Below are 55,738 nucleotides of genomic sequence, written 5' to 3'. Positions count from 1 at the left end.
GCGGCGCGCCACGGCACGATCGCGTCGGCGCCGGCCTCGGTGGCGAGCTCCACGGCCAGCTCACCGCGGTCGCCTTTGGCCAGCGCCTGCGCGACGTGGACGCGCAGCGCAGGCGGTTCCTCGTCCCAGCGTTCGACGACCGTCAGGGTGAGGAACGCGTCTCGCCCGGTCTGCACCGCGTCGACGACGCAGCGGGCCATGGCGCCGGCGCCGTCGGAGAGCACGAGCTGCTCCCCCACGCGCAGCCGGCGCACGGTGGCGGCGTGCCGGGCTTCCTCGCCGTCGAGCACGGCCGAACCCCGGTCGGGTACGGCGGTGGCGAGGAAGACCGGCAGCGTGGTGTCGGGCACGGGTCAGCGGTGCTTCGTGCGCAGCTTGGAGAACAGGCCGCCGTGCTTGCTGCCGTTGGCCGCCAGCGTCGGCACCTCTTCGCCGCGCTGCTGGGCCAGCTCCACGAGCAGGGCGCGCTGCGCTTCGTCGAGCTTGGTCGGCACCACCACGTCGATGTGCACGTGGAGGTCGCCGCGGCCGTCGACGCGCCCGGACGAGCGCAGCCGCGGCATGCCCTTGCCCGTGAGCACGAGCTCGGTGTTGGGCTGGGTGCCGGGTTCGACGTCGAGCTCGTAGTCGCCGTCGACGAGCGTGCTGATCGGCACGGTCGCGCCGAGCGCCGCCGTGGTCATCGGGATGCGGAAGTTGCAGTGCAGCTCGTTGCCCTCGCGCACGAAGACCTCGTGGGGCAGCTCGTCGATCTCCACGTACAGGTCGCCCGCGGGGCCGCCGCCGGGGCCGACCTCGCCCTGGCCGGAGAGCCGGATGCGCATGCCGTCGCCGACGCCCGGCGGGATCTTCGCCGTGACGTTGCGGCGCGCGCGGATGCGCCCGTCGCCGCCGCACTGGCGGCACGGGTCGGGGATGACCTCGCCGAAGCCGCGGCAGACCGGGCACGGGCGGGCCGTGACGACCTGGCCGAGGAACGAGCGCTGCACCGACTGCACCTCGCCGGCGCCGCCGCAGGTGTCGCAGGTCTTGGTGGTGGTGCCCTCCGCGGTGCCCGCGCCGCGGCACAGGTCGCAGACCACGGCCGTGTCGACGGTGATCTCGCGGTCGGCGCCGGTGGCGCACTCCTCGAGCGTGAGCGCGAGGCGGATCAGCGCGTCGGAGCCCGGCTGCACGCGGCTGCGCGGCCCCCGGCCACGTCCTCCGCCGCCACCGCCGGCCGCGCCGAAGAACGCGTCCATGATGTCGCCCAGCCCGCCGAAGCCGGCGAACGGGTCGCCGCCACCGCCGCCGCGCGCGCCCGAGTCCATCGGGTCGCCGCCGAGGTCGACGATCTTGCGCTTCTGCGGGTCGGAGAGCACCTCGTAGGCGGTGGTCACCTCGCCGAACTTGTGCTGCGCGTCCTCCGACGGGTTCACGTCGGGGTGCAGCTCACGGGCCAGCTTGCGGTACGCGCGCTTGATCTCCTGATCCGACGCGTTCTTGGCCACCCCGAGGATCCCGTAGTAGTCCCTCGCCACGTTTTTCTGCCTTCTCCTTCTGCTCTGCCCGGGCCGTCAGCGGCCGGACAGGATCTGCCCCACGTAGTTGGCCACCGCGCGGACGGCCGCGATGGTGCCCGGGTAGTCCATCCGGGTGGGTCCGACGATGCCCATTCCTCCCAGCAGCATGTCGTCCCGGCCGTAGCCGATCGACACGACCGAGGTGCTGCGCATCTGCTCGTCTTCATTTTCCTCGCCGATGAGGACCGTCACCGCACCGGGGTTGCGAGCCGCGGCCAGCAGCTTGAGCACGACCACCTGCTCCTCGAGCGCTTCGAGGACCTGCCGCAGCGAGCCCGGGAAGTCGGCGACGTTGCGGGTGAGGTTGGCCGTGCCGCCGAGCACCAGGCGTTCCTCCGGGTGCTCGACCAGCGACTCGACCAGCACCGTGCAGATGCGGGTGAGGCTGTCGCGCAGCTCGTTCGGCGCCACCTCGGGCAGCTCGGCCACGCGCGCGGCGGCTTCGACCAGGCGGCGCCCGGCGAGCGCGCCGTTGAGCACGGTCCGCAGGCGCAGCACGTTCTCCTCGGTGAGCACGTCGCCGAGGTCGACCGTACGCTGGTCGACCCGGCCCGAGTCGGTGATGAGCACCAGCATCAGCCGCGCCGGCGTGAGCGGGACCACTTCGAGGTGGCGCACCGCCGCGTTGGTCAGCATCGGGTACTGCACCACGGCGACCTGCCGGGTCAGCTGCGCGAGCAGCCGCACCGACCGGCGCAGCACGTCGTCGAGGTCGGTGCCCGAGTCGAGGAACGACGTGATCGCCCGCCGCTCGGCCGCCGAGAGCGGCTTGATCTCCGAGAGCTTGTCCACGAACAGCCGGTAGCCCTTGTCCGTGGGGATCCGCCCCGCGCTGGTGTGCGGCTGGGTGATGTACCCCTCTTCCTCGAGCGCGGCCATGTCGTTGCGCACCGTGGCGCTCGAAACGCCCAGGTTGTGCCGCTCGACGATCGTCTTGGAGCCCACCGGCTCCTGGTTCGAGACGTAGTCGGCCACGATCGCGCGCAGCACCTCGAAGCGACGCTCGTCCGTGTTCGCCACCGGCACCTCCCTGCTTTCGACCCGCTACTCACAACGAGTTTACGGAAGCCTGAGTGCCCGGCGCTCAACCCGGCGGACACGGTGGTGTCTCGGCCGCCTGCGAGCGGCAGCCCGGCGAAAGTAAAAGAATGGCAAATAGCCATTAATAACGGCGAACCGGACAAATGAAATCTTCGCTTGCTAGGGGAACCGTTAACCGGTTTGCTGCCTCAGAAGAACGTGGTGAATCCCCAAGAGCCGAGGGCAGTCGTGGACAATAACGGGCGCGCACCCGAAATCGCCGAAATCGGACAGCGAGCCGCGGAGGCCCAGGAGCGCCTCAAGCGCGTCGCCGCCACGGCGACGAGCAACGACGGCGCGGTGACCGTCACCGTGAACACCAGCGGAGCCCTGCAACAGCTCAGCTTCGGCCCCCGCGCCGACGAGATCAGCCGCAGCGCACTCGCCGCCGCCGTCGTCGCCACCGCACACCGCGCCCAGGCCCAGGCGGCCCAGCAGCTGCACGCCATCATGGCCCCCCTCATCGGCGAAAACAGCGACGCGATGAAATTCCTCGACGAGCAGATTCCGACTCCGGAAGTGCCCGAGGAACAACCGCCGGCGCCGCCGGAAACGCGACAATTCTTCAATCGGGACGAGGACGGTGGCACGCAACCGCCTCCTCCTCGGCCGCCGGCTCCTGGGGTTCCCGGGACTCCTGGGGCTCCTGGGATGCGCCCACCCGCTCCCCCGGCCCGCCCTTCGCGCCCCGCGGCCGACACCTCCGATGACGACGACTACTACAACGGCGGCTCGATCCTGGGGAGGGGCTACTGATGGCCGGCACGCAGCAGGTGAATCTCGAGGCTCTGCAGACGCACAAGGGTGAGGTGCAGGACATCGCGGCCGGAGTCCACACCGCCGCCGACGCGACGGCGTCCGGTCAGGCCTTGAACGACTGGGCGTTCGGTCTCGTCGGGCAGGTGTTCGCCCTCCCCTTGCAGACGTACCTCTCGTCGGCGACGGATTTCATCGGCGTCGTCGCCACGTGCGCCGACGGCATGGCCGACAAGCTCCAGCGAGCCCACGACCACTACGACACGAACGAACAGAACACGAAGGACAAGGTCAACTCGTTCGGCAAGGAGCTCCCGGCATGACCGAGACGCAGGAGAACCCGCTGGTCGCGACCACAGAGTCGTCGAGTGGGCTCATGACCCAGATGGGTTCATCGAGCAACGAGCTGGACAACCTCAACGCTCAGTACGCGGGCAGCGGCATCTTCAGCGACGCGGCGTCGTCGATCACCGATTTTCGCAACGGTGACTGGCTCAACTTCGGCATGGACGTCGCGACGGACGGTCTCGACCTGCTGGGCATGGCGATGGACCCGCTCGGCTCGCTGGCGAGCGCCGGGGTCGGCTGGCTGATCGAGCACATCAGCTTCCTCAAGGAGGGGCTCGACAAGCTCGCGGGCAACCCCGAGGAGATCACCGCCAAGGCCGTGACCTGGACGAACATCTCCAAGCAGCTCTCGGCGAGCGCGGACCAGTACGAACAGGCCGCCGCGAAAGTGGCGCCGGACTTCCAGGGCGCTGGTGGCCAGGCATACCAGAAGTCGGCGCAGGGATACGTCGCGGTCCTGCGAGGCGCCGCCGGGCAGGCCACCGGCGCCTCGGGCGCGATGAACGTCGCGGGCGCACTCGTCGGCACCGAACGCGGGCTGATCCGCGACATGATCTCGTCCTTCGTCGGCGAACTGATCATCAAGGCGCTCGCCGCCCTCGCCGCTTCGTGGTGCACGTTCGGCGGCACGATCGCCGCGTTCATCGCGGACACCGTCGTCGAAGGCGGGATCCTCGCGGAGAAGATCAGCAGCCGGATCACCCAGATCGTCGCGAAGCTCGACAAGCTCGCCGAGAGCGCAGGCAAGGCCAAGGGCGCGATCGAGGAAGCGTCCAAGGCGCTCCAGAAGCTCGGCAAGGTCGCCGACAAGATCTCCGACAAGAGCCTCGACGCCGCGGTGAACCTCGAGAAGAAGGGCGGCGAACTCAAAGACGCCGCCCACGCCAAGACCGCGGCCGAGCGCGCCGAGGGGTGGAAGGAAGGCACGGCGGACTACCTTTTCCCGAAGACCGAGAACGAAACGAAGTTGGGTGAGAAGTACTCCGAAGACGGCCGCAGTTTCCTCAAGCCCTCGGAGTGGGGGACGGGCAACGGGGTTCCGGACTGGAAGCCGGCCGACACCGTCGGCGTCGGCTCCGAAACACGCCGTCAGATGAACGAGCAAGCCGATCGGTACCACGAAGGATCCGAAGCCTACGAGAAAGAACACAAGGAAGAGTCCGAGGGTGGCGAAGGCGAGAAGGCCGGCGCGCCCGAAGGCGGCAGCGGGGAAAAGTCCAAGTGAGCGACAAGAACGTGGACCAGGCCGAAGTCGACCGCTTCAACCGCGAGGGCCGGCTCCACCCCTCACAGTGGCGCAAGGTGCTGGAATTTTACTTCTGGTTCGCCGTGGTCCTCTTCGTGGCCGGGTTCTACGCACTGGTGCGCATGCCCGGTTACCAAGAGGGGTACGGCTACGTGTTCGCCGTCCCGGTCATCGTCATCATGCTGGTGCTCCTGGTCTTCTGCGTACGCCGTCTGCTCTTCCTCCGCAAAGGCACGATCACGACCTTTACGGGCTTCACGCACGACGCTGCGCTGAGCCGACCGCTGCCGAAGAACTACCCGATCCTGCTGTACACAATCAAAAGCCAGGGCGGCAATCCGATGCACACCGTCGCTTTCAACGGCCTGAGGCGACAGATCGACCACGACGTCCACGCCAAGTTCCGCCCCGAGCACGAGAACACGATCTACCTCACCCCCAACGGCAAGGTGATCGTGAACGTCATCCCGTCGTGAACGTCGACGAAATCGCCACGGCCAATCTCGCCGGGCGGCTCCACCCGTCGCAGCGTCGCATCGTCCTCGACTTCACGTTCTGGCTGTGCCTGGTCGTCGGGGTGATCGCGGCGCTGCTGTGCGTGGTGCTGCCGACGGCCACGAACGTGTTCGAAGGGCCCCAGCGGGCCGAGTCGTTGGGCGCGTTCCCGTTCATCGTGCTGCTTGCCTTGGTGTGCCTGGTGTTGTGCGCCCGGCGTTACCGCGACCTGCACAGGCCGCTGGTGGTGGTCAGCGGGTGGACCCACGACTTCGGCAGATCGCCGACGACGGACGCCTACCCGATCGGGCTGTTCCACTCCCCGGGCAGTACCCACACCATGGCCCGCTGGGAGGTCCGCGTCGGAGGGAAAACCTATTCCACCGACCGCGAAACCTGGGAGAAGATCAAGCCGGAGCGGAACAACACGCTGTGCCTGTACCCGAAGACCAAGCTGATCATCAACGTGATCCCCTCGTGAACGCCGACCAGGCCGCGGCCGCACCCTGCCCAGAACCGGCAGATCGTCAACGTCATTCCCGCTTGAGCAACCCCTCCAGCGCCGCCGAGGAGATCGCGTCGGCCTCGGCGACCGTCAGTGGCGCGTGGCCCGTCAGGCGGCGGAAGATGAGTGGCCCGAACAAAACATCCGTCGCCGTCTCGGCGTCCACCGACGGTGCGGCCTGGCCGGCGTCCACCAAACGCTGCCACAAAACGGCAATGGCGGCCCGGCGACCGTCCAAAAAGAACTCCCGGAAAAACGGGGCCGCCGAAGGGTCTGTGACGCACGCGGCGAGCAGCTGAGCGAAGACCTCGCCGGTCGCACCCGCGTAGAACGCCGAAACCTGCCGCACCTGCTCCACCAGGTCCGCCCGTGGATCGCCCGTGGACGGGAGCGGCAGGGCATCCGCCATCTCGCGCCCGAAGGCCTCCGCGGCCAAGGCGGTGCGGCTGGGCCAGTGCTTGTACAGCGTCGCCTTGCTGACGCCGGACCGGGCGCTGATGGCGTCGACCGTGGCGGCCGGGAGGCCGCCCTCGGCGAGGAGTTCGCGCGCGGCCGACAGCGCGCACGCGTGGGCGCGCGCGCTGCGGGGCCGCAAGGACGTGTCGTCAGGCATGGTCCGTGGAGACCGAAAGCTCGCGCCAGCGGGAAAGTTCGTCGCGGACGAAGTCGAGTTTCGCTTCCACCCGGGCGACCGAGTCGGCGCCCAGCTGGAGGCGCAGGGGCGGCGAGGGAGAAGCCACGACGGAAACGATCGCGAGCGCCGCCTTGCGCGGGTCGCCCGGTTGCTCGTGGTTGCGGGAATCCGCCGCCGCGCGGGTCGCGCCGGCGGAGGCCGCGTAGTCGGCGATCTCGTCCTCGGCGCGGTGCAGGCTCGACGAGTCGAGGAAGTCGGTGCGGAAGAAGCCCGGCTCGACCACCGTCACGGGCACGCCGAGCGGCGCCAGTTCCCCGTGCAGCGCCTCGGAAAGCGCCTCGACGGCGAACTTCGTCGCCCCGTACACGCCCCAGCCCGGGCCGGTCGTGAAGCCGCCGACCGAGCTGATGTTCACCACGTGCCCCGAACGCTGCCGCCGCAGCACGGGCAGCACCGCGCGCGTCACGGAGAGCAGGCCGAACACGTTGGCGTCGAACACCGCGCGCACGGCCGCGTCCGACGCCTCCTCCACGGCGCCGAGCAGGCCGCGGCCGGCGTTGTTCACCAGCACGTCGATGCGCCCGAACCGATCCAAAGCCGCACCGACGGCCGCGGCCGCGGCAGCCTCGTCGGTCACGTCGAGCGCCACCGCCAGAACCGACGGATTGCCGGGAAACTCCTTCTCCACGGCCGACGCCTGGCGCGCGGTGGCCACGACCTGGTCACCGCGCTCCAGCGCCGCCCGCACGATCTCGAGGCCGAAACCCCGCGACGCGCCGGTGACGAACCAGACGCTCATCGAGAAGCCGCCTTGCTCAGCGCCGCGAACTCGTCGTCGGTCAGCTCGATCTCGGCCGCCGCCACGTTGTCCTCGAGGTGGCCGACGCTGGACGTGCCCGGGATCGGCAGCATCACCGGCGAACGCTTGAGCAGCCACGCCAGCGCGAGCTGCGAGGGCGACGCGCCGTGTTCCTTCGACACCTGCGAAAGCGGGCTGTCCGGACCCGCCAGCGAACCCGTGGCCAGCGGGAACCACGGGATGAACGCGATGCCCTCCTTCGCCACGTGGTCCAGCAGCGGCTCGGAGTACCGGTCGGCCAGGTTGAAGCGGTTCTGCACCGAGACGATCGTGGCCGTCTTCTGCGCCTCGACGAGATCCTCGACCGAGATCTCCGACAGGCCGATGTGCCGGATCTTGCCCTCCGACTGCAGCGTGGCGAGCTCCCCGACCTGGTCCGCGACGGGCACCTTCGGGTCGATGCGGTGCAGCTGCAGCAGGTCGATGCGCTCGAGGCCGAGGTGGCGCAGGTTCAGCTCCACCTGCTGGCGCAGGTACTCGGGCCGGCCGACGGGGATCCACTGGTTCGGGCCCTGCCGGGTGAAGCCGGCCTTGGTGGCGATCACCAGGTCGTCGGCGTACGGGTGCAGGGCTTCGCGGATGAGCAGGTCGGCCACGAACGGGCCGTACGAGTCGGCGGTGTCGATGAGGTTGACCCCGAGCTCGACGGCCCTGCGCAGCACGCGCACGGCCCCCTCCGGGTCACGAGACTCCCCCCACACGCCGGGGCCGGGCAGCTGCATCGCGCCGAACCCGAGCCGCACGACGGGCAGGTCCCCGCCGATCGCGAACGTGCCGGACGACTTCGCGGGCTGTGCTGACATGGAACGTTCTCCTTCAAAAGTGAACTGAACGTACAGTTCACTTTACGCCCGTTCCGGCGAGCCCGCCAACCTGACCCGGGTGCAGCACCCCGCGAAGCTGCCCCGGGCCAGGAGATCAGCTGTTCTTCGGGAAACCCAGGTTCACCCCGGCGTGCGAGGTGTCCGGCCAGCGCGAGGTGACCACCTTCGTGCGCGTGAAAAAGTGGAACCCCTCGGGCCCGTACGCGTGGGTGTCGCCGAAGAGCGAGTCCTTCCAGCCGCCGAACGAGTAGTAGCCGACGGGCACCGGGATGGGCACGTTCACGCCGACCATGCCCACCTCCACCTCGTTCTGGTAGCGCCGCGCGGCCGCGCCGTCGCCGGTGAAGATCGCGGTGCCGTTGCCGTAGGGGCTGGCGTTGACCAGGCCGAGCGCGTCGTCGAAGCTCGTCGCGCGCGCCACCGAGAGCACGGGGCCGAAGATCTCGTCGGTGTAGACCGACATCCCGGGTCCGACGCGGTCGAACAACGTCGGGCCGAGCCAGAAACCGTCGCCGGCGATCTCGATGCCGCGCCCGTCCACCACGAGCTCCGCGCCTTCGGCGACGCCGGCGTCCACATAGGACGTCACCCGCTGGTGGTGCGCCTTGGTCACCAGGGGACCCATCTCCGACTCCGGCTCGCGGCCGTCGCCGACGCGCAGCCGGGACATCCGCTCGGTGATCTTCGCCACCAGCTCGTCGCCGACCGGGTCGACGGCCACCACCACCGACACCGCCATGCACCGCTCCCCCGCGGACCCGAACCCGGCCGACACGGCGGCGTCGGCGGCGAGGTCGAGGTCGGCGTCGGGCAGCACGACCATGTGGTTCTTCGCCCCGCCGAGCGCCTGTACGCGCTTGCCGTGGCGGGTGCCCGTTTCGTAGACGTAGCGCGCGATCGGCGTGGAGCCGACGAACGAGATCGCCTTGACGTCCCGGTGTTCCAGCAACCCGTCGACGGCGGCCTTGTCGCCGTGCAGCACGTTGAGCGCGCCCGCGGGCAGCCCGGCCTCGGCGAGCAGCTCGGCGATGAACAGCGAGGCCGACGGGTCCTTCTCGCTCGGCTTGAGCACCACGGTGTTGCCGCACGCCAGCGCGTTGGGCACGAACCACAGCGGCACCATCGCGGGGAAGTTGAACGGCGAGATCACGCCGACCACCCCGAGCGGCTGCAGGATCGAGTACACGTCCACGCCGGTGGAGGCGTTCTCGCTGAAGCCGCCCTTGAGCAGCTGCGCGGCGCCGCACGCGTATTCGACGTTCTCGATCGCCCGGGCGATCTCGCCCGCCGCGTCGGACTCGACCTTGCCGTGCTCGCTCGTGATGATCTTCGCCAGCTCGTGCTTGCGCGCCGACAGCAGCTCGCGGAACGCGAACAGCACCCGCGTGCGCCCGGCCAGCGAGGTGCCACGCCAACCCGGCAACGCGGCGGCGGCAGCCGCCACCGCCTGGTCGACCTCGGCCTGGCCGGCGAAGTCCACCTTCGCCCGGACCTCGCCGGTCGCCGGGTCGTACACGTCGCCCGTGCGCCCGGCCACGCCGGTGTAGGGCTTGCCGTCGATCCAGTGGCTGATGCGGTCGGTCACAGCGTCGGCTCCTCGCTCGCGGGGCGCTTGTCTCCCCCGAGTCTCGGCTCGCGCGCCACGCGGACGCCATCGGCAACGTGTACGGAGTCCCGCGCCCGGCCGTACAGTCTGTGCCTGCCGGTGTGCGAAAGAGGGGCGAGAACCGGATGTACCCGACCGTGTCCGAGGTGCTCGCGCTGCCGGCCCTGCGCCAGGGCCGGCCGCACGTCGTCGCGGGCAGCGCCGGGCTCGACCGGCCGGTGCGCTGGGCGCACGTGGCCGAGGTCGCCGACATCGCCCACCTCCTGCGCGGCGGCGAGCTGGTGCTCACCACCGGCGTCGCGCTGCCGGACGACGGCCCGTCGCTCGCCCGCTACGTCGCCGACCTCGCCGAGGTGGGTGTGGCCGGCGTGGTGGTGGAGCTGGTCCGGCACTGGAGCGACCGCCTGCCGAACGCCCTGGTCGAGGCGGCCGAGCACCGCGGCCTGCCGCTGATCACGCTGTCGCGCGAGACCCGCTACGTCGCCGTGACCGAGGCCGTGAACGGGCTGATCGTCGACGCGCAGGTGGCCGAGCTGCGCGCGGCCGAGCGGGTGCACGAGACGTTCACCGCGCTCACCGTCGCGGGTGCGGAGCCCGGGGTGGTGCTCGGCGAGGTGACCCGGCTGACCGAACAGCCGGTGGTGCTGGAGACGCTGGCCCACGAGGTGCTCGCCTACGACGCGGCCGGTACGGACCCGGCCGAGCTGCTCACGGGCTGGCCGGCGCGCTCACGCGTGGTGCAGCTCGGCGAACGCACGGGTTACCACGCGAACGCGGGCTGGCTCGTGACCGTGGTCGGCGCCCGCGGCCACGACTGGGGCCGGCTCGTGCTCGTCTGCGCGGAGCCGCCGCCGCACCGTCACCGCGTGGTGGCCGAACGCGCGGCGTCGGCGCTGGCCGTGCACCGGCTGGTGGCCCGCGACTCCGACACACTGGAACGCCTGGCGCACCGGGCCGTGGTCACGGAGCTGCTGGCCTCGCCGGCGCCGTCGGCGGAACTGCTCGCGCGGGCCTCGGCACTGGCCGTGCCGCTGACCGGGCGGCGGCTGATCGGCTTGGCGGTGCGCCCGCGCATCACGGCGACCACGCGGCAGTCGCTGTCGACGCCGCTGCTGCTGCGGGAGCTGGCCGAGGCGACGGCGCTGGCGGCGCGGCGGGCGAAGGTCTCGGCGCTCGTGGCGACCGACGAGACGGGCGTGCGGGCCCTGCTCGCCCTTTCGCCGGAGGCGCACGCCGACGCCGTGCTGCAGCGGCTGGCCGCCGACATCCACGAAGCCCGCGCGAGCGCGCCCGCCGTGCTCGCCGTCGGCACGACCGTGACCGGGCCCGCCGAGGCCCGGCGGACGCTGGTCGAGGCCGCGCAGGTGGCCGCGGCCGCGTTGAGCGAAGAAACCGAACGGCCGCTGCACCGCCTTCGTGACGTCCGGCTGCGCGGGCTCCTGCACCTGCTGGCCGACGACGAGCGCGTGACGTCGTTCGCCGCGCGCGAGCTGGGGCCGCTGCTGCAGCGCGACGCCGCATCGGGCAGCCGGCTGGTGCAGGCGTTGCGGCACTACTGCGCCCACGGCGGCAACAAGTCGGCGGCGGCCGTCGCGGCCCACACCTCGCGCACGGCCTACTACCAGCAGCTCGCGCGGATCGAGCAGGTCCTCGGCGTGCGGCTGGAAGACCCGGAGTCGATGTTGTCGCTCTACGTCGCGCTCCTGGCCCACGACCTGACCAGTGGTCCCACCCTTTCGGGGGAGGAAAACTCACCCGGACGTGCAGCACAGTGATCAGCTTCCGGCAACCGATAGCCGAAGTATGGTGTTTTCTTCTTTCGCTCCGATCGCCGCGTGCGTGCTCGGCCTCAGTGGTGTGGCGGCTCCGCAGCTGCCCGCGTCCACCCTCCAGCTGAGCCTGCACGAGACGACGGGCCGTCTCAGCTCGGTTTCGCTCACCTGCGACCCGGCCGGCGGCAGCCACCCCAAGTCCGACGCGGCCTGTGCCACCCTCACGGGCGTCGACGGCGACATCGCCCACATCAAGCCGCGGCTGCAGCGCTGCACGATGATCTATTCCCCGGTCGACGCCGCCGCCTTCGGCACGTGGCACGGCAAGCCGGTCACGTTCCACGCCACGTTCTCCAACAAGTGCGCGGCCGACGCCCAGACCGCGGGAGTGTTCGGCTTCTAGCAGTGCCCCGGTGGCGGTAGCTCGACGTCGAGTGCCCTGGCCCGGCTGAGGTTCCAGCCGGGCCAGCTGTCGTCGTCCACCCCGTAACGCATCGGCCCGAGCACGCAGTCGGCGTCCGGCAGCCGTTCGGCGACCACGGGGAAGATGTCGGTGGAGAACCCGCGCAGGTAGGCCAGGTCGAGCGGTTTCCCGTGCTCCGCGCGGTCGAGGTTCGCGCCGGCGATGAGCGCCTCCGGGTTCGCGACGGCGAGCGCCAGCAACGCGCCGGCGGCCGTCGCGATGGCCGCGCGCGGCAGCCACGACGAGCGCAGGGTGACCAGCGCCGCCCCGACGAGCAGGAACACGCAGCCGAGCCAGAGCTCGCAGACCTCCACGAGCACTCGCAGCACGGTGAAGCCGTAGGCCTGCTGGTAGGTCCACATGCGACTCAACGCGGACACCACGAGCACGAGGCTCAGCGCCGCCAGGGCACCGAGCAGCACCCGCTGCCGCAGCCGTTCCGCGGCCGTCTCCCGCGGCGCCCAGCGCAACGCCAGCGCGATGATGCCCAACGTGAGCACCGTGCAAGCGCACAGCTGCCAGAAGCCGCCGCGCGCGTATTCGGCCGACGTGAGGCCACCGGTACGCAACACGTAGTCCCGGCCACCGAACAACTCCACGATCCGCACCACGACGTAGGCGCCGAACAGCACCACCAGCGTCCCGAGCGGGACCGTCCACAGGAGACTGTCACCCTGGGCTTTGCGGTCGCCGTCGGTCGCCCGGCGCGGTGGCGAGGCCAGCACGTAGTACGCCCCGGCCGTGCCGAACGCGCCGGCGCAGAACAGGAATCCCCACCGCACGGCCGAATCCAGGCGCAGGTCGGGCACGAGCGACCCGACGAAGTGGGCGAAGGTCGCATCCGCGCTCGTCAGCAACGGCAGGAACACCGCCAGCACCGCCGCCGCCCCCAGCACGGCGCCGAGCACGCGACCGCGCTGCGTCCCGCGGCCCCGCAGCCCGCGCGCGACCCACGGGATCGCGTGGAACGCCTCCAGCGGCACGGCGAGCGCGTCGTAGAGCGCCGAGTTCACCGACCGCGGCCCCACCACCGCGAGCGATCCGGCCACGATCGCGGCCACGACGCACAACCCGAACAGCCACTCCGACGCCCGCACCGCGCCGACCGCCAGCAACGCGAGCGCCAGCGCCGCCCACGCGACGCTCGCCCGCCGGGTCGTCTTCTCCTCGCGAGCCCGGCGATCCACGGCCACGATCAGCGCCGTCACCACCAGCGCGGCCAGCAGCCACCCGATCCCGGGCCGGTCCAGCGGCACCAGCGTCGCGGTCACCACACCGGCGACCGCGACGGCCGGCAGCACCCCGGCCGCCATCGGCACCACCACCGACCTCGGTACGGGCCGCACCAGCACCGGCGTGAACGGCTCCGCGACGGCGACGCCGCCTTCGGTGGATGGGGCAGCCCCCTCGACTGTCCCACCCACCGCGTTCCCCGGCGGCACCGCGTGGGCCGGCCTCGGTTTTTCCTCGGTCACGAAACAGCCTCCGTATTCGCATTAGCAAATAATCAAGCGCGGCAGCTCCCCACCAGGGAAGCGCCAGGAAGATCAGGCCGGCAACGTCACGCGGATCCGGCACCCCGGCGCCACGCCGGGCACGACGTCGGCCGGGGGTTCGACCACGGCGATGGTCCCGCCGTGCAGCTCCACCACCCAGCGCGCGATGGCCAGGCCGAGCCCGGTCCCTCCGCCACCGGCGCGTTCGCCGCGGGTGAAGCGTTCGAAGACGCGGTCGCGGTCGGCGGCGGGGATGCCGGGGCCTTCGTCACGGACCTCGATGCGGGTCTCCCCCGCGGCCACGACCGCGCGGACCTCCACCGAGCCACCGGCGGGACCGTGCCGAGCGGCGTTCTCCAGCAGGTTCACCACGACCTGGTAGAGCCGCTCGCGATCCGCCCGCACACACGCGCCCGGCGGCGACACCGACACGTCGAAGCGCACACCGCGCCCCGCCGCCGCGGCCATCGCCTCCGCCTCAGCGGCGACCTCGGCCAGCAGATCCTCGAGGTCCACCCGCGAAAGGTCCAGCGACAGCGTCCCGGCGTCGATGCGCGAGAGGTCCAGCAGCTCGGTGACGAGCCGGCCCAGCCGTTCGCTCTGGTGCAGGGCCGTGCGCAGCGTCGCGGTGTCGGGCGACGAAACGCCGTCCACCAGGTTCTCCAGCACGCCGCTCAACGCGGTGATGGGCGTGCGCAGCTCGTGCGAGACGTTCGCGATCAGCTCGCGCCGCTGCTGGTCGGCGGTCGCGAGGTCGGCGGCCATCTGGTTGAACGCCTGAGCCAGCGAACCGACCTCGTCGCGGGCCGTCGCGCGGATGCGGCGCGTGTAGTCGCCCTTCGCCATCGCCCGGGCCGCCGCCGTCATCTCCCGCAGTGGCCGGGTCATGCCGTGGGCCAGGATCTGCGACGTGACCAGGGCGATGAGCATGGCCGTGATCGTGGTCGCGGGCGGCAGCCAGCCGATGCGGGACCAGAAGAAGAGAAACGCGATCGCCCCCGCGGCCAGCATGAGGATCGCCAGCTTCAGCTTGATCGACCGGATCGGGTCGAGCGGCCGCGGCAGGAAGTCGACGGCCTTCGACAGCAGCGCCTTCACGCCGGCACCTCCAACGCGTAGCCCACCCCGTGCACGGTGCGGATGAGATCCACGCCGAGCTTGCGCCGCAACGCCTTGATGTGGCTGTCGACCGCGCGGGTGCCGGCGCCGCCCGCCGGCACGTCCCAGTCCCACACCTCGCTGAGCAGCCGTTCGCGCGGCTGAACCGCTCGCGGCCGGCGCGCGAAGTGCACCAGCAGGTCGAACTCGATGGGCGTGAGCTGCGCGGGCACGCCGCCGCGGGCCACCCGGCGCTGGTCGATGTCGATCTCCAGGTCGCCCAGCACGATCCGTTCCGGGGCCGTGGCCTGCGCCGACCGTTCGACCCGCCGGAGCAGGGCACTCACGCGGGCGCTGAGCACGCGCATCGAAAACGGCTTGGTCAGGTAGTCGTCGGCCCCCACGCCGAGGCCCACGAGCAGGTCGGTCTCGTCGGCCCGCGCGGTGAGCATGAGCACCGGCACCGGCCGCCGCGCCTGGATCCGGCGGCACACCTCGAGCCCGTCGAACCCCGGCAGCATCACGTCGAGCACCACGAGGTCGGGGCCGAACTCGGCTTCGCCCGCCACCGCGGCCGGACCGTCGTGGGCCACGTCCACGGTGAACCCCTCGGCCCGCAGCCGGGCCGCGATCGACGCGGCGATCGTGAGGTCGTCCTCGACGACCAGCACCCGCCGTCCCCCTTTGTCCATGTCGCTGACTCTAGGGAACCGGCGTGGAGGCCATCCGGGTGAGCTGTGGAGATCTTGTGGAGAACTGCCGTCGTGTTTCGTTCACTTTGCGCAGAAGATACCGGCAGATTGTGACGCAGGTCATGCACTGCCGGGCGGCGAAGCGCAATCGACAGTCTGCGCCGAGCGCACGCGAAGAGTGAACAGTCTGCCTCTGCCACCCGCCCTCGACAGGCGCGCAGGATTCCGCAATGGAGCCGACGACACGCGAACACGCCGACGGCCGCGTGGAACTCGCCGATGTGCGGTCCCTCGCGGGCAGCCGGTTCTTCAACGAGGAACTGGCCCCCGTCCCGGTCGCCAAACGCACCTGGACCACGTACAACTACTTCGCGCTCTGGATGGGGATGGCGCACAACATCCCCAGCTACGCCCTGGCCGCGTCGCTCATCGCGCTCGGCATGAACTGGGTCCAGGCGCTCATCACGATCACCATCGGCAACATCGTGGTGCTCGCGCCGATGCTGCTCAACAGCCACGCCGGCACGAAGTACGGCATCCCGTTCCCGGTGTTCGCCCGCGCGTTCTACGGCCTGCGCGGCGCCAACCTGGCCGCACTGCTGCGCGCGTTCATCGCGTGCGGCTGGTTCGGCATCCAGACGTGGGTGGGCGGTGAGGCGATCTACGTGATCGTCGGGCGCCTCGCCGGCTCCGGCTGGCGCGACTCGACGGTGGTGTGGGGCCAGCACTGGACGCTGTGGCTGAGCTTCGCCGTGTTCTGGATCGTGCAGATGCTGATCATCTGGCGCGGCATGGACGCGGTGCGCAAGTTCGAGAACTGGACGGCGCCGCTCGTGTCCGTCGGGTTCCTCATCATGCTCGGCTACGTGCTCGTGAAGGCCGGCGGTCTCGGCCCGATCCTCGAAGACGGCGGCAAGCTCGGCTGGGGCCCGGACTTCTGGAAGGTGTTCGCGCCGTCGCTGATGGCGATGATCGCGTTCTGGTCCACGCTCTCGCTGAACATGCCGGACTTCACGCGCTTCGGCGGCAGCCAGCGCAAGCAGGTGCGCGGGCAGATCCTCGGCCTGCCGACCACGATGACGTTCATCGCGATCGTCGCGATCCTCACGACGTCGGGCGGCCACGTGCTCTACGGCGAGGACATCTGGGACCCCGCGCAGCTCGCGGACCGCTTCTCCAGTCCGATCGTGGTGGTCGTGGCGCTGGCCGCGCTGGTGTTCGCGACGATCTCGGCGAACCTGGCGGCCAACGTCGTGAGCCCGTCCTACGACTTCTCCAATGCCTTCCCGAAGCGCATCACCTTCGCGATCGGCGGCCTGATCACGGGCATCCTCGGCGTCGCGATCCAGCCGTGGCGGCTCTACTCCGACCCGAGCATCTACATCTTCGCGTGGCTCGGGTTCTACGGCGGCCTGCTCGGCGCCGTCGCCGGCGTGCTGGTGGCCGGCTACTGGGCGGTCAACCGGACGCGGCTTCGTTTGCGCGATCTCTACACGCCCGATGGGGTGTACTGGTTCCGCGGGGGCTGGAACTGGCGCGCCCTCGTCGCGACGCTGGTGGGGGCAGTGCTCGCGGTCGGCGGAGCCTACGGCGGCCCCTTCCCCGCGGACGGTCTCATCCCGTTCCTCAAACCGCTCTACGACTACAACTGGGTGATCGGCTTCGCCGGCGCGTTCGTCGCGTACTGGCTGCTCGCCCTGCCCGTGAAGAAGGAGGAGACAAGTGAGCGACCTGGTTCGAGCCGGATTGATCCAGCAGCGGTGGACGGGTGACAAGGACTCGATGATCGCCAACGCCGTCGACGCCATCGGCAAGGCGGCCTCGCAGGGAGCCCAGGTCGTCTGCCTGCAGGAGCTGTTCTACGGCCCGTACTTCTGCCAGATCCAGGACGCCGACTACTACTCCTACACCGAGGGCATCCCCGACGGCCCGACCACGAAGCTCATGCAGGAGGTGGCCGAGCGCCACGGCGTGGTGCTGGTGGTGCCGATGTACGAGCAGGAGCAGCCGGGCGTCTACTACAACACCGCGGCGGTGATCGACGCGGACGGCAAGTACCTGGGCAAGCACCGCAAGAACCACATCCCGCAGGTGAAGGGGTTCTGGGAGAAGTTCTACTTCCGGCCCGGCAACCTCGGCTACCCGGTGTTCGACACGGCGGTGGGCCGCATCGGCGTCTACATCTGCTACGAGCGCCACTTCCCCGAGGGCTGGCGCGCGCTGGGCCTGGCGGGGGCGAAGATCGTGTTCAACCCGTCGGCGACCAGCCGCGGCCTGTCGGAGTACCTGTGGCGCCTGGAGCAGCCGGCGGCCGCGGTGGCGAACGAGTACTACGTGGGCACGATCAACCGCGTCGGCGTGGAACCTTTGGGCGACAACGACTTCTACGGCCAGTCGTACTTCGCGGACCCGCGCGGGCAGCTCGTGGGCGACGCCGCGTCGGACACCGAGGAGGAGATCGTGGTACGCGACCTCGACATGGGCCGGCTCGCCGAGGTGCGCGACCTGTGGGCGTTCTACCGCGACCGCCGCCCGGACAGCTACGGACCCCTGACGGAGGCCTGATGAGCACGCTCCTGATCCAGGGTGGCCAGGTCGTCTCACCGTCCGGTGCGGTGCTCGCCGACGTGCTGGTGGACGGCGAGCGCATCGCCGCCGTCGCCGCACCCGGCGTGCTCGGGCGACTCGGTGCCGACGAGACCATCGACGCCACCGGAAAGTATGTGCTGCCCGGCGGGATCGACGCGCACACGCACATGGAGATGCCGTTCGGCGGCACGCATTCCGTGGAGACGTTCGAGACGGGCACCACCGCGGCGGCCTGGGGCGGGACGACCACGATCATCGACTTCGCCGTGCAGGCCAAGGGCACGTCGTTGCAGTCCACCCTGGACAAGTGGCACTCGAAGGCCGACGGCAACTGCGCGATCGACTACGGGTTCCACATGATCATGTCGGACGTGAACGATTCCACGCTCAAGGAAATGCAGTCCTGTGTGGACGCGGGCGTCGGTTCGTTCAAGATGTTCATGGCCTACCCGGGCGTGTTCTACTCGACCGACGGCGAGATCCTGCTGGCGATGCAGCAGGCGCGTGAGATCGGCGCGACGATCATGATGCACGCGGAGAACGGCATCGCGATCGACCAGCTGGCCGCGCAGGCCGTGGCGGCCGGCCGGGTGGACCCGGTGCAGCACGGCCTCACGCGGCCGCCCGAGCTGGAAGGCGAGGCGACTTCGCGGGCCATCACGCTCGCGGCCGTGACGGGCGCGCCGCTCTACATCGTGCACCTCTCGGCGGCGCAAGCGCTTGCGGCGGTGGCGGAGGCGCGCGAGGCGGGGCAGAACGTGTTCGCGGAGACGTGCCCGCAGTACCTCTACCTGTCCATCGAGGACCTCGCCCGGCCGGGGTTCGAGGGTGCGAAGTTCGTGGCGTCGCCGCCGTTGCGGGAGAAGTCGCACCAGGCCGACCTGTGGCGGGGGCTGCGGACCAACGACCTGTCGGTGGTCTCGACGGACCACTGCCCGTTCTGCTTCAAGGACCAGAAGGAGCTCGGCCGCGACGACTTCCGCGCGATCCCCAACGGGATGCCGGGCGTCGAGCACCGGATGGACCTGCTGCACCAGGGCGTGGTCGCGGGTGAGATCACGCTGGGCCGCTGGGTCGAGACGTGCTCGGCGACGCCGGCGCGGATGTTCGGGCTGTATCCGCGCAAGGGCGTGATCGCGGCCGGGTCGGACGCGGACATCGTGATCTACGATCCCGCGGCGACTCAGACGTTGTCGGCTTCGACGCACCACATGAACGTGGATTACTCGGCGTATGAAGGCTTCGAGCTGACCGGGAAGGTCCACACTGTCCTGTCGCGAGGCCGGGTCGTGGTGTCTCCTTCCGGCTTCAGCGGTTCGGCCGGGCACGGGAAGTTCCTGTCGCGTGGACTCAACCAGTACCTGAATTGAGGGGTGCGTCGTGGATTTCGGGATCGTGCTGCAGACGGACCCGCCGGCGTCGGACGTCGTGCGGCTGATGAAGGCCGCCGAGGACCAGGGGTTCCGGTACGGCTGGACGTTCGACTCGGCCGTGCTGTGGCAGGAACCGTTCGTGATCTACTCGCGGATCCTGGCGGAGACGTCGTCGCTGGTGGTGGGGCCGATGGTCACCTCGCCGGCCACGCGCGACTGGTCGGTGATGGCGTCGACCTTCGCGACGCTCAACGACATGTACGGCAACCGCACCGTGTGCGGCATCGGCCGCGGCGACTCGGCGCACCGGGTCGTCGGGAACCCACCGTCCACTTTGGCCACGGTGCGCGACTGCATGCAGGTGGTGCGTGACCTCGCGGAGGGGCGCGAGGTCACGATGAACGACACGGCCGTGCGCATCCCGTGGGTGCGCAACGGGCGGCTGGAGATGTGGATGGCCGGGTACGGGCCGAAGGCGCTGAAGACCGTGGGCGAGCACGCCGACGGCTTCATCCTGCAGTGCGCCGACCCGGCCATCGCGCGCTGGACGATCGGCGCGGTGCGCGAGGCCGCGCGCGCCGCGGGCCGCGACCCGGGTGGCATCACGATCTGCGTGGCGGCGCCCGCGTACGTCGGCGAAGACCTCGCCCACCAGCGCGAGCAGCTGCGCTGGTTCGGCGGCATGGTCGGCAACCACGTGGCGGACCTCGTCGCGCGCTACGGCGACTCCGGCCCGGTGCCGCACGAGCTCACCGACTACATCCGCGCCCGCACCGGATACGACTACAGCCACCACGGCCGCGCCGGCAACCCGTCCACCGACTTCGTGCCGGACGAGATCGTCGACCGCTTTTGCCTGCTCGGGCCCGCCCCCGCGCACATCGCGCGCCTGCAGGAGCTCGCGGAGCTGGGTGTGAACCAGTTCGCGCTGTACCTGATGCACGACGAACGCGAGCAGACGCTGGCCGCGTACGGCGGGCAGATCGTCGGCAAACTCACCGCGTAGGGCTTGTCGATTCCCGGTGCCGCCGTTCGACGCGTTGGCATGACTGAACCCACTCGCACCCGGAACCTGGACATCTACGACCACGCCGAGCTCCCCTGGAGCCGCGCCCGTGACGCCCTGGGCCCCTCGCCGACCGCAGACCTGACGTTTTTCCTCACCACCGTCCGCGCCGACGGCCGCCCGCACACGGCCGGCGTGGGCGCGGTGTGGGACTCCGACGCGCTGTACTTCACCAGCGGCCCTGGCGCCCTGAAGTCGCGCCTGCTCGCGGCGAACCCGTGGTGCAGCATCGGCGTGCGACTGTCCGGCCTGGACCTGACGTTGGAGGGCACCGCCGCCCGCGTCACGGATTCCGCTGTCCTGGACCGCCTCGCCGCCGTGTACCGCTCGGGCGGCTGGCCCGCGACCGTGGCCGGCGACGCCTTCACCGCGCCCTACAGCGCCCCCAGCGCGGGCCCGGCGCCGTGGCACGTCTACGCGCTGACCCTGCACACCGCCGTGGGCGTCGCCACGGCCGAACCCCACGGCGCGACACGGTGGGATTTCGCCGCGTGACCCGGCTTGCGGCAAGCCGACAGAAAGTCTCTGCCCGCTATACAAACGCGTGAAAGATTCGTATGCTCGCCCCAGGCCGCCACCTCCTGTCCCGCGCATCGAGGAGCTTCCCCATGGGCGTGTCCCGTCGTACCTTCTTTTCGCTCGCCGCCGCGGCTGCCGCGTGGCCTTCGGTGGCCGGGGTTGCGGCCGCGAGCCCGCCCGGTGACGTGGTCGGCAAGATCACCGTCGGCTACCAGGGCTGGTTCGCCTGCGCCGGCGACGGCGCACCGATCAACGGCTGGTGGCACTGGAGTCAAAACTGGGGCCAGGCGCCGTCACCGTCGAACACGGGGATCAAGTCGTGGCCCGACGTGCGCGACTACCAGCGGACGTACCCGAGCGCCTACGCGAACCTGGGCGACGGGCGGCCGGCGAGCCTGTTCTCCTCCTACGACCAGCAGACTGTGGACACGCCTTTCTCGTGGCTGCGCCAGTACGGCATCGACACCGCGGCCCTGCAGCGCTTCAACCCGACCGGCGGTGAGGGACCGACGCGGGATGCCCTGGCGCAGAAGGTGCGCACTGCGGCCGAGGCGTACGGCCGGAAGTTCTACGTCATGTACGACGTCAGCGGCTGGGCCTCGATGCAGCAGGAGATCAAGGCGGACTGGACGGCGAAGATGGCGGCGCACACGGCGTCGAGCGCGTACGCCCGGCAGAACGGCAAGCCCGTCGTCTGCGTCTGGGGCTTCGGGTTCAACGACGACAATCACCCGTGGGACGCCGGCACGTGCCTCGACGTGGTGAACTGGTTCAAAGGCCAGGGCTGCTACGTGATCGGCGGCGTGCCGCGCGAATGGCGCGTCGGCGGATCCGGGACCCGCACCGGGTTTTCCGACGTGTACCACGCCTTCGACGCGCTCTCGCCCTGGATGGTCGGCGCGATCGGCAACGCGGGCGACTCCGACAACGTCTACACCACCATCACCGTCGGCGACCAGGCCGACTGCACCGCGCACGGCATCGACTACCAGCCCTGCGTCCTGCCCGGCGACACCCAGGCCCGCCAACGCGCCCACGGCGACTTCATGTGGCGCCAGTTCTACAACATGATCCGCGCCGGCGCCCAGGGCATCTACATCTCGATGTTCGACGAGTACAACGAGGGCAACCAGATCGCCAAAACCGCCGAAGACGCGTCCATGATCCCGGCCGGCTCCGGCCTCTGGGCTCTCGACGAAGACGGCACCCACTGCACCTCGGACTACTACCTGCGCCTCACCGGCGACGGCGGCCGCATGCTGCGCGGAGAGATCGCGCTGACCCCGAACCGCCCGACGTCACCGGCCGGCTGAGCCGAAGCAGGCGGTGCGCCCGAACGGCGCACCGCCCGACAGGCTCAGTCGACGATCGCTTGGTAAACCAGCTGCCGCAGCTGCTGCCGGATGGGATGGGTGCTCGACGGGAGCAGCTGCGTGTAGAACGCCACCGTCAGGTCCTCCACCGGGTCCACCCAGAAGGCCGTCGAAGCGGCGCCGCCCCAGGCGTATTCGCCGGGGCTGGAGAGGGTTTTGGCCTTGACCGGGTCTTCCAGCACGGAGAAGCCCAGGCCGAAGCCGAAGCCGTCGAAGGGCATCTCCGCGAACAATGGCCGCCCGAAGGCCTCCAGGTCCACGTGGCCCGGCAGGTGGTTGCTCGCCATGAGGTCGACCGTGCGCGGGCCCAGGATCCGGGCGCCGTCCAGCGAACCGCCGCGCAGCAGCATCTGCGTGAAGCGGTGGTAGTCGGCCGCGGTCGAGACCAGCCCGCCGCCGCCCGAGAACGAGTCGGGCCGCGCGACGCCGATGGACCCGAAAGCCTCGTTGCGGGTGGGCAGCTTGGTCCGCGGATGCGCGACGTACAGGGCCGCCAGGCGGTCCGTGTCCTTCGTGGAGAAGCCGGTGTCCGTCATGCCCAGCGGCCCGAAGATCCGCTCCGCGAAGACTTCGTCCAGGGGCTTGCCCGCGAGGACCTCCACGAGCCGGCCGAGGACGTCCGTGGACACCGAGTAGTTCCACTCGCTGCCGGGCTGGAAGACCAGCGGGAGCTCGGCCAGCGCGCGGGTGCAGGCGGCGAGGTCCAGACCCGACGGGGTGCCCCACTCGAAGCCCGCGGCGCGGTAGATCGTGTCGACGGGATGCGTGTGGTGGAAGCCGTAGGTGAGGCCGCTGGTGTGGGTGAGCAGGTGCCACAGGCGAATGGGCTCGGTCGCGGGCACCGTCATCGGGCTCGGCGCCGAGCCCTTCACGTACACCTGCGGCGCCGCGAATTCGGGCAGCCAGCGGGAAATCGGGTCGTTGAGGTCGATCACGCCCTCTTCGACGAAGGTCATCGCCGCCACCGAGGTGATCGGCTTGGTCATCGAGAAGATGCGCCAGATGGTGTCGTGGTCCACGGGGGCGCCCGACTCGACGTCCCGCTTGCCGTGGGAAGCGACGTGGACGACGCGCCCGTGCCTGCTCACCACCGCGAGGTAACCGGGCAGCCGCCCGTCGTCCACATAGGCGTCGAAATGCCGGTCGATCCGTTTCAGACGGTCAGCGTCGAACCCCGCCGAAGACGGGTCGGTCTCCACGTTCATGCCGGCGACATTACGCCCTTTCGCGGGCCCGCTCGGCCGCCTTCTCCTCGCGCCACGCCTCGTCGTTCTTGCCTTCGCGCCAGTAGCCGGAGATCGACACCGACTCCTTCGCCACGCCGCGCTCGGCGAACAGGTACCGCCGCAGCTCGCGCACGAAGCCGGCCTCGCCGTGGACGAACGCGTGCACGTCCTCACCCGGCCACGGCAGCGCCTTCACCTCGGCCGCGAGGTCTGCACCAGCCGACCGGTGCAGCCACGTGATCTGCGCGTCGGCCTTCGTCACCAGCGGTTGTTCCTCCGAAGCGTCGGACACGAGCAGGAACACGTGCGCGCGAGCGCCGGCCGGCATGACCTCCAGCGACGCGGCGATGGCCGGCAACGCGGCCTCGTCGCCCACGAGCAGGTGCCAGCCCGCGTCGGCGCGCGGCGCGTAGACCCCACCGGGGCCCGCGAGCAGCAGCTCGTCGCCCGGCTGCGCCCGCATCGCCCACGGGCCGGCCAGCCCTTCGTCGCCGTGCACCACGAAGTCGAGCACGAGCTCGCCGGCCGCTTCGTCGTAGGACCGCACGGTGTACGAACGCATCCGCGGGCACTGCTCCCGCGGGAACTCCGCGCGGATGCGCTGCAGGTCGAACGGCTCCGGGTACTCGACGCCCGGCACCTTGAAGATCACCTTCACGTACGCGTCGGTGAACGCGTTGGGCTGGAAATCGCGCAGGCCTTCGCCCCCGGCCACGATCCGGATCATGTGCGGGGTCAGGTTCTCCTTGCGCAGAACCGACAAGCGCACGCCCGGGTTCCCCTTGCGCGCCGGCGCATCGGCCATCGGACACCACCCATTCACTAAGGCTTACCTAATCTGGGTCCACCGTACGCGCCCCTCCCCCATCCCGCCTAGCGGCACTGGTCAGACGACTGCGAGACCGTCGGCCACCACCACCCCGTCGTGCAGGACCGTCCGGTCCCGGCCGCGGTCCATCACCGCGCTCGTGGGCGTCTCCCCGTCCACGAGGACGAGATCGGCCCGGTCGCCCACGCCGAGCCCCGGGCGGTCCGGCACCCCGGCCAGGCGGGGCACGTCGTGGCTCATGATCGAGGCCCCGCCCATGGTCGCCACGGCCAGGGCCAGCTCGATGTGCTCGTCCCGGCGGAACCCGCGCGTGAACGCGAGCTGCCAGGTCCGGTCCAGCAGGTCGCAGTTGCCGTACGGGCTCCAGTAGTCGCGCTGCCCGTCCTCCCCAGGCCGATCCGCACGCCGGCGGAAACGAGGTCCAGCAAGGAAAGCTGCCCGGCGGAAGACGGCGCCACCGTGGTCATCGCGACGTCCAGCTCGGCGAAGTCGTCGATCACCCGGCGGCTCACCGACTCGGAGATCGAGCCCAGGTCGTACGCGTGCGACATCGTCACCTTGCCGCGCAGGTCCAGCGCCCGGACGCGCTCCAGCACCAGGTCCGTCGAGAACAGGCCGAGGTGGCCCGGCTCGTGCAAGTGGATGTCCACCTCGACCTGGTGCTTCTCCGCCAGGCCGAACACCGCGTCCAGGTGGCCCTTCGGGTCGCGGTCCACCGTGCACGGGTCGATGCCGCCGATCACCGTCGCGCCGGACCGCAGCGCCGCGTCCAGGACGTCGAGCGTGCCCGGTTCCCGGAGGATGCCCGCCTGGGCGAACGCCATCACGTGCACCTCGGCCTGGTCCGCGAACTTGTCCTTCGCGGCCAGCACGGCGTCGAGCTTCTCCAGCCCGCAGTCGACGTCGACCTGCGCGTAGCTGCGGACGCGCGTGGTGCCGTGCGCGATCATCCGCTCCAGCGTGCCCGCCACCCGCTCCGGCAGCGGCACCTCCGCCGACCGCCAGTTCTCACGGTCGTTGGTCATCATCGCCCACACGCCGGGGCCGCCGGTGTGGGGACGGAACGGCAAGCCGATCCGCGTCGAGTCCAGGTGCACGTGGACGTCGCTGAACGACGGGAACAGCAGCCGGCCCCGGCCCTCGATCGCGTCGGCGACCGGGGCCGGGTCGTGCGGGCGGACCGCCGCGATCCGGTCGCCGGTCAGCTCCACGTCGCTGCGCTCGCCACCCCAGGGGCGGACATCACGGATCAACACGGGACGAACCGTAGCGCGCTGGTCCGACCGAATCGGATCACGCCGCCGCGCGCGGATCGCTCACCCGGGTGTTCTGGAACGCCGTGATCAGCCAGCCCGTTCCCGAGCGGACCAGCACGAACGTCAAGGTGCTCTCCCGCCCCTGAGCCACGGCGTCGCCCCCGTCGAGCGCCGAACCGCCGCCGGAGACGACGACGGCGACGTCCTCGGCCGGGAACCGCACCGACGCGTCGCCGGGTCCCCCGATCTTCGAACCCCGCAGCGGACCCTCGAACAACGCGCGGTGCGAGCTCTCGATCAGCTCGCGGCCGGGCAGGCGCATCCCGAAGAACGTCACGTAATCGGCGTCTTCGGTGAACAAACTCGCGTACGCGGCGGCGTCGCCGCTGTTCCAGGCGTCGGCGAGCCGGCTGAGCACGGCGAGGACTTCTTCCCGGTCGATCATGGTGAGCTCCTTGTCGAACGGCGTTCGTCGTAACGAACACCGTTCTATCGGCGAACGGTGTTCGAGTCAAGGCCCGATTCGTCTAGGCTGCTGTCCATGACCGTCCCGCCCCCGCCGTGGCGCCGTGGCCCGAGCCCCCGCCGGCGCGCCGAAAAGCCGTTGCTGTCACGGGAATTGGTGGTGAAGACGGCGCTGGGCCTGCTCGCCGCCGAGGGCTTCGAAGCCGTGTCGATGCGAAGGATCGCCCAGCAGCTGGAGACCGGGCCCGCGTCGCTCTACGCGCACGTGGCCAACAAGGAGGAGCTCGACGAGCTCATGCTCGACGCGGTCCTGGGCGACGTGCCGGTGCCGGAGCCGGATCCCGGGAACTGGGCCGAGCAGGTGAAAGAGCAGGTGCGCCAGCAGGTCCGCGCGATGGTGGCCTACCCCGGCATCGCGAAGGTCGCGTGGAACACGCCGGTGCCCGTCACGCCGAACTCGCTGCGCCAGGGCGAGGCGATGCTCGCGATCCTGCGCGCCGGGGGCCTGGATCTGAAACAGGCGGTGTTCGCGGGCGACGCGTTGAGCCTGTACGCCAAGGCGTACGCGTACGAAGCGAGCAGCTGGACGTTCGGCGACTACGACGAGGCGGAAGTCGCCGAACGCGAACGGCAGATGGCCGACTACATGCGGTCCCTGCCTGCCGGTGCGTTCCCGAACCTGTTGCAGTCGGGGCAGTTCTTCACCGGCGAGACGAGCAAGGACCGCTTCGAGTTCGCCCTCGCGATGTTCGTGGGCGGACTGCAGAGCCTCGTCAGGGCTTGAGCACGATCTTGCCGCGCGTGTGGCGCCGCTCCAGCTCGCGGTAGGCGTCCTGCACCCGCGCCAGCGGGTAGGTGGCCGCGACGGGCACCTCGAGCAGGCCCTTGTCCACCAGCGCGGCGAGGTCGCGCATGACCTCGGCGCTCGCGGCGGCCATGTTGCCCTCGGTCTTCACGTTGTACTTCTGCGCGGCGGCGAAGTCGATCACGGTGTCGATCCGTCCCGTGTAGACACCCAGGCGCAGCGCGAGCTCGACGTACCCGTCGCCGTAGGTGTCGATGAACGCGTCGACCTTGCCGCCGGTGACCTCGCGCAGGCGCTCTTCGAGACCCTCGCCGTAGGCCACCGGGAGCACGTCCTGCTCCGCCAGCCACGCGTGGTTGGCCTCGCTCGCGATCCCGACCACGGTCGCACCGGTGAGCTTCGCCAGCTGCACGACCAGGGAGCCGACACCGCCGGCCGCACCGGACACCACGAGGGTGTCGCCGTCGTGCAGGTGAACCGCGCGCACGGCGGCGTACGCGGTGGTGCCCGCGACGAACAGCCCACCCGCCGCTTCCCACGACACGCCGCTCGGCTTCGGCGTCAGGTTCTCGGCGTCCACCAGCACGAACTCGGCCTGGCTGGAGCGCGTGTGCACGAAGCCGATGACCTCGTCACCGACCTGGATCTCCTCGACGCCCGCACCCAGCTCGGCGACGACGCCGGCGAGGTCGCTGCCCTGCCCGGACGGGAACGTCGACGGGAACTGCTGCGCGAACACGCCTTCGCGGATGGCGGCTTCACCGGGGTTGATCCCGGCGGCTCTGACCTCCACGAGCACCTGGCCGGGACCGGGCACCGGACGGGCGACCTCTTCCACTCCCAGGACGTCGATCCCGCCGTGTTCGCTGTACCTGACCGCCTGCGGCATGCGCGACTCCCTCGCTCGTCGATACTTCGACCAACGAACCATCAGCCCGGTTTTATGCCCGCTGAGCGAAAATTCAGCCGGCCAGGCGACGGACCACACCGTCGGCGAGCAGCCGCCCGCGGTCCGTGAGCACGGCGCGGCCGCGACTGTCCAGAAGGGACGGTTCCAGGAGTCCTTCCGCCGCAGCGGCGCGGGCTTCGGCGATTCCGGCGGCGTCGAGCGCATCGAGCGCGAGTCCTTCCGCGACCCGGAGTTCGAGCATGATGCGTTCGAGGTGCCGGTCCTCTTCGGTGAGCAGCTCACGGCCGGCTTCGGGACTGTTCCCCTCCGCCAGCAGCGACGCGTACTTGGCCGGGTGCTTGACGTTCCACCAGCGCACGCCGCCCACGTGGCTGTGCGCGCCGGGGCCCGCGCCCCACCAGTCGCCGCCCTGCCAGTAGCCGAGGTTGTGCCGGCAGCGGGCCGCGTCGCCGGAGGCCCAGTTGGACACCTCGTACCACCGCAGGCCGGCGGCCGAGAGCACGGAGTCGATCATCTCGTAGTCGGTGGCCAGCACGTCGTCGTCGGGCGCGGGCAGTTCGCCCCGGCGCACGCGGCGGGCGAGCGCGGTGCCCTCCTCCACGATCAGCGCGTACGCCGACACGTGGTCGACACCCGCGGACAGCACGGCGTCGAGCGAGGCCCGCAGGTCCTCCGGGCGCTCGCCGGGCGTGCCGTAGATCACGTCGAGGTTCACGTGCTCGAACCCGGCGGCCCGCGCCTCGCGCGCGGCGTCCACGGGCCGGCCGGGCGTGTGCACGCGGTCGAGCACCTGCAGCACGTGCCGCGCGGCCGACTGCATCCCCAGCGACACCCGCGTGTACCCGGCCGCCCGGATCCGTTCGAAGAACTCCGGCGACGTCGACTCGGGGTTGGACTCGGTCGTGACCTCGGCGCCCGGCGCCAGCCCGAACGCGTCGCGCACGACCTCGAGCACCTCCGCCAGCCCGCCCGCGCCCAGCAACGACGGCGTGCCCCCGCCCACGAACACCGTGTCGGCCGCCGGCGGCTCCCCGAGCACCCGCGCGGCCAGCTCCAGCTCGCGGCGCAGCCCGTCGAGCCACGACCTCGGCGACGCGGCCGAGCCCAGTTCACCGGCGGTGTAGGTGTTGAAGTCGCAGTACCCGCAGCGCGTGGCGCAGAACGGCACGTGCACGTAGACGCCGAACGGCCGTCGCCCGAGCCCCTCCAGGGCACTTTCGGGCAATCCGGTCTCGGCAGGCAGCTCGGCTACGTCAGGCACGACGTCCATTGTCCCTCGCACCGCCCCGGCGCGACCCGGGCCCTGCTCCACCCGGGCGGAAGTTCGGCCGCCGAACGAACCTCCGCGTCACCCGAGCCGGCCGGAACCCCTCCCGAGCGGCCTTCCTGGCGACCCCCGTTCGGCGGCAAAACCGCAGGCAGCGAGCCCGATCACCCACAGTCCGCGCCCGCGCGCAAGCCCCGTGCGCAGGCCCTCCCACCATCCGGACGCGTTTGAACCACGTTCTGAACGCGTGGTTATCTGGGCCGGTGAGTCCTGCCGGTGTCCTTCTCGTGGCGCGCCGCCACGTCGACCTTCTGCGGGTCGCGAGCGCGCTCTGCCGGCCTGCCCGCTGACTCCCGACGCCCGACCCAGCCCACCACATCTGGACCGCCGGCGCCGGACCCGCCGCGATCCCCGTCGCCCGCCTCGAAGCGGCACGACCTCAGCGGCGTCCGGAGCCACTAACCGGAGGACTCCTCATGGCCTCACCCACGCGTGAAACCCCCGCGAAGAGCCGGCCGCGGCAGAAGCGCGGCGAGGGACAGTGGGCGCTCGGCTACCGAGAGCCGCTGAACCCCAACGAGCGGTCGAAGAAGGACGACAACCCGCTCAACGCCCGCGCGCGCATCGAGAACATCTACGCCCACGGCGGCTTCGACTCGATCGACCCCGGTGACCTGCGCGGCCGGTTCCGCTGGTTCGGCCTCTACACCCAGCGCAAGGAAGGCATCGACGGCGGCCGCACGGCCACGCTCGAGCCCGAGGAGCTGGACGCCCGCTACTTCATGATGCGCGTGCGCCTCGACGGCGGCATGCTCACCACGCAGCAGCTGGCCGTGCTGGCGGAGATCTCCCAGACGCACGCGCGCGGCACCGCGGACATCACCGACCGGCAGAACATCCAGTACCACTGGATCCGGATCGAGGACGTGCCCACGATCTGGCAGAAGCTCGAGAACGCGGGCATGACCACCATGGAGGCGTGCGGCGACAGCCCCCGCGTGATCCTGGGCTCGCCCGTCGCCGGGATCGCGGCCGACGAGATCATCGACGGCACACCCGCCATCGAGGAGATCAAGCGCCGCTACATCGGCGACCCGCAGTACGCGAACCTGCCGCGCAAGTTCAAGACCGCGGTGTCGGGCCAGCAGGACGTGGCGCACGAGATCCACGATGTCGCGTTCGTCGGCGTGAACCACCCCGAGCACGGCCCGGGCTTCGACGTCTGGGTCGGCGGCGGCCTCTCGACCAACCCGATGATCGGCCAGCGCCTCGGCGCCTGGGTGCCGCGCGACGAGGTGCCGGACGTGTGGGAAGGCGTGATCAGCGTCTTCCGCGACTACGGCTACCGCCGCCTGCGCTCGCGCGCCCGCATCAAGTTCCTCGTGAAGGACTGGGGCGCCGCGAAGTTCCGCGAGGTGCTGGAGGAGAAGTACCTCAAGCGCCCGCTGCTCGACGGCCCCGCGCCGGACGTGCCGCCGGCCCCGATCGACCACGTCGGCGTGCACCGGCAGGTCGACGGCAAGTTCTACGTCGGTGCCGCGCCCGTCGCCGGCCGCGTGAACGGCGAGACGCTGCTCGCCGTGGCCAAGGCCGCCGAACGCGCGGGCTCCGGGCGGGTGCGCCTGACGCCGCAGCAGAAGCTCGTGGTCCTCGACGTGCCCGAGTCCGAGGTGCCGGGCCTGGAGACGGAGCTCGCCGAGCTGGGCCTGCACACCAAGCCCTCGCCGTGGCGGCGCAGCGTGATGGCGTGCACCGGGCTGGAGTTCTGCAAGCTCGCGATCGTCGAGACGAAGGCCCGCGCGCAGGCGCTGGTCACCGACCTCGAGAAGCGGCTCGCCGACGTGCAGGGCGACCTGGAGAACCCGGTCAGCGTGCACCTCAACGGCTGCCCCAACTCGTGCGCCCGCATCCAGACCGCCGACATCGGGCTCAAGGGCCAGATCGTCACCGACGCCGAGGGCCGCCAGGTCGAGGGGTTCCAGGTGCACCTCGGCGGCGGGCTCGGCCTCGACGCCGGGTTCGGCCGCAAGCTGCGCGGGCACAAGGTCGTCGCCGACGAGCTGGTCGACTACGTCGAGCGCGTGGTCCGCGCCTACCTCGAGGGCCGCGAGCCCGGCGAGCGCTTCGCGCAGTGGGTCGGGCGGGCCGACGAAAGCCTGCTGCAGTGACCTCGACGGAACGAGCGGTGCCCTACTATTGCCCGTTCTGCGGTGACGAGGACCTGCGCCCCGCCGAAGACGGCGGCTGGCTCTGCGGCGCCTGCCGGCGCGGGTTCTCGGTGAAGTTCCACGGACTGTCCCTACCGGAGGAGACGCTCGGATGACGGCCACAGCTGACTACCGGACCCTGGCCGAACGCGCGGAGAAAGAGCTGGCCCAGGCCACGGCGGAGGAAGCACTGCGCTGGACGGTCGAGCAGTTCGGCGACGACTTCATCGTCGCGTCGAACATGCAGGACGCCGTGCTCATCGACCTGGCGACCCAGGTCAAGTCCGATGTGGACGTTTTGTTCCTCGAGACCGGTTACCACTTCCCGGAGACGATCGGCACGCGCGACGCCGTGCAGACGGTGTACCCCGACGTGACGATCGTCAACGCGCAGGCCGCGCAGAGCGTGGCCGAGCAGGACGCCGAGTACGGCAAGGACCTGTTCGCCCGGGACCCCAACCAGTGCTGCTTCCTGCGCAAGGTGGTGCCGCTGCGCGACACGCTGGCGAAGTACTCGGCGTGGGTCACCGGCGTGCGCCGCGTGGACGCGCCGACCCGCGCGAACACCCCGATCGTCACCTGGGACGAGCGCAACGGCCTCGTGAAGGTCAACCCGCTCGCCGCGTGGACCGACGACGAGTTCAACGGCTACATCCGCGACCACGGCGTGCTCGAGAACCCGTTGGTGTCAGTGGGTTATCTGTCCATCGGCTGCGCGCCGTGCACGGCGAAGGTCGAGGCCGGGCAGGACCCGCGCAGCGGCCGCTGGGCCGGCCAGTCGAAGACCGAGTGCGGACTGCACGGCTGATGGCGAACACAGAGGGACCGATGACCACTCTGGAACCCGCGGTCGACAACCTGGTCGCGCTGGAATCCGAAGCCATCCACATTTTCCGCGAAGTAGCGGGTGAGTTCGACCGGCCCGTGATCCTCTTTTCCGGCGGCAAGGACTCGACGCTGCTGCTGCACCTGGCGATCAAAGCCTTCTGGCCCGCGCCGGTGCCGTTTCCGTTGCTGCACGTGGATACCGGGCACAACTTCGACGAGGTCATCGAGTTCCGCGACCGCGTCGTCGAGAAATACGGGCTGCGGCTGGTCGTCGCGAAGGTGCAGGACTGGATCGACGACGGCCGCTTGGAAGAGCGCGCCGACGGCCTGCGCAACCCGCTGCAGACCACGCCGTTGCTGGACACGATCGCGGAGAACAAGTTCGACGCGGTGTTCGGCGGCGGCCGCCGCGACGAGGAACGGGCGCGGGCCAAGGAACGCATCTTCAGCCTGCGCAACTCGTTCGGGCAGTGGGAGCCGCGCCGGCAGCGTCCGGAGCTGTGGAACCTCTACAACGGCCGTCACCGCCCGGGCGAGCAGGTGCGGGTGTTCCCGTTGTCGAACTGGACCGAAGCGGACGTGTGGAACTACATCGCGCGGGAAAAGGTCGAGCTCCCGTCGATCTACTACGCCCACCAGCGCGAGGTCTACCAGCGCGACGGCATGTGGCTGGCCGAAGGTCCCTGGGGCGGCCCCCGTCCGGACGAACAGGTGCGGGAGCTGTCGGTGCGGTACCGGACCGTCGGTGACGGTTCGTGCACCGGCGCGATCGAGTCCACCGCGGTGACCGTGCAGGACGTGATCGCGGAGGTGTCGGCGTCGCGGCTCACCGAGCGCGGCGCGACCCGGGCGGACGACCGGATGTCGGAAGCGGCCATGGAAGACCGCAAGCGGGAGGGCTACTTCTGATGAGTTCGCTGCTGAGGCTCGCCACGGCGGGCAGCGTCGACGACGGCAAGTCCACCCTGGTCGGGCGGCTGCTGTACGACACGAAGTCGGTGCTGGCCGACCAGCTCGACGCCGTCACCCGCGCGTCCGTCGACAAGGGACTGTCCACTCCGGACCTGTCCCTGCTGGTGGACGGTTTGCGCTCGGAGCGGGAGCAGGGCATCACCATCGACGTCGCCTACCGCTACTTCGCCACCCCACGGCGCTCGTTCGTCCTGGCGGACACCCCGGGCCACGTGCAGTACACCCGTAACACGGTGACCGGCGCGTCCACCGCGCAGCTCGCGGTGCTGCTGGTCGACGCGCGCAAGGGTGTCGTGGAGCAGACCCGCCGCCACGCCGCCGTGCTCGCCCTGCTCGGGGTGCCGCGGCTGGTGCTGGCGGTGAACAAGATCGACCTCGTCGACTACGACGAAGAGACCTTCTCCGTCATCGCCAAGGAGTTCACCGCTCACGCCGAATCGCTGGGCTACGGGCACGGCACCGTCGTCACCATTCCCGTCTCCGCGCTGGAGGGCGACAACGTCGCCACCGCCTCCGAGCGCACCCCCTGGTACGACGGCCCGACCCTGCTGGAGCACCTGGAAACCGTGCCCGTGGCGCCGGACCCGCACGAGGCGGCGTTCCGGTTCCCCGTGCAGTACGTGATCCGGCCGCGCACGCCCGAGTACCTCGACTACCGCGGCTACGCCGGGCAGATCGCCGCCGGCACCATCCGGCCGGGCGACGAGATCGTGGTGCTGCCCGCCGGGCTGCGCAGCACGGTCGAGCGCATCGACACCGCCGACGGACCGCTGGACGAGGCGGGCGCCGGCACGTCCGTGACGCTGCTGCTGGCCGACGACCTCGACATCTCCCGCGGCGACCTCATCGCCGTGGCCGATCGCGCGCCCCGCGTCACCGACGAGCTCACCGCGACGCTGTGCTGGCTCTCGTCGAAGCAGCTCAAGCCGGGCGCGCGCGTGCTCGTGAAGCACGGCACGCGCACGGTCCAGGCCATGGTCACCGAGCTCACCGCCCGCTTCGACGAGCAGACGCTGTCCAGTGTGGACGATCCGGACTCGCTGGACCTCAACGACATCGGCCGCGTCGAGCTGCGCCTGGCCGAGCCGCTGGGCGTGGACGACTACACCGACAGCCCGCGCACGGGCGCGTTCCTCGTCATCGACCCGAAGGACGGCGACACGCTCGCCGCCGGGCTGGTCGGCGAACGGTTCCCGTGACGGCTCCCCTCGTCCCCGTCGCGCACGGCAGCCGCGACCCCCGCTCGGCCGCGACCGTGCGGGGGCTCGTGGAGCGCGTGCGCGCGCAGGCGCCGGGGATCGAGGTCTACGAGTCCTTCCTGGACCTCTCGCAACCACGGGTCACCGACGTCCTGCGCCGGCTCTACACACAGGGGCACCGCGCCGCCGTCGTCGTGCCGCTGCTGCTCGGCAGTGCGTTCCACGCACGCGTGGACCTGCCCGCGCTCGTCGCCGAGGTCAAGGCGGAGTGCCCGGGCTTCGACGTGCGGGTGTCCGAGGTGCTGGGCGTCGACCCGATGCTGGAACGCGTCGCACTCGACCGGCTCTCCGGCGCCGGCCTGGGCCCGGGCGACGGGGTCGTGGTCAGCGCCGTCGGTTCGTCGAACGCCGGGGCCAACGCCGCCGTCGCCGACCTGGCCGCACGCTGGGAGGGCGAGCTGGGGCTGCCGGTCACCGAGGCGTTCGCGAGCGCGGCGCAGCCCGACGTACCCGCCGCCGTGGCGCGGCTGCGGGCTCGGGGCGTGCGGCGGATCGTCGTCGCGTCGTGGTTCCTCGCGCCCGGACTGCTGCCCGACCGCATCGCGGTGCACGCGCGTGAGGCCGACCGCGCCGTGTTCCTCGCCGAACCGCTGGGCACCGACCCGCGCGTGGCCGCCGCCGTGCTGCACCGCTACGCGGACGTCGCGACCCGGATACCGCTTTAGCAGCACGCTCCTGCGCAGGTCAGCACCTAAAGCTGAATCCGATACGCGTTTTGGGTGGCACCTGACCCTGGACGCCGACGTGACGGCGCCGAAGCTCACGGTGGCCGGCGGCGTCGCCACACTGTCGTTCCCGGCCCGGGCCGCCCTCGTCCCGGCGGCCCCCGACGCACGTCACAGGCTCCCCCGCGGGCCCGTGTGCGATTGTGGTGCCATGGTTGACGAACTGGTGCACTACGACGTGGTGGGCGGCACCGCCACGATCACCCTCGACTCCCCGTACAACCGCAACGCCCTGTCCGCGCAGCTGCGCCGCGAGCTCTCCGAGTCGCTGGACAAGGCCGTCGCCGACGACGCCGTGCGGGTGGTGCTCCTGACGCACACCGGCCCGGTCTTCTGCGCCGGCATGGACCTCAAGGAGGCCCGCGGGGCCGGGGCCGGCGACCAGGGTGTGAACGAGTTCCCGAAGATCCTCGAGCGGCTGTGGACCAGCCCGAAGCCGGTCGTGGCGCGCCTGGCCGGCCCGGCCCGTGCCGGCGGCATCGGCATGGTCGCCGCGTGCGACATCGCGATCGCGGTGCCCGAGGCGACGTTCGCGTTCTCCGAGGTCCGCATCGGCGTGGTGCCGGCCGTGATCTCGCTGACGGTGCTGCCGCGGCTGAACCCCCGCGCCGCGCACGAGCTGTTCCTCACCGGCGACGTGTTCGACGCGCGGCGGGCCGTGGAGATCGGTTTGCTCAACGCCGCGGTGCCCGCCGCCGAGCTCGACGAGACCGTGCAGCGGTACCTCAAGTCGCTGACGCTCGGCGGCCCGAAGGCGTTGGCAGCGACCAAAACCCTGCTGAGCAAGCCGCGTCCGGCCACGCCGTCGGAAGGCTTCGCCGCGATGAACGAGCTGTCGGCCGGGTTCTTCGCGAGCGAGGAAGGTCAGGAAGGCATCCTCGCGTTCGCCCAGAAGCGCAAGCCGAACTGGGTCCCCGAAGACTGAGTGAGGGCCGGCGTCCCGATCCCCGTTCCACCGGCGGGGATCGGGATGGTCACGAGTCGGCGAGAACGACCGTCAGCTGCCAGGAATCGGCTTTGCCGTCGACTGGACCGAGCGCGCGCTGGGCGTCGGAAAGGACACTGCGGATCGCCAGGTAGTTCTTCGGTTCGGCCTGGCGCAAGGCTTCCGAGCCGCGCCAGATCAGCACGTGCTCTCCGGCGGGCAGCCACGACAGGTCCGTGAGCATGTCGTACAACGCGTCGAGGTTGCGGCCGAAGTAGTCCGGAAAGGACATGGCCTTCGCGATCGCGTCGAGCGTGGAGGCCTTGTCCACGGTGCCGCCGTTGACCAGGTGCGGGTACGCGCCCCGTGCGAAGGCCTCGTCCGCGGCGGCCTTCGCCTCGTCGGCCGGCGTCACCGGCTCGGGTCCACGACGACGAACGACGCGTAGTGGTCGTCGGTGTAGAACAGTTCCTTGGCCTGCCCGGTCACCAGGCGGCGCGGGCCGCGGTCGGGGCTCTTCGGCGTGGTCACCGTGAACTCGTGGTAGTAACCCGATTGCTTCCGCGGCAGCACTTTCTCACGATTCTCGAACACGACGTCGTCGTTGCGCGGATAGGGGTACGGCCCGCCCGCCTGGATCAGCTTCCACGTGTCGCGCGCCTGCGAGGGCAAGCCGGACAACGGTTTCACCGGCAGCCCGGAGTCGCTGCCGGGCAGTTTCGCGGCGACGCCCGAGGCGCCGGCCGGGGCGGAGCTGCTCGGCGTGGCGGGGGCCGACGAGGACGAGTCCCCGACGTTCTCCTTCACGAGCCAGCCCGCGAGCACCAGCACGAGGAGACCGACGAGTGCGGCGGTGATCCGCCTACGGTTGACCATGGTGAGTGAGCCTAAGAGGGCGGGTTGTCGTCGTCGCGGGCCGGGCCGAACCAGCGGGCGAAGCGGCCCACGAGCTTGTCGATCACCCACGCGGCGAGCAGGCACAGCGGGACGACCACGACCATGACCAGCACGAACTGGACGGGGAACCAAGCCTGGGCGAGCCACAGCTCGACCCCGTCCCACCAGTCGGCCAGCCCGTTGAACACAGGTGTGAGCCTACGCGCGCCAGGCTGCGTCGGCGCGCCCAGGGGCGGTAGGTTGCTGCCATGTTCGCCGTATACGCGAAGGAACCCAACGCCGAGGCCCCGCTCGACTCTCTCGTCGCCGGCGAGCGGCCCGAGCCCGAGGTGCCCGAAGGCTGGGTCCGGGTGCACGTCAAGGCCGCCAGCCTCAACATGCACGACCTGTGGACGCTGCGCGGCGTCGGCATCAAGCCCGACCAGTTCCCGATGATCCTGGGCTGCGACGGCGCCGGCACGCTCGACGACGGCACCGAGGTCGTGATCCACTCCGTGGTCAACGCCCCGGGCTGGCAGGGCGACGACACACTCGACCCGAAGCGCACCCTGCTGACCGAGAAGCACCAGGGCACGTTCGCCGAGCAGGTCGTGGTGCCCGCGCGCAACGTGGTGCCCAAGCCGGCCGGGCTCACGTTCCCCGAAGCCGCGACGATGGGCACGGCGTGGCTGACCGCGTACCGGATGCTGTTCGTGAAGTCCGGCCTGCGCCCCGGCCAGACGATGCTGGTGCAGGGCGCGTCCGGTGGCGTGTCCACGGCGCTCATCGCGCTCGGGCGCGCGGCGGGCTTCCGCGTGTGGGTGACCGGCCGCAGCGAGGAGAAGCGCGCGGTGGCCGAGAACGTCGGCGCGCACCAGACGTTCGAGTCCGGCGCGCGGCTTCCCGAGCGGGTCGACGCGGTGTTCGAGACCGTGGGCAAGGCCACCTGGGCGCACACCCTCAAGTCACTCAAGCCGGGCGGCATCGTGGTGGTATCGGGGTCCACGAGCGGCCCGGACCCGTCGGCCGACCTGCAGCGGGTGTTCTTCCTGCAGCTGCGCGTCGCCGGCTCGACCATGGGCACGCGCGACGAGCTGGCCGACATGCTGAGCTACCTCGACCTCAAGGGGATCAAGCCCCGGATCGGGACCGAACTGCCGCTGGCCGAGGCCGAGGCGGGGTTCCGGGCGATGCTCGACGGCGAGACCGCGGGCAAGATCGTTTTCACCCGCTGAGTCGACAGAAACCCTCCGGCCTGGGCTTTTCCGTCACGGATCAGCCCGGGCCGGTGCTTGTACGCCGCATTCCGTTAACCGTCAACACCCCGAGTTCGCAATCGGCTTGTTACCCCCGATGTTCGACCAGAACTCGACCTTGAACGGTTAACCTGTAGACATGACCGCATCGAAGCGGCCCGCACCCGCTGTCCGGGGCGGCCGGCCCAGCAGCGAACCGGATCCCGTCCGGATCTCCTTCCGGCGCTTCGCCGGAGTGCGGACGCGGGTGCTCGAAGTCGGTCCACCGGTGGTGGAGGCCGAGGCGCCCAAGCGGTCCCGCAAGCGGGGCACCGGGAAACCCCGCGCACCCCGGCTGGTGCTGCTCCACGGCTACTGCGACAGCGCCGACACCTGGCGTCCTGTGCTGGCCGAGCTCGCCACCGCGGGCATCGCGGCCGTCGCCGTGGACCTGCCCGGTTTCGGCGACGCCCAGCCCCTGCGCCCGGGCCCCATGCTCCCCCAGCTCGACGCGTTCGCCGCCGCCGTCGTGCGCGAGCAGGCCGTGCTCGGCCCGGTGGTGCTCGCCGGCAACTCCCTCGGCGGCACGCTCGGCCTGCGCGCGGCCCAGAACCCGCGGCTGCCGCTCGTCGGCGTCGTGTCGATCGCCGCGCCCGGCTTCGTCGACTCGTGGCTCGTCCGCACGGTCGCACGCAACCCGTTGCCGCTGCGGCTGTACTCCGCGCTCCCGCTGCCCGTACCCGGGTTCCTGGTCCGCGCGGTCGCCGAGCAGGTCGTCCCCCGCCTGCTGTACGCCGACGCGGGCACCGCCGACGCCGGCCAGGTCCGCCGCTTCACCACGCTCTTCCCCGACTACCGCGCCACCACCTCCCGCCTCGAGCAGGCGCGCCAGCTCGTCACCGAGCTCGCCGACGCCTACCAGCTCGACCGCGTGCACGTCCCGCTCCTGGTCGTGGCCTGCGGCAAGGACAAGCTCGTCTCCTCGGCCGCCGGCCGCCGCCTGCACACCCTCGTGCCGCACAGCCGCCTCCTGGTGCGCGAGGACTGGGGCCACTGCCCCCAGCTCGACGACCCACCCGAGATCGCCGAGCTCCTCACCTTCTTCGCCGCGGGCGCCGTCCGCTCCGGCGACGTGTCCCGGCCCGCGCGCGCCGCGTCCCAGGCCGCGGAGGACACCGCGGCGGGCTGAGTTCCCGCCCGCTTCGGAACATCGGTGACACAGCGGACACGGCCTAGTACGGTGCGCTGCCAGAGCCCGTGACCCGGGCTCGGTTCACGACGTATGAGGAGACATCGATGTCCGCTCCGCGCAGCCTGGGAACAGGGTCCGGCATCTTCCGGCGCAAACCGATCGAGACGATCGAGAGCGGCGGTGACGGCCTGCAACGCACGCTGGGGCTGCGCCAGCTGACGGCGATCGGCGTGGGCGGCATCATCGGTGCCGGGATCTTCTCGCTGGCGGGCGCGGTGGCCAACCAGACGGCCGGCCCCGCCGTGCTGATCTCGTTCCTCATCGCGGGCGTCGCGAGCGCGGCGGCGGCGTTCTCGTACGCCGAGTTCGCCGGGCTGATCCCGCGCGCCGGCTCGGCCTACACCTACGGCTACGCGGTGCTGGGCGAGATCGTCGGCTGGTTCATCGGGTGGGACCTGCTTCTGGAGTACACCGCGATCGTGGCGGTGGTCGCCATCGGAATCTCCGGCTACTTCAACGACCTGCTGGGCTTCCTGCACGTCTCGCTGCCGCAGTGGATGTCGGGCGCGCCGGGCACGGAGCCCGAGGGCGTGGCGCACGGCTCGTACGTGGTGAACCTGTTCGCCGTGGTGCTGTGCCTGCTCATCGCGTTCATCCTCAACCAGGGCATGAAAAACGCGGCGCGGTTCGAGACGCTGCTGGTGTACCTGAAGGTCGCGCTCGTGGTGCTGGTGATCGTGGTCGGCGCCTTCCACATCAAGACGGGCAACTACACCAACTTCTTCCCCTTCGGCGTCAGCGGCGCGTTCACGGGTGCGGCCACGGTCTTCTTCGCGGTCTTCGGCTACGACGCCATGTCCACCGCGGCCGAGGAGTCGAAGGACTCCCAGAAGCACATGCCGAAGGCGATCCTGTACTCGCTCGCGATCTCGATGGTGCTCTACGTCCTCGCGTGCCTCGTGCTGACCGGCATGGTGAACTACCAGGACATCGACCCCGAAGCGGCGTTCTCCAGCGCGTTCGCGTCGGTGGGCCTGGGCTGGCTGGGCGCGGTGATCGCGGTCGGCGCCATCATCGGCATCCTGACCGTGCTGTTCACCTTCCTGCTCGGCGCGACGCGCGTCGGCTACTCCATGAGCCGCGACGGCCTGCTGCCGAAGTGGTTCGGCAAGACGCACCCGGTGCGCAAGGTGCCCACCCGCACCACGTGGATCCTCGGCGTGGCGTCGGCGGTCATCGCCGGGTTCCTGCCGATCGGCGAGGCCGCCGAGCTCACCAACATCGGGATTCTGCTGGCATTCGTGGTGGTGTGCATCGCGGTGATCGTGCTGCGGTACAAGCGCCCCGATCTGCCCCGCACGTTCCGGACGCCGGGGATGCCGGTGGTGCCGATCATCGGGGTGGTCTTCTCGATCTGGCTGATCACGTTCCTGAAGCCGGAGACGTGGTTGCGCTTCGCGATCTGGTTCGTGATCGGGATGGCCGTCTACTTCGGTTACAGCCGCCGCCACTCCGTGCTGGCGCGCGGCGAACAGCGTGAGTCCACTTCGGACTGATCCGACAGGGCCGGCCTGCTGAGGCGTTCACGCGGAACGCCTCAGCAGAACGCCTACAGCTCGGCGCGGAAGATCAGGCCCGGCTCCTCGTACCGGGCCTCCGGCACCGCGTAGAGCTTCTCGATCTCTTCGGAGAGCGACGGGTAGCCGGCGATGAGGAGCGCGGTTTCCTCGGCCGACGGCGTCACACCGGCGGCGGAGAGCAGGGCGGGGACGACGGTCGCGGGATCGGGTGTCACGGGAGTTTCCTTTCCTCGTACGGGGTTCACGACAGCGGGGGAACCTGGCGGTGCCAGGAGGTGCGCTGCTGGTAGGCGTACCCGGCCGCGAGCACGGTGGCCTCGTCGAACGGCTTGCCGACGATCTGCAGGCCGAGCGGCAGCCCGTCGGCGGTGAAACCCATGGGCACGGACATCGCGGGGTTGCCGAGCGCGTTCCAGTAGGGCGTGTGGAGCGCGTCGACGATCTTGTCGAGCGTCAGCTTGTCCACCTCGGGGGCGCCGCACGCGCTCGTCGGCGTGAGGATGAGGTCCACGTCGGCGAAAAGGGCGGCGACCTGGCGCTGTCCGACGCGCCGGACGCGCTGGGCCTGGACGTAGTCACCCGCGCTGACGAGGGCGCCGGTGACGACCGCCATGCGGGTGCCGGCCCCGTAGTCGGTCCAGCGCGAGCGCAGGTCCGGCTGGTGGTAGGCGTACGCCTCGGCCGAGAGCCCGGCCATCGTGGCGGTCTTGAGCTCGTCGTACAGCGGCAGCCGCACGTCGACGACCTCGGCCCCGGACGCGACGAGCTCGGCGACGGCCGCGTCCAGCGCCGGGTCGAGCTCCGGCGCGGTGAGCGGCGAGCGGTCGAGGAGGCGGTCGATGCCGATCCGCAGCCCGGCGAGTGAGCCGGTGAGCCCGCTGGTGTAGTCGTCGACCGGGCGGTCGGCCGACGTCGCGTCGCTGCTGTCGTGACCGGCGAGCACGGCGAGCATCACCGCGCAGTCTTCGGCGCTGCGCGCCATCGGTCCGATGTGGTCGTAGCTGTAGCCCAGCGGCACGCACCCGGCTTTCGGGACGCGGCCGAAGGTCTGTTTGAGACCCGTGATCCCGCAGCTGGTCGCGGGGTACCGGATGCTGCCGCCGGTGTCGGTGCCGAGTCCGCCGAGGAACAGCCCGGCCGCCACCCCGCTCCCGGTGCCCGAGCTCGAACCGCCGGGATAGCGCTCCGTGTTCCACGGGTTGCGCGGGATCGGGAACGGCTTGTCGGGGTCGGGCGTGCCGATCGCGTACTCCATGGTGCTGGTCTTGCCGGTGACGATCGCCCCGGCGGCCCGCAGCCGCGCCACGACGGGAGCGTCCCCGCCGGCGCCCCACGCGCGGTCGAGCACGAGGCTCTGCGCGGTGGTCTCGCCCTCCTCGGTGGCGATGATGTCCTTGATTCCCAACGGGATTCCGTGCAGCGGGCCGCGGTCGACGCCGCCGGCCAGCTCCGCGTCGGCCTTCGCGGCGGCGGCCAGCGCCGTCTCGTCGAACCGCGCCAGGTACACCCCCAGTGCCTCGTCGTGGGCGTCGGCGGCCGCGTAGGCCGCGGTCGTGAGTTCCACCGACGTGGTCTCGCCGGCGCGCAGTGCCGCGGCGGCTTCGGTGATGGTCAGGTACATCGCGTCCTCCTCAAGCGGCCGCGGGCAGGGCCGGGCGGCGCAGGTGGTGGGTGGTGGCGGCCTGGTAGGCACCGCCGAGGGCGAACAACGTGGCCTCGTCGCGCGGGCGGCCGACGAACTGCAGGCTCCCCGGCAGTCCGCCGATCTCGCCCGAGGGCAGCACCAGCGCCGGGGAGCCGGTGAGGTTGAACGGCACGCTCGTGCGGCAGGCGGCGTCGAGCCACGGCACCTCGCGGTTGCCGAGGTCCGACGTCATCTCGGAGGCGATGAACGGGGGCAGCGCGCTCAGGCCGGGCGTCACGAGCGCCGCGCAGCCGGCCATCGCGGCGTCGAGCTCACGCTGGAACACCGGGCGCAGCCGCAGCGCCCGCAGGTAGTCCGCGGCGCTCACGAACGGAGCCGCGCCCAGCAGCGACGCGCCCATCTCGTCGCGGTCCTCGATTCCCGACACGTGCTCTTCGTGCAGGGAGAGCATTTCGGCGTAGATGATCCACCAGCCGGCGACGGCGGCGAGCTCGAACGTCGGAAGCTCCACGTCGACGAGCTCCACGCCGAGCCCGGTCAGCTCGCCGAGCGCCGACTCGTACGCCTCGGCGACCGCGGGGTGCAGGTCGCCTTCGAGGAACGCGCGATCCCGTGCCACCCGCATGCCGCTGACGTCCCGGCCCACCGCCGCGCTGAACGGGCTGTCCTCCGCGGGCAGGGTGGTCGGGTCGAGCGGATCGGGCCCGGCGATCACGTCGAGCATCAGCGCGGCGTCGGCGACGCTGCGGGTCATCGGCCCGGCGTGGTCCATGGTCCAGGACAGCCCCATCACGCCGTGGCGGGGCACCCGGCCGTAGGTCGCCTTGATCCCGGTGATCCCGCAGAACGCGCTCGGGATGCGGATCGAGCCGCCGGTGTCGGTGCCGATCGCCAGCGGCACCTGGCCCGTCGCGACCGCCGCGCCGGAGCCGGACGACGAGCCTCCGGTGGTGCGCCGCGGGTCCCACGGGTTGCGGGTGGGGCCGAACGTCTTGTTCACCGCGCCGCCGCAGGCGAACTCGAACGTGGCGAGCTTGGCGAGCAGCACCCCGCCGGCGTCGGCGAGCCGGGCCGCGAGCACCGCGTCCGTCTCCGGCACGTAGTCGCGATACAGCGCCGAGCCGCCGGTCGTCCTGATCCCGGCCGTGGCGACGATGTCCTTGAGCCCGTACGGAACTCCCTCCAGCGGCCGGGCGGTGCCCTCGCGCCAGCGCGCGTCCGATTCGGCCGCCTTCGCCCGCGCGGAGTCGGTGAGCAGGGTGATCACCGAGTTGAGCCCGGGGTCGGTGGCCTCGATGCGGGCCAGGCAGGCCGCGACGGCTTCGCTCGGGGTCGCGGTGCCGGCGGCGAACGCGGCGAGCAGCTCGGTCGCGGTGAGGTCGGCGAGGTCGGTCATGCGGTGCCTCCCTTGCTGATCCAGGCGAGCGCGGTGGCCGGTTCGCTGACCGGCTCGGTGAACGGCAGGGGCAGGCGCCGCAGGCGTTCGAGGTCCGCGCGGTAGTGGGTGTGTGTGGCGTAGGCCTGCGCGAGGCGTTCCGGGGTGAGGGTGATGTCGGAGTTCGCGGCGAACACGGCGAACTCCTCGGGTGCGGGCAGCGGCACGGTTTCCTCCTTGACGACGGACAGGTGGGGACGGCGGGCAGCGTCTCCCGGACGGTGAGGGTGAGCAGGAGACCGCCGAAGAGGCAGACGGCCGTGGCCGCGAGCGCGGTGTGCACGCCGCCGACGGCGATGCCCACTCCGGCGAGCAGCCCGCCGGCGAGCATCCCGATGTCACAGGCGATCCGGTACGCGGCGAGCGCGATGTCCGGGTCCTCGGCGAGATCGACGGTCATCGCGGCCGGGACGACCCACGTGGTGCCGACGGTGACGCCGGTGGCGAGCGCCCCGAAGGCGAACGCGACCGGACCGCGGACCACGGTGGCGAGGGTCAGCACGGCGACGGTGCCCCACGCCAGCGCGGCCGCCAGCGGGAGCAGCCGCCCGTGCCGGTCGCCGAACCGGCCGCCGAAGTGCATCGCGCCGACGTCGGTGACCGACATCGCGAACAACGCCAGCCCCAAGGCGACCCAGCCCATGCCGAGCTGCGCGCCCAGCAACGGGACCAGCGTCAGCGCGAGCCCGGACCGCACCGCCTGCCCGAGCCCGGTCAGCACGAGCACCGACCACATCCGGCGGCCGCGCACTCCCAGGCCCGCGGGCAGCCCGAGCCGGGGCCGGACGGCGGAAACCCAGCGGGGCGCGAGGAACCACGCCGCCACCGCACCGGCCAGGTTCACCGCCGCGCACACGCCGAACAGCAGCCGCAACCCGTCGGGTCCCGGCACCACCGCCGCGATCAGGCCACCGCCGAGCGGACCGGTCGCGACGCCGAGGAACCAGAACGCGTTGAACGTGCCGATCGCGCTCCCGCGCACCCGTTCGCCGACGAGCCGGACGGCGAGCGCGATCCCGCCGCCCATGAACAAAGCCGTGCCGAACCCCTGCAGCACCCGCGCGAGCCCGACGACCTCCCAGCTGGTGGTGGCCGCCGAGAGCAGGCAGCCGACGCCGAACACGAGCAACGACACCGTGAGCGCGGTGCGCGAGGACACCCGCGGCACGAACCGGGTGCCGAGGAAATCGACCAGCAGCAGGGAAAGCCCGATCGAGGAGACCACGAAGGCCGCCCACGACGGCGGGCCGCCGAGCCCCACCACGAGCAGCGCCGTGAACGGCGCGGTCAGCCCGAACCCGACGCCGGCCACCACGACGACGAGGTGGAACCGGCGGCGAGCGTCCGGCCCGGAGCCGGGCACCGGGCCGGACACGGGTGCCCGCGCGGGCACGGTTTCGATCACCGCGAACCGGCCGGCTGCGGTTCGGGCCGGGTGGCGGGCTGGGCCGTGATCCCGCCCGGCATCACACCCGCCGCGTCCTCCACGACCGCGCCCGCCCGGAACGTCAGTGCGTCCTGCCACCGCGGCGCGATGATCTGGATCGATGCCGGCATCGAGGTTTCCGGGTCCACGCCACTCGGCACCGCGAGCGCCGGGTGCCCCGTGAGGTTGAGCACGCAGGTGTTGCTGACCATCGTGGTGCCGCGGGCGAGCAGCTCCGGGTCCTCGGCGGGCCGGTCCAGCAGCACCGGCGCGACCTGCGGTGTGGTCGGGGTGAGCAGCAGGTCGAACCCGGTGAATGCCGCATCAAGCTGTGCGGTCAGGGCCCGCCGCAGGTTCGCGGCCTTGGCGAAGTAGGTGGAGAAGTACTTGTCGTGCAAGTACCTTCCGCCCAGCAGCCACACCTTGAAGAACGGCGGGAACGAGTCCGCCTCGAGCCGCCGGACGAGGCCGAAGGCGTGGGTCCGCTCGACGTCCACCTCGCCGAGGTGCGTGTAGCCGGCACCGTCGGACTGGGCGTTGAGCCACGCCAGATGCATCAGCAACGTGGTTTCGATGGCCCACGCGTCCGTCCACAGGGGAATCGAAACCGGGGTCACGGTCGCGCCGGCGGCCTCCAGTGCGGCGCACGAGGACTCGAACGCGGCGAGCACGCCCGGCTCGCACAGGGCCGGGTCGCGCCCTTCGGTCACCACACCGATCCGCAGACCGGCCACCCCTTCGCCGAGCGCGGCGACGGCGTTCGTCGGCTCGGCCGTGCCCCGGACCCACTGCGGGTCGCGGTCGGAGTGCCCGCTCATCACGTCGAGCATCCGGGCGGTCAGCTCCACCGTGCCCGCCATCGGGCACACGGCGTCGATCGTGTGGTCCATGTACGTCAGCCCGTGGGAGGGAACCAGGCCCTGGGTCGGTTTGATGCTGACGATCCCGTTGAAGGACGCGGGAATCCGGGCCGAACCGCCCTCGTCGACGCCGATTGCGAGATCGACCGCGCCGGAGCGGACGGCCGATCCCGAGCCGCCCGACGAGCCGCCGGCCGACCGGGTGGGGTCGACGGCGTTGCGGGCCGGGCCGTACCAGCTCGACTCGCCGGTGCCGGACGTGGAGAAGTCGTCCAGGTTCGTCTTGCCGGTGACGTCGGCGCCCGCGGCGAGCAGCCGGGACACCACGACCGCGTCGGACGTCGGCGTGTAGCTCAGCGTCCGTGAAGCGTTGGTGACCGGCACCCCCGCCACGGCGAGGTTGTCCTTGACGCCGACGGTGAGTCCCGCGAGCGGCCCGCCCGGCGCGCCTTTCACGTGACAGCGCCGGATGAACGCGTGGAACGGGTCCTCGGTGTCGTCGACCGGGCCGCCGGGATCGCGGTCGGTGTAGGTCAACGGCGGGGTGGGCGCGTGCAGTTCGTCCAGCCGGTCGACGCCGGCGAACGTCCGGTCGAGGATCTGCGCGTACTGCTCGGCTTCCCGCGGGGTGAGGGACAGGTGCTCGGTCGCGCCGAGCTCCGACAGCTCCTGCGGCGTCGGCCTGCGCACGAAGCCGCGGATGCGGCCGCGAGGCATCGCCATGGCGATCTCCTTTCGGTGGGGCCGGTCAGCCGACGGACAGCTGGGTGAGGTCGGCGAACCAGGACTGCGCCTGCACGAAGCCGTGCACGCTGGATGACAGGACACGCGGGTTGCGGTCGTCGACCACGACGAGCCACGGCGAGTCCTTCGCGAGGATCTGCGCGGCCTGCGAGTAGAGGCTCGCCCGCGCCTTGTCGTCGAGCACCGTGCGCGCCTTGGCGAACAGGGCGTCGACTTGGGGGTTGCTGTACTTGCCCGCGTTGGCCGTCGAACCGGTGCCGAACCAGTTGCGCCAGAAGCCTTCCTGCTGGTAGCTCAGCGAGATGTTGAGGGCGTCGGCGTTGTCCGGGATCTTGCCGCTGAAGAAGTCGGTCAGCATGGCCGCCCACTCGATGGGCTTGAGCTGGACCTTCACCCCGACGGCGGCGAGGTCGGTCTGCAGCGCGGTGTTCATCGGGGTCGGGACCATGTTGCCGGAGCCGCTGGTCGGGTAGGACAGCGTCATGGTGAACCCGCCTGCGTAGCCGGCTTCGGCGAGCAGTTGCTTGGCCTTGGCCGGGTCGTAGCCGTAGGCGTCGTCGGCGGGCTCGTACGCCGCGTTGGCGTGGGGCACGTAGCCCAGGGCGGGTTCCGCGGTGCCCTTGAGGATGTTGTCGACCAGTGCCTTCCGGTTGATGGCCCAGTTGAGCGCTTCGCGCACCTTCACGTTGGTGAACGGCGGTTTCGCGAGGTTGTAGACCCACGGCCAGATGTGGTCGTAGGAGTTCGTCAGCACCTGGAAGCCCTGCGACTTCAGGTTGGGCACGTCGTCCGGCGGCGGCACCTCGATCCAGTTGACCTCACCGGACCGCAGGGCCGCCACGCGGGCGGTCGGGTCGGGGATCGGGCGCAGGATGACCTTGTCGACCTTGGGCCGGCCGGCCCAGTACTTGTCGTTGGCCAGCATCACCATGCGCTGGCCCCGCACGAGCGAGTCGAACTTGAACGGCCCGGTGCCCACCGGCTTCTCGGCGAAGCCCTGGTTGCCCTCGGCCTTCACCGCCGTGGGGCTGGCGAAGTACACCGTCGCGAGATCGCTGGGCAGGTAGGCCCACGGGCCGTTGGTGTCGATCACGATCGTCAGGTCGTCGACCTTGTGGTAGGTCTTGATCCCGGCGATCGACAACCCGCCCTGGGCGTTGAGCTCCTGGTAGTACTGCGGGCTGTTCTTGTTCGTGTAGCGGTCGAGGTTGAAGATCGCCGCGTCGGCGTTCCACGGGGTGCCGTCGTGGAAGGTGACGCCGGGCCGCAGCTTGAAGGTCCAGCTCGTCAGGTCGGCGTTGGGCGTCCACGATTCGGCGAGGTCGGGGATGATCTTCGGGATCTGGTCGGCTTTGGTCAGGTCGAACTTCGTCAGGCCGTCGAACAGCTGGTTCGCCACGAAGCGCAGGCCCTCGTAGCCCTGGCCCTGGGCGAGCCCGGTGTCGAGCACGGGGATGTCGGACGCGGTCATGCCGATGGTGAGCGTGTTGCCGCCGGAGCCGCCGGCGGTGGCGCTGCCGCCGCAAGCGGACAGCAGGAGCGACACGGCGGCGGCGAACGCGCCGAGCAGCGCGGTCCGGCCTCTCCGCCGCGCGAAGTAACGGTTGGGGGACAAGGGTTTTCCTCTCGGCAGGGGGGTCGAGGGCGTGCGGGGTCGGCCCGGCGGCCGGCGCGGCCGCTGGGCTGGCTGGGTGGCGGGATCAGCCCGGTACGGGCACCGGGCTCACGTGGACGCAGGCGGCCCGGTGACCGGGTGCCGCCTCGGCGAGCGCCGGCCACTCGGTCGTGCAAGCCGGTTCCGCGACCGGGCAGCGCGTGCGGAACCCGCAGCCGGACGGTGGATCGGCCGGGTTGGGCAGGTCGCCGGAGAGCACGATCCGCTCGCGGCCCTGTCCCGGGGTCGCCGACAGCAACGCCTGGGTGTACGGGTGGCGCGGGGTGGCCCACAGCTCGCGCGCCGGGGCCAGTTCCACGACCCGGCCGAGGTACATCACGGCCACCCGGTCGGAGATGTGCTCCACCACGGCCAGGTCGTGGGAGATGAACAGGAACGCGACGCCGGTCTCGGCCTGCAGGTCGGCGAGCAGGTTGAGCACCTGCGCCTGCACGCTTTTGTCCAAAGCGGACACCGCTTCGTCGCAGACCACCAGATCGGGCCCGGTGGCCAGTGCGCGGGCGATCGCGACGCGCTGCAGCTGGCCGCCGGAGAGCTCGTGGGGGAAGCGTTCGGCCTGTGCCGCGGTGAGCCCCACCCGTTCCAGCAGCTCCAGCACGCGCGGCAGGCGCGCACCGCGCTCGACGCCGTGCGCCCGGAGGTTGAACTCGATCGACTGGCGCACGCGCAGCCGGGGGTTCAGCGACGTCTGCGGGTTCTGCGGCACCACCTGCAGGCGGGCCCGCAGCGCCCGCACCCGGGAGCGGCTGAGCCCGGCCAAGGGCTCGCCGTCGAAGGTCACGGCGCCGCTGTCGGGCGACAGCAGGCCGAGCAGCATCTTCCCGGTGGTGGACTTCCCGCAGCCGGACTCGCCGACCACGCCGAGCGTCTCTCCCTTGTGGACGGTCAGGGACACGTCGGAGACGGCCCGCACCCCGTTGCCGAACGTCTTGGTCAGGCCCTCGGCCCGCAGCAGCTCGTCGGCCATCACGCCACCACCGACGCCGGTTCCGGGTTCACCACGGGGCAGGCCGCCGACCGGTCCTCGGCCACCGCGGCCAGCGGAGGATCGGTCCGGGTGCACGCGCGCCGGGCCTGCGGGCAGCGCGGGGCGAAGGCGCAGCCGCCGGGGAACGCGCCGACCGCGGGCGGTGCCCCGACGATCGAGTGCAGCGTGCCCCGGGCGACGCCGGGCGTGGGCAGCGAGTTCAGCAACCCGGCCGTGTACGGGTGGCGTGGGGCGGAGAGCACCTCGTGCGCCGGCCCTTCCTCCACGAGCTTGCCCGCGTACATCACCCCGACCCGGCCGCCGAAGTCCGCGGCGACGCCGACGTCGTGGGTGACCATCAGCACCGCCATGCCGAGGCGCTGCTGCAGGTCGGCGATCAGCTCGAGGATCTGCGCCTGCACGGTCACGTCGAGCGCCGTGGTGGGCTCGTCGGCGATGAGCACCTGCGGGTCGCAGCTCACCGCGATCGCGATCACCGCGCGCTGGCGCATGCCGCCGGACAGCTCGTGCGGATAACTGCCGGCCACGCGTTTCGGGTCGGGGATGCCGACCATCGCCAGCAGCTCCTCGGCCCGCCGCCGCGCAGCGGTCTTCACGCGCTCCACGCCGTGGACGGCCAGCGTCTCGGCCAGCTGCGCGCCGATGCGGCGCAAGGGGTCGAGCGCACCCGTGGGGTCCTGGGGCACGAGCGCGATCTGGCCGCCGCGGACGTCGCGCAGCTGCGCCTCCGCGAGCCCGGTGAGCTCGCGGCCGCTCAGCCGCACGCTGCCGCCGAGCTCGGCGCCGGATCCGTAGAGCCGCATGATCGAGCGGGCGGTCACGGACTTGCCGCTGCCGCTCTCGCCGAGCAGCATCATCGTCTCGCCGCGGCCGATCGTGAACGACACCCCGCGCACGACCTCGATCCGGCGGTGCCGGGAGACGAACGTGGTGGTGAGGTCCTCGACCGCCAGGGGCGGGGTCACGGCCGCGTTCATGCCCGCGCCTCCCCTCGCACGTCGAGCAGATCCCGCAGGCCGTCGCCGAGGACGTTGAAGGCGACCGACGCGACGAGGATCGCCAGCGCGGGGATCGCGGCCAGGAACGGCGCGGAGTAGATGTACTGCGTGTGCTCGCTGACCATGAGACCCCACTCCGGAGTCGGCGGGGAGATCCCCAGGCCGAGGAAACTCAGCCCCGCCGCGTACACAATGGACAGTCCGATCAGCGCGGTGCAGTACACGATCACCGGCGGGGCGACGTTGGGCAGTACCTGCCGCAGCGCGATGGCCGAGCGGGTGGCACCGCTGGCCCGCGCCGCCTCCATGTAGTCCAGATCCACCAGTCGCCGCGTCTCCGTCTCGGCGACGCGCGCCACCGGCGGGACGAGGATCACCGCGAGCGCGATGATCGCGTTGGACAGCGCGGACCCGAGCGCGGCGGCGATCGCGACCGCGAGCAGCACCGCCGGGAACGCGTAGAACACGTCCAGCGTGCGCATGATCGTTCGCTGGCCCCACTTGCCGGACAGGCCCGCGGTGACCCCGAGCCCGGTGCCGACGAGCGCGGCGAACGCCACCGGGACCAGGCCGGCCAGCAGCGACAGGCGGGTTCCGTCGACGAGGCGGGCCAGCACGTCGCGGCCCTGGCCGTCGGTGCCGAGGAGGTGGCCGGGGGTGCCGGCCGGCAGCAGCCGGTGCGCGGTGTCGCCCGCGACCGGGTCGCCCGCCAGCAGGGGTCCGACGACGGCGGTGAGCACGATCAGGAGGACCACCGCGGCGGCGACGGTGGCGCTCACGGTCATCCTGCGGCGGCGGCGCGCCGGGGCGGCGGCCGGTGCGGCATCGGGCAGCGACGTCGCCGGTGCCGGTTCGGTCAGTGCGGTCATCGAAGACACTCCTCGAGGAGTTCGGTCGGTGGGGACGGGGACCGGCGACGCTGCCGTCAGGTGCGGATGCGCGGGTCGACGAGGCCGTGCAGCGCGTCGACCACGAGGTTGATCAGCACGAACGCGAACGCGGAGACCAGCACGCCCGCCTGGATCACCGGCAGGTCGCGCTGGGTGATCGACTGGTAGACCAGCAGCCCGATGCCGGGCCACTGGAACACGGCCTCGACGAACACGACACCGCCGAGCAGGTAGCCGACCTGCAGCCCCGCGACGGTCAGCAGCGACGGCACGGTGTTGTGGAAGGCGTGGCGCATCACCCGGGCCCGCGACAGACCCCGCGCGGTGAGCGCCTCGACGAAGTCCATGCTCATCACGTCGAGCACGGACGAGCGGAACATCCGCGCGATGATCCCCGCGGGAACCAGCGCCGCGGTGACCGCGGGCAGGATGAGGTGGTCGACGAGGTCCGCGAACCCGCCGTCGCCGTTCGGGTTGTGCATGCCGCTGACGGGAAACAGACCGGCGTTCGACGCGAGGTAGATGATCAGCAGCAGCCCGATGGAGTACTGCGGCACGGAAATCGAGAACAGCGCGAACGCGTTGCCGATCCGGGCCGCGATGCCGCTGCGGCGCAGGCCGGTCAGCGCGCCGACGAGCAGTCCCAGCACGATGGCGAGCGCGCCGGCCGCGACGGTGAGGATCAGCGTGTTCACCAGCGCGTCCAGGACGATGGGCGCGACCGCGTCGTGGCGGGTGATGCTGGTGCCGAAGTCGCCGGTGAGGGTGTGGCCGAGCCACGAGAAGTACTGCACTGGCAACGGGTTGTCGAGCCCCAGCCGCGCGTGCAGGGCGGCCCTGGCCTCCGGGCTGCCGGTCGGGCCGAGCATCGAAGCGACCGGGTCGCCGGGGATGATCTTGATGGTGATGAAGATGACAATCGAGACGCCGATGAGGATCGGGATCGTCATCAGCAACCGTCGGCCGAGATAACCGGGCATCACGCCTCCTGCGCGAGTTGAGGCAGGCGTCGTTGCCGGCAGTTGCGGGGAAGTTGGGCCAGCAGCGCGATGCGGTCACCCCGCACCCTGGCGAACGCGTATTCCAGAGGCCGTCCGCGGCGGTCGCGGACGAGCCGTTCGAACAGCATCAGCGGTGCGCCCGCCGGCACGTCGAGCACGGCGGCGGCCTCGTCGTCGGCGACGATCGCCTCCACCGCCTGGTCGGTCACGCCGAGCTCGAACCCGGCCGCCTCGTAGACCGAATACCACTCGGTCACGGTCCGCCCGTGCCGCACCACCCCGAGCAGCGGTATGGGCACGTAGGCCGTGCAGGCGTAATACGGTTCGGTGCCCAGCACGGCGAGGTACTCGATCACGCCGCAGTCGGCGCCCACCGGCAGTCCCAGCCGATCGGCGACGCGCGGCGCGGCCACCTCCTGGCTGATCGCGAGAATCCGGTGCGACACCCGTTCCAGCGCCGGTTCGGGGCCGTGCAGGTGGCTGAAGGCGTGGCGTACCTTGGACGCGACGGAGAACGTGCCGGTCCCCTGCACGCGCTTGACGAGTCCTTCCTCGCGCAGGAGGGCCAGCGCGTCCCGGATGACCTGACGGCTGGCCGAAAAGGACAACATGAGCTCGGCTTCGCCGGGCAGCGCCCCGGCGGGTAACTCCTCGTGCACGATGGCCGCCCGGAGCAGATCCCGCACCCGGCGGGCGGCGCTCAGACGACGCTTGGTCCGCGGATCGATCCTGGCCTGCTTCATGCAGGAAGCGTGCGCTCGCCGCCGTTTGTCCGGAAGGCCGGAAGCGTAACGCCGTCGTTAAGCCGGAAGCCTCGGGGCGGGAATCGCCCTGACCTGCGTGTAACCCGCTGCGGAGCTTCGATACGCGGGATCGGCGCGCCGTCCGGCCGGAAGTTTCCCCGCACTGGCACCGAAGTCGATCTCGCGACCGGCCGGCGTCGCTCGTCCCCGGCGCCGGACCGGATGATCACCGGGACCCGCCGGCAACGCGGCCAGGGTGTCACTTCCGGTGACGCGCTCGGGCGGGTGAGCCGGGAAGACGCACACCCGCCACGGCGTTACTGTGCGGCATGACCGCCGATCTGGAGCACGTCCGCGCGTTGTCCCTGCAGGAGAACGGCCTCGCGACCATCTCGACCACCCGCGCCGACGGGACGGTGCACTCGTCCGTCGTCAACGCCGGGGTCTTCGACGACCCCGTGACCGGCAAACCCGGCGTCGCCCTCGTGGCGATGGGCGGGGCCCACAAGCTCAAGCTGCTGCGCACCACCGGCCACGCGACCCTCACGTTCCGCCGCGGCTGGGACTGGGTGTCGGTGACCGGCAAGACCCACCTCATCGGCCCCGACGACCCCGACGCGGCCTTCGACCCGGCCGGCCTGCCGACGTTGCTGCGCGACGTCTTCAAGGCCGCCACCGGAACCCACGACGACTGGGCCGAGTACGACCGCGTGATGGCCGAGGAGCGCCGCGTCGCGGTGTTCGTGGCGGCCGAGAGGATCATCGGCAACCGCTGAAGCCCGACGGCGAGCCCGTGCTGTGCGGCGCGGGCTCGCCGGCCGGCTACTTCTTGGCCTTGCCGCTGTCCTCAGTGGACAGAGCCGCGACGAAGGCCTCCTGCGGGACCTCGACCCGGCCCACGGTCTTCATGCGCTTCTTGCCTTCCTTCTGCTTCTCGAGCAGCTTGCGCTTGCGCGAGATGTCGCCGCCGTAGCACTTGGCGAGCACGTCCTTGCGGATCGCGCGGATCGTCTCGCGCGCGATGATGCGCGAGCCGATGGCCGCCTGGATCGGCACCTCGAACTGCTGGCGCGGGATCAGCTCGCGCAGGCGCGTGGCCATGCGGTTGCCGTAGCCGTAGGCGGCGTCCTTGTGCACGATCGCCGAGAACGCGTCCACGGTCTCGCCCTGCAGCAGGATGTCGACCTTCACCAGCTCGGCGACCTGGTCGCCCGCCTCTTCGTAGTCGAGCGAGGCGTACCCGCGGGTGCGCGACTTCAGCGTGTCGAAGAAGTCGAAGATGATCTCCGCGAGCGGGATGTTGTAGCGCAGCTCCACGCGGTCCTCGGACAGGTAGTCCATGCCGAGCAGCACACCGCGCTTGCTCTGGCACAGCTCCATGATCGTGCCGACGAACTCGCTCGGCGCGAGGATGCTCACCTTCGACACCGGCTCGTGGACCTCGGAGATCTTCAGCCCGGTCGGCCAGTCGGACGGGTTGGTGACCACGACCTCGCTGCGGTCCTCCAGCACCACGCGGTAGACCACGTTGGGCGCGGTGGAGATCAGGTCGAGGCCGAACTCGCGCTCCAGGCGGTCGCGCGTGATCTCCAGGTGCAGCAGGCCGAGGAAGCCACAGCGGAAACCGAAGCCCAGCGCGACCGACGTCTCCGGCTCGTAGGCGAGCGCCGCGTCGTTGAGCTGCAGCTTCTCCAGCGCCTCGCGCAGCTCCGGGTAGTCGGAGCCGTCGACCGGGTACAGGCCCGAGTAGACCATCGGCTTCGGCTCGCGGTAGCCGGCCAGCGGCTCGGTGGCGCCGTGCCGCTCGGAGGTGACGGTGTCACCGACCTTCGACTGGCGCACGTCCTTCACGCCGGTGATCAGGTAACCCACCTCGCCGACACCGAGGCCCTTGCTGGGCTTGGGCTCCGGCGAGATGATGCCGACCTCCAGCAGCTCGTGGGTCGCGCCGGTGGACATCATGCGGATCTTCTCGCGCGGGGTGATCTTGCCGTCGACCACGCGGATGTAGGTGACGACGCCGCGGTAGGTGTCGTAGACCGAGTCGAAGATCATCGCGCGCGCCGGGGCGTCCGCGTCGCCGACCGGAGCCGGGACCTGGCGCACGACCTCGTCGAGCAGCGCGCCGACGCCGACGCCCGTCTTCGCCGAGACGCGCAGCACGTCGGTGGGCTCGCAGCCGATGATGTGCGCGAGCTCGGCCGCGTACTTGTCCGGGTCGGCCGAGGGCAGGTCGATCTTGTTGAGCACCGGGATGATCTGGAGGTTGTTCTCCAGCGCCAGGTACAGGTTGGCCAGCGTCTGCGCCTCGATGCCCTGTGCGGCGTCGACCAGCAGGATCGCGCCTTCGCACGCCTCCAGGGCGCGCGAGACCTCGTAGGTGAAGTCCACGTGGCCGGGCGTGTCGATCATGTGCAGCA

General features: G+C 71.0%; 56 protein-coding genes and 2 pseudogenes (2 of these 58 running past the window's edge). 26 read left to right on the top strand and 32 right to left on the bottom strand.

Features of this window, described 5'->3' with window-relative positions:
• The 3 genes in view from ACFY1H_RS31525 to hrcA are tightly spaced (at most 36 nt apart) and all read right to left on the bottom strand, a layout consistent with a single transcriptional unit that may run on beyond the window.
• Positions 1-350, bottom strand: partial view of a 16S rRNA (uracil(1498)-N(3))-methyltransferase gene (locus tag ACFY1H_RS31525; protein ID WP_386952407.1) — the start only. 403 nt of this gene lie to the left of the window's left edge; only the first 350 of its 753 coding nucleotides appear in the window; its start codon is at positions 348-350; its stop codon lies beyond the left edge, outside the window.
• Between the two features lie 3 nt (positions 351-353).
• Positions 354-1,520, bottom strand: coding sequence for a molecular chaperone DnaJ (dnaJ, locus tag ACFY1H_RS31520; RefSeq protein WP_386952405.1), 1,167 nt, complete (start codon positions 1,518-1,520; stop codon positions 354-356).
• Between the two features lie 36 nt (positions 1,521-1,556).
• The gene (hrcA, locus tag ACFY1H_RS31515) at positions 1,557-2,582 is read right to left on the bottom strand and encodes a heat-inducible transcriptional repressor HrcA (RefSeq protein ID WP_386952402.1); all 1,026 of its coding nucleotides are present in this window, start codon (positions 2,580-2,582) and stop codon (positions 1,557-1,559) included.
• Positions 2,583-2,783: 201 nt separating this feature from the next.
• Here hrcA and ACFY1H_RS31510 point away from each other — a divergent pair, with 201 nt between their 5' ends.
• The 5 genes from ACFY1H_RS31510 to ACFY1H_RS31490 are packed head-to-tail and all read left to right on the top strand — an operon-like array spanning position 2,784 to position 5,968.
• Entirely contained in the window at positions 2,784-3,398 is a 615-nt protein-coding gene (locus ACFY1H_RS31510) for a YbaB/EbfC family nucleoid-associated protein (protein WP_386952399.1), read from the top strand.
• A complete protein-coding gene (locus ACFY1H_RS31505; RefSeq protein ID WP_386952396.1) occupies positions 3,398-3,721 on the top strand; it encodes a type VII secretion target in 324 nt (107 codons plus the stop codon). The genes ACFY1H_RS31510 and ACFY1H_RS31505 overlap by 1 nt, the downstream gene beginning before the upstream one ends.
• Positions 3,718-4,971 (top strand): WXG100 family type VII secretion target, encoded by a 1,254-nt coding sequence (locus tag ACFY1H_RS31500; protein ID WP_386952393.1) that lies wholly within the window; start codon positions 3,718-3,720, stop codon positions 4,969-4,971. The genes ACFY1H_RS31505 and ACFY1H_RS31500 overlap by 4 nt, the downstream gene beginning before the upstream one ends.
• On the top strand, positions 4,968-5,468 hold the full coding sequence (locus tag ACFY1H_RS31495) for a hypothetical protein (protein WP_386952391.1): 501 nt from the start codon (positions 4,968-4,970) through the stop codon (positions 5,466-5,468). The genes ACFY1H_RS31500 and ACFY1H_RS31495 overlap by 4 nt, the downstream gene beginning before the upstream one ends.
• Complete coding sequence (locus tag ACFY1H_RS31490; RefSeq protein WP_386952388.1) at positions 5,465-5,968, top strand: hypothetical protein; 504 nt, start codon at positions 5,465-5,467, stop codon at positions 5,966-5,968. The genes ACFY1H_RS31495 and ACFY1H_RS31490 overlap by 4 nt, the downstream gene beginning before the upstream one ends.
• A gap of 52 nt (positions 5,969-6,020) precedes the next feature.
• On the opposite strand, the gene ACFY1H_RS31485 is transcribed toward ACFY1H_RS31490, so the two are convergent.
• From ACFY1H_RS31485 to ACFY1H_RS31470, 4 genes are all read right to left on the bottom strand, one after another.
• Entirely contained in the window at positions 6,021-6,605 is a 585-nt protein-coding gene (locus ACFY1H_RS31485; RefSeq protein WP_386952385.1) for a TetR/AcrR family transcriptional regulator, read from the bottom strand.
• Positions 6,598-7,425, bottom strand: a complete 828-nt coding sequence (locus ACFY1H_RS31480) for an oxidoreductase (protein WP_386952382.1) — start codon at positions 7,423-7,425, stop codon at positions 6,598-6,600. Before ACFY1H_RS31480 ends, ACFY1H_RS31485 begins: the two co-directional genes overlap by 8 nt.
• Complete coding sequence (locus ACFY1H_RS31475; protein WP_386952379.1) at positions 7,422-8,288, bottom strand: aldo/keto reductase; 867 nt, start codon at positions 8,286-8,288, stop codon at positions 7,422-7,424. Before ACFY1H_RS31475 ends, ACFY1H_RS31480 begins: the two co-directional genes overlap by 4 nt.
• Positions 8,289-8,403: 115 nt before the next feature.
• Complete coding sequence (locus ACFY1H_RS31470) at positions 8,404-9,894, bottom strand: CoA-acylating methylmalonate-semialdehyde dehydrogenase (RefSeq protein ID WP_366582572.1); 1,491 nt, start codon at positions 9,892-9,894, stop codon at positions 8,404-8,406.
• Between the two features lie 146 nt (positions 9,895-10,040).
• Between ACFY1H_RS31470 and ACFY1H_RS31465 the strand changes: the two genes are divergently transcribed.
• Positions 10,041-11,690 carry a PucR family transcriptional regulator ligand-binding domain-containing protein gene (locus ACFY1H_RS31465; RefSeq protein ID WP_366582571.1) on the top strand — a complete coding sequence of 550 codons (1,650 nt, stop codon included), beginning with the start codon at positions 10,041-10,043 and terminating at the stop codon, positions 11,688-11,690.
• A gap of 28 nt (positions 11,691-11,718) precedes the next feature.
• Entirely contained in the window at positions 11,719-12,090 is a 372-nt protein-coding gene (locus tag ACFY1H_RS31460) for an SSI family serine proteinase inhibitor (protein WP_364066719.1), read from the top strand.
• Here the strand turns inward: ACFY1H_RS31460 and ACFY1H_RS31455 are convergent.
• The 3 genes from ACFY1H_RS31455 to ACFY1H_RS31445 all read right to left on the bottom strand — a co-directional run bounded on the left by ACFY1H_RS31455 (position 12,087) and on the right by ACFY1H_RS31445 (position 15,436).
• Positions 12,087-13,625, bottom strand: coding sequence for a DUF4153 domain-containing protein (locus ACFY1H_RS31455; protein WP_386952376.1), 1,539 nt, complete (start codon positions 13,623-13,625; stop codon positions 12,087-12,089). The genes ACFY1H_RS31460 and ACFY1H_RS31455 overlap by 4 nt on opposite strands.
• 72 nt (positions 13,626-13,697) lie before the next feature.
• Positions 13,698-14,744 (bottom strand): ATP-binding protein, encoded by a 1,047-nt coding sequence (locus tag ACFY1H_RS31450; RefSeq protein WP_386952373.1) that lies wholly within the window; start codon positions 14,742-14,744, stop codon positions 13,698-13,700.
• The gene (locus ACFY1H_RS31445) at positions 14,741-15,436 is read right to left on the bottom strand and encodes a response regulator transcription factor (RefSeq protein ID WP_386952370.1); all 696 of its coding nucleotides are present in this window, start codon (positions 15,434-15,436) and stop codon (positions 14,741-14,743) included. Before ACFY1H_RS31445 ends, ACFY1H_RS31450 begins: the two co-directional genes overlap by 4 nt.
• Positions 15,437-15,666: 230 nt before the next feature.
• Between ACFY1H_RS31445 and ACFY1H_RS31440 the strand changes: the two genes are divergently transcribed.
• The 6 genes from ACFY1H_RS31440 to ACFY1H_RS31415 all read left to right on the top strand — a co-directional run bounded on the left by ACFY1H_RS31440 (position 15,667) and on the right by ACFY1H_RS31415 (position 22,296).
• Positions 15,667-17,208, top strand: a complete 1,542-nt coding sequence (locus tag ACFY1H_RS31440; RefSeq protein WP_386952367.1) for an NCS1 family nucleobase:cation symporter-1 — start codon at positions 15,667-15,669, stop codon at positions 17,206-17,208.
• The gene (locus tag ACFY1H_RS31435) at positions 17,159-18,001 is read left to right on the top strand and encodes a nitrilase-related carbon-nitrogen hydrolase (RefSeq protein WP_364066729.1); all 843 of its coding nucleotides are present in this window, start codon (positions 17,159-17,161) and stop codon (positions 17,999-18,001) included. The genes ACFY1H_RS31440 and ACFY1H_RS31435 overlap by 50 nt, the downstream gene beginning before the upstream one ends.
• Positions 18,001-19,395 (top strand): dihydropyrimidinase, encoded by a 1,395-nt coding sequence (hydA, locus tag ACFY1H_RS31430; protein ID WP_386952362.1) that lies wholly within the window; start codon positions 18,001-18,003, stop codon positions 19,393-19,395. The genes ACFY1H_RS31435 and hydA overlap by 1 nt, the downstream gene beginning before the upstream one ends.
• Before the next feature lie 10 nt (positions 19,396-19,405).
• Positions 19,406-20,404, top strand: coding sequence for a TIGR03842 family LLM class F420-dependent oxidoreductase (locus ACFY1H_RS31425; RefSeq protein WP_366582565.1), 999 nt, complete (start codon positions 19,406-19,408; stop codon positions 20,402-20,404).
• 39 nt (positions 20,405-20,443) lie between these two features.
• Positions 20,444-20,959, top strand: a complete 516-nt coding sequence (locus tag ACFY1H_RS31420) for a pyridoxamine 5'-phosphate oxidase family protein (protein WP_386952358.1) — start codon at positions 20,444-20,446, stop codon at positions 20,957-20,959.
• Between the two features lie 113 nt (positions 20,960-21,072).
• On the top strand, positions 21,073-22,296 hold the full coding sequence (locus ACFY1H_RS31415; protein ID WP_386952355.1) for a glycoside hydrolase family 71/99-like protein: 1,224 nt from the start codon (positions 21,073-21,075) through the stop codon (positions 22,294-22,296).
• 44 nt (positions 22,297-22,340) lie between these two features.
• On the opposite strand, the gene ACFY1H_RS31410 is transcribed toward ACFY1H_RS31415, so the two are convergent.
• The 4 genes and pseudogenes from ACFY1H_RS31410 to ACFY1H_RS31395 form a co-directional block, all read right to left on the bottom strand.
• Positions 22,341-23,561 (bottom strand): serine hydrolase domain-containing protein, encoded by a 1,221-nt coding sequence (locus ACFY1H_RS31410; RefSeq protein WP_386952352.1) that lies wholly within the window; start codon positions 23,559-23,561, stop codon positions 22,341-22,343.
• Positions 23,562-23,571: 10 nt separating this feature from the next.
• A complete protein-coding gene (locus ACFY1H_RS31405; RefSeq protein ID WP_386952349.1) occupies positions 23,572-24,387 on the bottom strand; it encodes a siderophore-interacting protein in 816 nt (271 codons plus the stop codon).
• Positions 24,388-24,468: 81 nt separating this feature from the next.
• Positions 24,469-25,667: pseudogene (locus ACFY1H_RS31400) on the bottom strand (amidohydrolase family protein).
• A gap of 37 nt (positions 25,668-25,704) precedes the next feature.
• Positions 25,705-26,112: an SgcJ/EcaC family oxidoreductase gene (locus tag ACFY1H_RS31395; RefSeq protein ID WP_386952346.1), complete on the bottom strand. Its 408-nt coding sequence runs from the start codon at positions 26,110-26,112 to the stop codon at positions 25,705-25,707.
• Positions 26,113-26,208: 96 nt separating this feature from the next.
• On the opposite strand from ACFY1H_RS31395, the gene ACFY1H_RS31390 reads away from it, so the two are divergent.
• Complete coding sequence (locus tag ACFY1H_RS31390) at positions 26,209-26,916, top strand: TetR/AcrR family transcriptional regulator (protein WP_386952343.1); 708 nt, start codon at positions 26,209-26,211, stop codon at positions 26,914-26,916.
• Here the strand turns inward: ACFY1H_RS31390 and ACFY1H_RS31385 are convergent.
• Entirely contained in the window at positions 26,906-27,826 is a 921-nt protein-coding gene (locus ACFY1H_RS31385) for an NADP-dependent oxidoreductase (RefSeq protein WP_366582557.1), read from the bottom strand. The genes ACFY1H_RS31390 and ACFY1H_RS31385 overlap by 11 nt on opposite strands.
• 73 nt (positions 27,827-27,899) lie before the next feature.
• Positions 27,900-29,108, bottom strand: a complete 1,209-nt coding sequence (hemW, locus tag ACFY1H_RS31380; protein ID WP_386952339.1) for a radical SAM family heme chaperone HemW — start codon at positions 29,106-29,108, stop codon at positions 27,900-27,902.
• 269 nt (positions 29,109-29,377) lie between these two features.
• On the opposite strand from hemW, the gene ACFY1H_RS31375 reads away from it, so the two are divergent.
• From ACFY1H_RS31375 to ACFY1H_RS31340, 8 genes are all read left to right on the top strand, one after another.
• Positions 29,378-29,464, top strand: coding sequence for a putative leader peptide (locus ACFY1H_RS31375; protein ID WP_354874210.1), 87 nt, complete (start codon positions 29,378-29,380; stop codon positions 29,462-29,464).
• A 126-nt stretch (positions 29,465-29,590) separates the two neighbouring features.
• Complete coding sequence (locus ACFY1H_RS31370) at positions 29,591-31,282, top strand: nitrite/sulfite reductase (RefSeq protein ID WP_366582555.1); 1,692 nt, start codon at positions 29,591-29,593, stop codon at positions 31,280-31,282.
• The gene (locus ACFY1H_RS31365; RefSeq protein WP_354874043.1) at positions 31,279-31,437 is read left to right on the top strand and encodes an Insertion element protein; all 159 of its coding nucleotides are present in this window, start codon (positions 31,279-31,281) and stop codon (positions 31,435-31,437) included. The genes ACFY1H_RS31370 and ACFY1H_RS31365 overlap by 4 nt, the downstream gene beginning before the upstream one ends.
• Positions 31,434-32,129, top strand: a complete 696-nt coding sequence (locus tag ACFY1H_RS31360; RefSeq protein ID WP_366582554.1) for a phosphoadenylyl-sulfate reductase — start codon at positions 31,434-31,436, stop codon at positions 32,127-32,129. Before ACFY1H_RS31365 ends, ACFY1H_RS31360 begins: the two co-directional genes overlap by 4 nt.
• Before the next feature lie 20 nt (positions 32,130-32,149).
• Positions 32,150-33,058 (top strand): sulfate adenylyltransferase subunit CysD, encoded by a 909-nt coding sequence (gene cysD / locus ACFY1H_RS31355; protein ID WP_386952334.1) that lies wholly within the window; start codon positions 32,150-32,152, stop codon positions 33,056-33,058.
• Complete coding sequence (locus ACFY1H_RS31350; protein WP_386952331.1) at positions 33,058-34,320, top strand: sulfate adenylyltransferase subunit 1; 1,263 nt, start codon at positions 33,058-33,060, stop codon at positions 34,318-34,320. The genes cysD and ACFY1H_RS31350 overlap by 1 nt, the downstream gene beginning before the upstream one ends.
• Positions 34,317-35,045: a sirohydrochlorin chelatase gene (locus ACFY1H_RS31345; RefSeq protein WP_386952328.1), complete on the top strand. Its 729-nt coding sequence runs from the start codon at positions 34,317-34,319 to the stop codon at positions 35,043-35,045. The genes ACFY1H_RS31350 and ACFY1H_RS31345 overlap by 4 nt, the downstream gene beginning before the upstream one ends.
• A gap of 211 nt (positions 35,046-35,256) precedes the next feature.
• Positions 35,257-36,030: an enoyl-CoA hydratase-related protein gene (locus ACFY1H_RS31340; RefSeq protein ID WP_386952326.1), complete on the top strand. Its 774-nt coding sequence runs from the start codon at positions 35,257-35,259 to the stop codon at positions 36,028-36,030.
• Positions 36,031-36,079: 49 nt separating this feature from the next.
• Here the strand turns inward: ACFY1H_RS31340 and ACFY1H_RS31335 are convergent, their stop codons facing one another.
• From ACFY1H_RS31335 to ACFY1H_RS31325, 3 genes are read right to left on the bottom strand one after another with little or no spacing between them, the layout of a single operon-like run.
• Entirely contained in the window at positions 36,080-36,445 is a 366-nt protein-coding gene (locus ACFY1H_RS31335) for a barstar family protein (RefSeq protein WP_285973937.1), read from the bottom strand.
• Positions 36,442-36,906: a ribonuclease domain-containing protein gene (locus ACFY1H_RS31330; protein WP_366583838.1), complete on the bottom strand. Its 465-nt coding sequence runs from the start codon at positions 36,904-36,906 to the stop codon at positions 36,442-36,444. Before ACFY1H_RS31330 ends, ACFY1H_RS31335 begins: the two co-directional genes overlap by 4 nt.
• Before the next feature lie 11 nt (positions 36,907-36,917).
• Positions 36,918-37,115 carry a hypothetical protein gene (locus ACFY1H_RS31325; protein ID WP_364054715.1) on the bottom strand — a complete coding sequence of 66 codons (198 nt, stop codon included), beginning with the start codon at positions 37,113-37,115 and terminating at the stop codon, positions 36,918-36,920.
• Positions 37,116-37,175: 60 nt separating this feature from the next.
• On the opposite strand from ACFY1H_RS31325, the gene ACFY1H_RS31320 reads away from it, so the two are divergent.
• The 3 genes from ACFY1H_RS31320 to ACFY1H_RS31310 all read left to right on the top strand — a co-directional run bounded on the left by ACFY1H_RS31320 (position 37,176) and on the right by ACFY1H_RS31310 (position 40,889).
• Positions 37,176-38,141: a zinc-binding dehydrogenase gene (locus ACFY1H_RS31320; protein ID WP_386952321.1), complete on the top strand. Its 966-nt coding sequence runs from the start codon at positions 37,176-37,178 to the stop codon at positions 38,139-38,141.
• Positions 38,142-38,301: 160 nt separating this feature from the next.
• Positions 38,302-39,330: an alpha/beta fold hydrolase gene (locus tag ACFY1H_RS31315; protein ID WP_386952319.1), complete on the top strand. Its 1,029-nt coding sequence runs from the start codon at positions 38,302-38,304 to the stop codon at positions 39,328-39,330.
• A 107-nt stretch (positions 39,331-39,437) separates the two neighbouring features.
• Positions 39,438-40,889 carry an amino acid permease gene (locus ACFY1H_RS31310; RefSeq protein WP_366583841.1) on the top strand — a complete coding sequence of 484 codons (1,452 nt, stop codon included), beginning with the start codon at positions 39,438-39,440 and terminating at the stop codon, positions 40,887-40,889.
• 53 nt (positions 40,890-40,942) lie between these two features.
• Here the strand turns inward: ACFY1H_RS31310 and ACFY1H_RS31305 are convergent, their stop codons facing one another.
• From ACFY1H_RS31305 to ACFY1H_RS31250, 12 genes and pseudogenes are all read right to left on the bottom strand, one after another.
• Positions 40,943-41,128, bottom strand: coding sequence for a hypothetical protein (locus ACFY1H_RS31305; protein ID WP_366583842.1), 186 nt, complete (start codon positions 41,126-41,128; stop codon positions 40,943-40,945).
• Between the two features lie 26 nt (positions 41,129-41,154).
• Positions 41,155-42,534, bottom strand: a complete 1,380-nt coding sequence (locus ACFY1H_RS31300; RefSeq protein ID WP_366583843.1) for an amidase — start codon at positions 42,532-42,534, stop codon at positions 41,155-41,157.
• Positions 42,535-42,544: 10 nt separating this feature from the next.
• The gene (locus ACFY1H_RS31295; RefSeq protein ID WP_386952314.1) at positions 42,545-43,954 is read right to left on the bottom strand and encodes an amidase; all 1,410 of its coding nucleotides are present in this window, start codon (positions 43,952-43,954) and stop codon (positions 42,545-42,547) included.
• Positions 43,951-44,160 carry a hypothetical protein gene (locus ACFY1H_RS31290; protein ID WP_386952311.1) on the bottom strand — a complete coding sequence of 70 codons (210 nt, stop codon included), beginning with the start codon at positions 44,158-44,160 and terminating at the stop codon, positions 43,951-43,953. Before ACFY1H_RS31290 ends, ACFY1H_RS31295 begins: the two co-directional genes overlap by 4 nt.
• 494 nt (positions 44,161-44,654) lie before the next feature.
• Positions 44,655-45,257, bottom strand: a pseudogene (locus ACFY1H_RS31285) (MFS transporter); the annotation flags it as partial.
• Positions 45,258-45,394: 137 nt separating this feature from the next.
• Entirely contained in the window at positions 45,395-47,002 is a 1,608-nt protein-coding gene (locus ACFY1H_RS31280; RefSeq protein ID WP_386952308.1) for an amidase family protein, read from the bottom strand.
• A gap of 25 nt (positions 47,003-47,027) precedes the next feature.
• A complete protein-coding gene (locus ACFY1H_RS31275) occupies positions 47,028-48,638 on the bottom strand; it encodes an ABC transporter substrate-binding protein (RefSeq protein ID WP_366583847.1) in 1,611 nt (536 codons plus the stop codon).
• 85 nt (positions 48,639-48,723) lie between these two features.
• Entirely contained in the window at positions 48,724-49,668 is a 945-nt protein-coding gene (locus ACFY1H_RS31270) for an ABC transporter ATP-binding protein (RefSeq protein WP_386952304.1), read from the bottom strand.
• Positions 49,665-50,663 carry an ABC transporter ATP-binding protein gene (locus tag ACFY1H_RS31265; protein WP_386952301.1) on the bottom strand — a complete coding sequence of 333 codons (999 nt, stop codon included), beginning with the start codon at positions 50,661-50,663 and terminating at the stop codon, positions 49,665-49,667. Before ACFY1H_RS31265 ends, ACFY1H_RS31270 begins: the two co-directional genes overlap by 4 nt.
• Complete coding sequence (locus tag ACFY1H_RS31260) at positions 50,660-51,553, bottom strand: ABC transporter permease (RefSeq protein ID WP_386952298.1); 894 nt, start codon at positions 51,551-51,553, stop codon at positions 50,660-50,662. Before ACFY1H_RS31260 ends, ACFY1H_RS31265 begins: the two co-directional genes overlap by 4 nt.
• A gap of 56 nt (positions 51,554-51,609) precedes the next feature.
• The gene (locus tag ACFY1H_RS31255; protein WP_366583851.1) at positions 51,610-52,554 is read right to left on the bottom strand and encodes an ABC transporter permease; all 945 of its coding nucleotides are present in this window, start codon (positions 52,552-52,554) and stop codon (positions 51,610-51,612) included.
• Entirely contained in the window at positions 52,554-53,318 is a 765-nt protein-coding gene (locus ACFY1H_RS31250) for a GntR family transcriptional regulator (RefSeq protein ID WP_366583852.1), read from the bottom strand. Before ACFY1H_RS31250 ends, ACFY1H_RS31255 begins: the two co-directional genes overlap by 1 nt.
• A gap of 329 nt (positions 53,319-53,647) precedes the next feature.
• On the opposite strand from ACFY1H_RS31250, the gene ACFY1H_RS31245 reads away from it, so the two are divergent.
• A complete protein-coding gene (locus ACFY1H_RS31245) occupies positions 53,648-54,094 on the top strand; it encodes a pyridoxamine 5'-phosphate oxidase family protein (RefSeq protein WP_366583853.1) in 447 nt (148 codons plus the stop codon).
• A gap of 46 nt (positions 54,095-54,140) precedes the next feature.
• Here ACFY1H_RS31245 and lepA read toward each other — a convergent pair whose 3' ends face one another.
• Positions 54,141-55,738: the 3' portion of a translation elongation factor 4 gene (gene lepA, locus ACFY1H_RS31240; protein WP_366583854.1), read on the bottom strand. Its footprint extends 253 nt past the window's final position; the window shows 1,598 of its 1,851 coding nt (coding positions 254-1,851); its start codon lies beyond the right edge, outside the window — the gene reads right to left on this strand; it ends in the stop codon at positions 54,141-54,143.

This window comes from Amycolatopsis sp. NPDC001319 (genome assembly GCF_042896185.1).
Taxonomy (GTDB): Bacteria; Actinomycetota; Actinomycetes; order Mycobacteriales; family Pseudonocardiaceae; genus Amycolatopsis.
The sequence above is the reverse complement of the archived record's forward strand: the minus strand, read 5'-3'. Positions and strand labels throughout refer to the sequence as shown.

Bases quoted from the DNA above. Each gene is read 5' to 3' on its own strand.
- ACFY1H_RS31415 (WP_386952355.1), top strand. From the start codon at position 21,073: ATGGGCGTGTCCCGTCGTACCTTCTTTTCGCTCGCCGCCGCGGCTGCC.
- hydA (WP_386952362.1), top strand. From the start codon at position 18,001: ATGAGCACGCTCCTGATCCAGGGTGGCCAGGTCGTCTCACCGTCCGGT.
- ACFY1H_RS31390 (WP_386952343.1), top strand. From the start codon at position 26,209: ATGACCGTCCCGCCCCCGCCGTGGCGCCGTGGCCCGAGCCCCCGCCGG.
- ACFY1H_RS31385 (WP_366582557.1), bottom strand. From the start codon at position 27,826: ATGCCGCAGGCGGTCAGGTACAGCGAACACGGCGGGATCGACGTCCTG.
- ACFY1H_RS31330 (WP_366583838.1), bottom strand. From the start codon at position 36,906: ATGGTCAACCGTAGGCGGATCACCGCCGCACTCGTCGGTCTCCTCGTG.
- ACFY1H_RS31505 (WP_386952396.1), top strand. From the start codon at position 3,398: ATGGCCGGCACGCAGCAGGTGAATCTCGAGGCTCTGCAGACGCACAAG.
- ACFY1H_RS31405 (WP_386952349.1), bottom strand. From the start codon at position 24,387: ATGGCCGATGCGCCGGCGCGCAAGGGGAACCCGGGCGTGCGCTTGTCG.
- ACFY1H_RS31310 (WP_366583841.1), top strand. From the start codon at position 39,438: ATGTCCGCTCCGCGCAGCCTGGGAACAGGGTCCGGCATCTTCCGGCGC.
- ACFY1H_RS31360 (WP_366582554.1), top strand. From the start codon at position 31,434: ATGACGGCCACAGCTGACTACCGGACCCTGGCCGAACGCGCGGAGAAA.
- ACFY1H_RS31395 (WP_386952346.1), bottom strand. From the start codon at position 26,112: ATGATCGACCGGGAAGAAGTCCTCGCCGTGCTCAGCCGGCTCGCCGAC.
- ACFY1H_RS31295 (WP_386952314.1), bottom strand. From the start codon at position 43,954: ATGACCGACCTCGCCGACCTCACCGCGACCGAGCTGCTCGCCGCGTTC.
- ACFY1H_RS31280 (WP_386952308.1), bottom strand. From the start codon at position 47,002: ATGGCGATGCCTCGCGGCCGCATCCGCGGCTTCGTGCGCAGGCCGACG.
- ACFY1H_RS31410 (WP_386952352.1), bottom strand. From the start codon at position 23,561: ATGAACGTGGAGACCGACCCGTCTTCGGCGGGGTTCGACGCTGACCGT.
- ACFY1H_RS31500 (WP_386952393.1), top strand. From the start codon at position 3,718: ATGACCGAGACGCAGGAGAACCCGCTGGTCGCGACCACAGAGTCGTCG.
- ACFY1H_RS31465 (WP_366582571.1), top strand. From the start codon at position 10,041: ATGTACCCGACCGTGTCCGAGGTGCTCGCGCTGCCGGCCCTGCGCCAG.
- ACFY1H_RS31350 (WP_386952331.1), top strand. From the start codon at position 33,058: ATGAGTTCGCTGCTGAGGCTCGCCACGGCGGGCAGCGTCGACGACGGC.
- ACFY1H_RS31320 (WP_386952321.1), top strand. From the start codon at position 37,176: ATGTTCGCCGTATACGCGAAGGAACCCAACGCCGAGGCCCCGCTCGAC.
- ACFY1H_RS31265 (WP_386952301.1), bottom strand. From the start codon at position 50,663: ATGAACGCGGCCGTGACCCCGCCCCTGGCGGTCGAGGACCTCACCACC.
- ACFY1H_RS31420 (WP_386952358.1), top strand. From the start codon at position 20,444: ATGACTGAACCCACTCGCACCCGGAACCTGGACATCTACGACCACGCC.
- cysD (WP_386952334.1), top strand. From the start codon at position 32,150: ATGACCACTCTGGAACCCGCGGTCGACAACCTGGTCGCGCTGGAATCC.
- ACFY1H_RS31460 (WP_364066719.1), top strand. From the start codon at position 11,719: ATGGTGTTTTCTTCTTTCGCTCCGATCGCCGCGTGCGTGCTCGGCCTC.
- ACFY1H_RS31440 (WP_386952367.1), top strand. From the start codon at position 15,667: ATGGAGCCGACGACACGCGAACACGCCGACGGCCGCGTGGAACTCGCC.
- ACFY1H_RS31250 (WP_366583852.1), bottom strand. From the start codon at position 53,318: ATGAAGCAGGCCAGGATCGATCCGCGGACCAAGCGTCGTCTGAGCGCC.
- ACFY1H_RS31480 (WP_386952382.1), bottom strand. From the start codon at position 7,425: ATGAGCGTCTGGTTCGTCACCGGCGCGTCGCGGGGTTTCGGCCTCGAG.
- ACFY1H_RS31260 (WP_386952298.1), bottom strand. From the start codon at position 51,553: ATGACCGCACTGACCGAACCGGCACCGGCGACGTCGCTGCCCGATGCC.
- ACFY1H_RS31300 (WP_366583843.1), bottom strand. From the start codon at position 42,534: ATGTACCTGACCATCACCGAAGCCGCCGCGGCACTGCGCGCCGGCGAG.
- ACFY1H_RS31445 (WP_386952370.1), bottom strand. From the start codon at position 15,436: ATGGACAAAGGGGGACGGCGGGTGCTGGTCGTCGAGGACGACCTCACG.
- ACFY1H_RS31475 (WP_386952379.1), bottom strand. From the start codon at position 8,288: ATGTCAGCACAGCCCGCGAAGTCGTCCGGCACGTTCGCGATCGGCGGG.
- ACFY1H_RS31315 (WP_386952319.1), top strand. From the start codon at position 38,302: ATGACCGCATCGAAGCGGCCCGCACCCGCTGTCCGGGGCGGCCGGCCC.
- ACFY1H_RS31255 (WP_366583851.1), bottom strand. From the start codon at position 52,554: ATGCCCGGTTATCTCGGCCGACGGTTGCTGATGACGATCCCGATCCTC.
- ACFY1H_RS31370 (WP_366582555.1), top strand. From the start codon at position 29,591: ATGGCCTCACCCACGCGTGAAACCCCCGCGAAGAGCCGGCCGCGGCAG.
- ACFY1H_RS31340 (WP_386952326.1), top strand. From the start codon at position 35,257: ATGGTTGACGAACTGGTGCACTACGACGTGGTGGGCGGCACCGCCACG.
- ACFY1H_RS31245 (WP_366583853.1), top strand. From the start codon at position 53,648: ATGACCGCCGATCTGGAGCACGTCCGCGCGTTGTCCCTGCAGGAGAAC.
- ACFY1H_RS31485 (WP_386952385.1), bottom strand. From the start codon at position 6,605: ATGCCTGACGACACGTCCTTGCGGCCCCGCAGCGCGCGCGCCCACGCG.